The following is a 57,671-nucleotide window of genomic DNA, read 5'->3' as shown; positions in this document are numbered from 1 at the left end:
TATTTATAATAAGCTCGTCAAAATAGTCTTCAGGAACACTTTGTACTGTTCCGTTTTTCCAAATTCTTAATGTTTCATTATTTTCAGTGAGAGAAAGCCATTTCTTTTCATATTGTTCCAGTTCTTGTTGGGTTAGAGGAGATTGGTCCTCTCGTTGTTTTTGGTAAATTGCTTGGAGATTATCTGGAGATAATTCACCTGTATGAGCAAGTGAATATTTCCGTTTCCCCTTATTAAATAATTCATTAAATCCCTTTGTTGTGTTCATAACGAAAATATCATTATTTTTTTCCTTTAAGACATCCACGACAAAACGAAGTCCCGTCTCCTCTTCAGCATTTTCAGCAGCCCACAAATAAATTGGTATATCTTCTTTAATAGACAGAATTCGGTTAACAATTCTATTGAAATTTTCCTTGAATTCATCAAACTCTCCATCCTCATCAGCCAAGTTATCTTGCATCCATTTATACCTGGCCTGTTTTCCAACTTCTTCATTAAACTTCCAGATAGGACCGATAGAGAACATTTGTCGAACACAAATGACCTTTTCATCCTTATAATCAGCACCCATTTCCTTGAGTGCTTGTCTAAAACATCCCGCAGCAGAATCTCCGAACAGAATATGAACAACCTTGATGGGTCCTTCTATTGTATTTTGCTGCTGTTCAGTAATCTCCAAAACAGCCTTGTATGCTCTTTTCATATCTTGAATAAACTGCTCATCAGAAAACATCTGCTTGTTTAAAAAATGTATTCTTTTTAAAATATGGCTAAGAAGTAACCTTGCATCTCTCTCTGGTAATTCCTTAACGAACTTATTTATTTTCTCAATTTCCATAAAAGGGTCCCACATAAGTATAATTCCTTCCTCAATATAACAATTAGTTTAAAGAAATGTTTAATCAGAGAAATCCCTGAACAATACTTCTATCTCTTGACCATCATAAAAATTACCATCACCAATAAACTTTTCAATCTCTATTGTTCCGTCCGCCATAAATTCAATTTCCCAACGTTGTCCTGGAACTGCAATTTCAACCATAATAGCATCATTTCTAACTTTATTTAGCTTATAAAATATATTATTGTTCTCTAATTTATTGAGGAAATTGATTAAATCATTAAGCTCCACCAAACCATCTCCATTCCTCAGATAATATACAAATTATAATCTAAATCCTTATCGAACTAAACTGCACTCGTTACTTTAATAAGAAAAGCCGCCATTATATTGGCAGCATGGATCTTTCGCATAAGCTACTCTTGAGTTTAACAAGGAAAAACGACCTTCTAAAGAAGTAATATAATAATGATACGGGAAATATGATATGCTGTTTGTAATTCAATAATTGGTATAGGAAGGGTGTTTACTATTGACAGCTGAAAACAAAAAAAACATAGTTTATCTTGTTTCAGGTCCAGTAGGGGTTGGAAAATCAACAACTTCAAAAAAACTTGCCCAGAATGTTAAAAATTGTGTTCTTCTTGAAGGTGACTCTATTCTACATATGTTTGAATACGGATCAGAAGCATCATGGGAGGAACGCTTAAGTCTAACATGGGAGAATATACTTACTTTAACCAGGAATTTTATTCAAAATGACTTCAATGTCGTTATTGACTTTGTGGTTGAAGATGAATTTGACTGGTTTTGTAAACATATATCTGATTTACAAGTAACATTGAAATATATCGTATTGAGAGCAGATAAAGAAAAACTAATCGAACGTATTCATATGAGGGGAGATAATGATTCAATAGAACGCTCGTTGTTTTTGTTGAACAAACTGGAATCAACCCCCTCCAATCAACAATTTATGTTTGATACAACTCTAAGACATACAGCAGAGATAGTGGATGTAATCATTAATGATACTGGTTTTATTGTTAAAGTTTAATCCAGTTTGTTTTGAAGCAATTGAAAAATTTGATAAAAAGAAAAAGGATCAAGTTTTTGGTCCTTTTGTACTTCTTATTGTAATATCCTGCTTCGTTAGTGCAATTAAAACGGGATCGCAGCAGCCATCCCAATCTTTAACTCTTGCCCCCGTTTGTTGAAGAAGAAATTCAATTATTTTTCAATATGATTTGGATGGAACAAATACGATTGGAAATTTTTCTCCTAACTGTTTCTTTACTTCTTGGTATAATTGCAACCCTTTTTTATTATGATTTTCCACTAGTATTAATCCATTTTCTTTTAATGAATCGGTTTCTAAATCAATCCATTTACCATATTCCCTTACCCATTCAAATAGTTCTTCTTGTAATTTATCTGATAAAGGGAATTCCTCTATATCAAGATTACAGCCACATACGTCACCAAATAGGGTCAGCAGAAAAATTAGCTTCGAATTTAAATGAAGTATGTTTGCAGTTTCTTTTTAATTTCCAAAATATTAGTTATTCTCCATTTCAAATTTATAAGTGGAAATTGCAAATAAGAAATATCAAAATTATATATTAACACTGGATGTTCCGTCTTCCTTATTACACTAAACTCCTCGTTAGCTCAACAAGAAAATATGATCGCCGCATAACCCCACTTATTCACCTACTAAGCCATCACCATCTCGATCATCCATGTATTTATAGAGCCATGAATCTCGCGTAATTGGCATTTTAAAGCCAGCAGCTTTTGCTTCAGCGATCGTAACTCTTCCGTTATGATTGGTATCCACTTTACTAACATCTTCATTACTATTTTCCGTTCCGGTTGCATGTACATTGGCTGTTTTCGGTGGCGTACTGCTCGTACCTGTCGTTTTCCCTGAATTTTTGTTCACTTTATCTGGGTTTACATTGTCAAATTCATCTGTAATGGATCTGCCCTGAATTTTGTATGTGAATTTATAATGGTTAGGAATTTGCGTCTGAGTATTTGGATATTGAATCACTGCTACGAAATCAGTACAACCTCCTGCATCTCGAATCACTTTTTCCATATAAGCTTGATCGCCGTGCCTATTGAGAATGCTGTCCTGAGGTGTAATGTTATATGCGTTTGATACTCCCCCAAGCGAGTCAGCAATCACATGCCCTTTATCCAAGGTTGGACTCTCTGTACCAGGAACATTTGCTTCATCCGAGTAATATCTACCTGATGACAAAACATGTTCCGTATTCGGATTTTGAAGGGTGATCTTTTTCGCCTCCACACGAATGAGCTGACCGTATTCATTTGTAAAAGCCCAATATTTCCTGTCGCCAAACCCGGCATCCACTCTGACATTCGGCTTTCTATATCCTGACATATCACCGCCATCTACGACAAGTAGTGTATTTTTACTGTAGTCAAAGTCACCATTAACACTTGTTATCGTTGGTGTACTAGTGGAAGTAACGCTTGGACTGACTACACTTTCACCTTTCGCTTTGGCTTTAGCTTCTGCCTTTGCTTTGGCTTCTGCCTTTGCTTTGGCCTCAGCTACACCCTGTTCCTTTTTTTGCTCTACTTTCTTTGTTTTAGCATTTTCCTCATTGCTAGTTGTTTCATTTGATGAACAAGCTGCAAGGAAAACTAATAAAAACGCCATTAATAAGTAAGTTAATTTCTTCATAAATTGCCCCCTTTTTGTAAATATTTGTAGAAACACCGATACTATTATACTGCTAAAATACTTCAAAAAACGAATAAATTTATATTCCCCATATGATAATCCTTTATGTTATTAACCTAGTTATGGTAAAACTCCTTATTCCATTAAACTGCACTCGTAAGTTCAATAAAAAAGAAGGCTGCAGCAGCAACCCCCATCCGTTCTAATTTAGCGATTGCCCTGAAGAAGCGCTAAGGAGAAATATAAAATCAATAGAAGACATCCTAGGCAGATGTTCGATAAATTCACGCTGCTGTTTCACAAAAATAAAACGAAAAGTTGCAACCTCCCCATCCATTGAATATTGGTTTGCTTCATCTTGCTTCATTTTATATTATTTGACAACAAAATGATCAACTTCTTTTTTTGAAGCGACAAGGATACCAATCTCCGGATCAATTGGACTTACAGCAAATTTTTCAAACAAGTATTCATCTACCATTCATTTTCCAAATCAATATTCACATCAGTAATTTGATTCATTTTGACACCTCTCCCTAAAATATGACAATTCATGTGAATAATACTATTCCTTGCCACTTTAATTATTGGGAACGTGCATTGTTCATAAAATGTTTACGAAGTTTTGTCAAATTCTTGAATTGATTCTTTGAATTTACGAAAATCCTTCTTGTAGTAAACTGTTTGTTTAGCGGCACAAGAAAAGCGACTGCTCATATTGAACAATCGCACCCTTTTCTTTAAGTACATTTTTTCACAAAGCTAGTACAAGTAGATGTTGTTTGAATGTACAGAAGATTTGTACTGCGTTGCAAATGCCATTGTTTTATTAGTTGCTTTTTCAAAATAAGCACCCTATAGGTGATCTATCAATTGAGCTTATTTAGTAGAGCAATAATTTTACTACCCATAAAAGTACAAGATTATTGCTAAATCTTTCATCCGTTATTAGATTAAGTATAAATTTTCACCTAAATAAATTGTGTTAAAAGCTGGTTAAACTTGTCACGTTCTTCCCAAAATGGACCATGACCACTATATTGAAACGGAATTAGCTGTGAATTTCTTATGTTTTGGTTTAGCTCGTGAGCCTGTGCGAATGGAATGACTTTATCATGAATGCCGTGAATGATTAAAGTAGGGGCATTAATTTTTGGAAGATCTGCATGCAGCTTCTCATCTCTTAATGTAATTATAATAGCAGCTGTAGACCAACTTGCTGCTTCTAATCCCATTTGTAAAAACCAATCCGAAAAAGGTTTAGTTATATATTGAAAGAAAAAAGTATCTGTTACTCTCTGCATCATCTTAGGACGGTCGTTTAAGGTTTCCGTAAGAAATTCATTAGCCGTTTCTGATGTAAATCCAATCGGAGCAGCAGCATCAATAAGAATTAACTTTGATACCCCAAAACCGTTGTGACGAGACATATATCGAATCGCGATAGCCCCACCAGTAGAGTGACCAACGAGAGTAAAATTGTTTAATTGAAGTGTATTAACTACATTGCGGATATCATCTGCAAGTCTGTCAAATGTATAGCCACTCATTGGTTTATCCGAATTGCCAAAGCCCCTCCAGTCTATACCAATACAGCGGTATCCCATAGCAGGAAGAATATTAAACTGATATTCAAACTGCTTGTGGCTTAATGGCCAACCATGTAAAAACACAATAGTCTTATTTCCACTCGGGTTAATATCTTCAACATATAAATTCACACCCTTATCTACAGTAACAAAGTATCCCATGAAGATTCCTCCTAAGTTAAATTAGTTTCAACAATAAGATATTAATAAATATAGGTGAGTACATATGCCATTATGTTAGAGCAGCGTAAAAGTATCCAGCATATTGAACTATCCTGCTCCGTTTGTTCAATAAGAAAAGAGTTGCCGCCGCAACTCCTTATTGAACTCTTGCACCCAGTTAGCTCAATTAGGATCCAGAATTATCGATATGAAAATGGATCCAACTTAGCCCTACAAATGTAGGAGATGAACAAAAACCCTCGAAATCCACCTGACCATTATCGTATGTATGAGGACCCGTTACATTTATTTCTCGTCCAAGTTGGTTAACTAATTGAAGTACATAAAACACTGCCTTTTCTGGTTCTTCAATCAGTAATTTGGTTTCACAAACAAGTTCGTACTTCGATTTATCCTTCCAATATAGCCCAATTTAACGGTGTTCAATTCTCCAATTACTTGAGATAACCCCTTTATTACTTTTTGTGCCTTTTCTTTTGAGGTGACATCGATGAATATCCGCCAATTTATCGTTCTAAACATTTAATTACTCCTTTAGTGCCTTCAATAGTGTGTTTTTTTAGTAATCCCATCTTCAAGTATCGCACCCGTTAATTGAAGAAGAAAATTTAAAGTTTAACATACTCATTGCTTTCTTTTTTTGTTATATAACCAATAAAATAGCTTTATACTTCAAGAACTAATATCATAATTATAATAGACTTATTGGATATCGTTATTGAAAGCACCTAACGGCTGAAACATTACAATTAGACAAAGAATAATCTTCCCTTTAGTATGCCTTTTTAAGAGTATCATTACATATTTGAAATGGCTTCTCGTGTTGTCCATGTAGCACTACTGAAAGCTCGGTAGTTCGTAACAGCAGCATGAAAATCGTTTTCACTAATCGTGGCAGTTGCATCGTAAACAACAGCTGTCTTGAAGCCATTTTCGATTAAATCTCTCATATGCGATTCAACACATACGTTTGATAATACCCCAGCCAAAATTACCTGTTCTTTTCTGCGTTGCCTTAGTTGATAGACCAAATCATTTGTCTGAGGGCTGGCCACCTTGTGAGGTGTTGCAATGACGGTTGTTTTGTCCCAGATATACGGAGCTAAAGTTGGAACATAATCGGCTTCTGGAGTTGGAGAACTATATTGATTTAATTTCTGATAGACACGCAAACTAATCAACATCTCTTGTTCGTTCCCTGTAAACTGCCAATCATAGTCATGTGGATATAAGAAGTGTGGGGAAACAAAGAGTTGATAACCTTTACTACGGGCAGTGCCTAACAGTAGTTCCAAGTTGGCTAAAGTATTATTCTGTTTAATGTTAGCCTTTGTCAAATGATATCCTCTTCCGCCCGGAGACAAAAAGTCATTTTGAGGGTCAGTAATAACAATTGCAGTATTCGCTGGGTTTGGTTTAAACATAGAATTGTTCCCACCTTTTTTATGCTTTCACTTATCGATTATACGATCTACATTGATTAAAAATTCCTTAGGAAAATAAAATTTTGAATTAAATGAGTGACAATAAGTACGGATAAACAAAAAGACCGCCGAAAATGGCAGCCAGATATTCAACTCTTGCACCCGTAAGTTCAATATCTACTTTGTTTTTTCATAGGTAATTAAACCAAATCAACATGAAAAAAGTACACGGTATACTAAGCAGTAAAGCTAATTTGTAATTAACAAAGTGTAGTCGTAACATTGGGAACATCACTGCTTCAAATAATAAAGACCACCAAATATTCCAACCATGATAATGTTTAATTGAGTGAAAATATTTCAACCCAATCAATTCGATTACAACCAGTAAAACAATCCAACCAAATACATATAAAATAATTTTCACTCTTGTTTTAGGAAATTTAGATAAATATAAAAAAAGTGCGGGAAATAAGATTAAAATGAGATAGAAAAAGTTCCTGCTTTTAAGGCTGGTAAAGCTCTTAAAGACGCAGTATCTGGAAAATAATTTTTAAAATTAATTTTAATACATAATGAATGTTAAAAAGTCAGTACCTTAAAAGGTATTGACTTTTTTGCTAGTCGTAAAAACATATTAAAGTGATAAGTCTCCTTATATCTTGACCTAATTTAGCTATTCATACAGAGCAAAATCAGCAAGTATTTCCTTGTTTTCTCTTTTTTTCTCTTATTCATTTGTGGGCTAGGTAATGCCAAAAGTAAAGGATTGTATCAGTGTTACTGCTGAAGATACGAATCTACATTTAATTTGGGATTGTGATGATGAAGTAGGCTATGGTGTAGAATTTTCAGACGGTGAGGCGGGAATTGCTAGCTGGTCATTCGGTGATAAAAGCATTGAATCCTACCTTTTAGCCGAAGGTTGGTTTGAATTCCTTTGCTCTATTCTTACAGCAACATACAACTTGCCGGATCACCTTATTGATGACTATTGTATTTGGATTGAGGATGAATCTCCAACTAAAGAAGTCGAAGATAAAGTGTTAAAGATGATCCAATTAATGACCGATCATTTTGGTTACTATTCTTTAGATGAAAACGTGTTAATGAGTTGCGATCTTCATTCGGAAGGCAAAAAGAAGTACGGAGTTGGACAAAATATATTAAAGAAACGAAATGAGATTAAGACATTACTAATTTAGCAGCAGCGAAACCGTTGCTGTTTTCTATTTAGTTCGGGTTTTTCTACTCTTTTATCCAAAGCCTGTTCCACTAAAACAGTTAATCCTATGAAACATCCTGTAAATTCACAAATAAAAAATTTTTAAAATTTCTCTAGTTTCTCCGTTGAATATCGGTATTCATCATTTATAATGAAGCGAAAATTTTATTAACAGTTCCAATTGACTACTGGAGGGATAAAATGAGCTTTAAACTAGTGAATCTTGTTAAATTGAAGGAAAAAAAGCCCTACACCACTTTTGTTCCCAGTGAGTTGGTGATCCGCGAATTAAAAAAAGGTGATCGGGTCAAATTGAATTTTTTCACCGACTCTGTAGAAGAGGGATACTGCTGTGAAGAATTGTGGGTGGTGATAACAAAGAGAAAGTGGAACCTTATTACTGGAACTCTTATAAACCAGCCGAAAAAAATAAAATGCTTGGTAATAGGCCAAAAGATTTCTTTTGGTGCGGAACATATTTGTCATACTGAATTTGTTGATGGCGAATTGCTTCAATGGCAATATTTTAACTTCTTGCTGGTTATGGTTAGCAAAGATGTTCTGAAAAGGAGAACTATAAACCGTTTAAGCCGGCAAATACACCAAAAGGGGCGAGAATCTGGATGGGTCGTTTTAAGCGGCTATGAAGATACTGAGTTTAATAAAGAAAGGGAAAATTTTGAATTAGTTTCTCTTTCTGAAATCTTGGACATCGATGATTCTGTTTTAGGCTTTATTGACACGCCTCCTTTTTCTGCATACATAAGAGGATACGACGGTTTCTTTTATAAACTGGATACGAAGGATATGGATTTCGTTCCACAGAATCAATAGCTTATTTAAGAATAAAGCAGACCGTTTTTGCTACGCCGCCAATACATTGTCCAATAGAAAAATGTGATTGGCGGTCCGCTTACTTATCCTATTAATGTGTATTCTTTGAAAAGCAATCTTCGCAAACACAATTACGGAACACAAGACCATTTACAGTACCAAAGAAACTATTGACTGTTAATCACCCATTGGTATACGTGGTTTTTAGCAGGCGGAGCTGCGTGCTTTTTCTCATATTCTCTTTTCCTCTTTATCTATCGTTTTTCACTATTGGGTGTCAATAAAAAAACATTATGGGGCTATGTAATGGCAAAAGTAAAATATAGTTTCAGTGTTGCTGCCGGAGATGACAATCTTCATTTAATTTGGGATTGTGATGATGACGTTGGTATGGTGTCGAATTTTTGAGTGATAAGGAAGGAATAGGCAACTGGACATTTGGTAAAAAGTTTACTTTTAATAAAGCAGGATAATTGTTTTTTCTTTACAAATATAGATTGTCGAATATAACAAAGGTGGTTTTTATATGGCAGAAGTGATTGACAGTATGAGTGTTCCTTATGTTGACGAGGATGATGATTTCGAGTCGAATCTTCACCTACTATGGGATTGTGATGATGAAGTAGGCTATGGTGTAGAATTTTCAGACGATGAGGCGGGGATTGCTAGCTGGTCATTCGGGGATAAAAGTATTGAATCCTACCTTTTAACCGAATGTTGGTTTGAATTCCTTTGCTCTATTCTTACTGCTACAAACAACCTGCCGGAACACATTATTGATGACTATTGTATTTGGATTGAGGATGAATCACCAACTGAAGAAGACGAAGAGAAAGTGTTGAAGATGATCGAACTGATGACTGTTTATTTTGGATATCATCCTCTGGAAGAAAAGCGTGTTAATGAGGTGCGATCCTCATTTGGATGGCCAAAAGAAGACCGGATTTGGACAAAATTTATTAAAGAAACGAAATTGAGATTAAGACATTACTAATTTAACAGCAGCGAAACCGTTGCTGTTTTCTGTTTAGTTCGAGTGTGTTCTATTCTTTTATCCAAAGCCTGTTCCACTAAAACACTTAATCACCTGTAACATCCTGTAAATTCATAAATAAAAAATTTTTAAAATTTCTAGTTTCTCCGATGAAAATCGGAAATTTGCTTAAACTCTCTGGCCGAATCAGTCTATATTTATGGGAAACTTATTAAAAATCTATAAATAAAACAAAAAAAAGAAGAAAACAAATATTTTCTCCTTTTAAAATATCCATATGATTTTATACTTCTAATAAATTTTTGATTTCCCCATAATAAAACAGTTCCTGTTCAATTTCATTTCCCACTCTTCTACCGCTGCGTACTTCCTCTAGAGGTATATTATATTGTACAAAATCAATTTATAAGAATTTACTTAAATCCGGATAATAACTGACTGCCAATGCACCATCTACAATGAGACTTGCACCGTTAACATACGATGATTCGTAGCTTACTAAAAATAACGCAGGTCCTGCATTACGCTATCTTTTTATATGATAACCTCGTTCATATTGTTTCGGTACATTTAACTGCTTGCTACGTAATTCAATAGCTGCATGGGTTGACCAATATGGATCCACTAGCATTCCACGGGCAATTGCCACCAAGTCTGCATCTCCATTCCCAATCACTGCCTCCGCTACTGCAGGTTTTTCGAGCATTCCTACTGCAATTACCGGAATGCCGACCTCCTCACGAATTTTACGGGCAAAAGGCACCTGGTAGCCTGGGTAATTTCCTGGCTTTCTTTCACCTGGAATTCCTTCACCACCGCTACTAATATGAAGAATATCAGCACCTGCTTCTTTATAGGCTTTACTTAGCATAATGGCATGATCTAAATCGTAGCCTCCATCAGCGTATTCTACAGCTGTTATACGGACAGATAAGGGCATGTCAGATGGGATTTCCTTTTTAACAGCTTGGATAACCTCTCTTCCAAAAAGGGAAAGATCCCCGCCGTATTGATCATCACGTTTATTCGTAAGCGGTGATTGGAACTGATGGATCAAATACCCGTGAGCAGCATGAATTTCAATCATGTCTACCCCAGCTTTCACTGCCCTTCTTGCTGTATCAACAAACAACTGAACCATTTCCTTTACTTCCACAGTGGATAAAGCACGTGGAGTTTTATAGCCTTCATCAGGGAATTTTATAGCCGAGGGGGCAACTGGATTAGCAGCATCCTCTGCTTTTCGTCCGGCATGGGCAATCTGTATGCCTATTTTTGTACCATAGGCATGGACCTGGTCAATAATTCTTGAAAAGGCGGGAATTTGATCATCTGACCATAAACCAAGGTCATAGTCCGTAATTCTTCCATCAGGATCTATATCAGTCATTTCCATTATGATTAGACCTGTGCCACCGATGGCTCGGCTGATGTAATGAACATAATGCCACTCGTTAGGCTTCCCGTCCTTTTCAGTAACCGAGTATTGGCACATCGGAGCCATAACAGCCCGGTTCTTCAATTTTAAAGATTTCAGTTCAAACTGTGAAAATAATTTATTACTCATTCCTTTTCATCTCCAAATAATTGATCGTTTTCTAGGGCAGCTTTGTCTATTCTCTTTTTTACCTAACAAATCAAATTAAAACATCCGTGTAAATGATGAAAAATAATCAAATGATCTCTATAACCCTAATGAAATATATTTAGTTTCTAGATAGTCTTCAATTCCATATTTTCCGCCTTCTCTTCCTAAACCACTTTCTTTGTATCCTCCAAAAGGAGCTTCTGCAGTAGAAGGTACTCCAGTATTTAATCCTACTACTCCATAATCCAATCTACCTGTTAGTAAGATTGCTTCGTTAATGTTTTCAGTGAACACATACGCTGCAAGACCAAAAGGACTATTGTTGGCTCGCTCAATTACTTCGTCTAACTCTTTAAATGTAGCAATTGGAGCTACAGGTCCAAAAGTTTCTTCCACCATACAAAGCATATCATCAGTGATAGCGTTAATAACCGTAGGTTCTAAATAAAAACCTTGTTCTTCCATAATTCTTTTACCACCAGTAAGAACTTTACCACTTTTTTTAACAGCATCTTCTATATGCTCTATTACTTTTAAAAGTGCAGACTCATTAATAAGTGGACCTATGTCTACCTTTTCCTCTAGCCCATTACCAACTACGAGTTGAGAAGTACGTTCAACAAATGTTTTTGTGAATTCCTCCGCTACCTCTTCTTGAACATAGAATCGGTTTGTTGCCACACATGCTTGTCCACCGTTTCGGAATTTAGAATGAATGGCTCCTTCTATTGCTTTATTAATGTCAGCGTGTTTTGTAACGATAAATGGTGCATGACCACCTAATTCTAATGAGACTTTTTTCATGGTGTCGGCTGCATCTTTCATCAATTTTTTTCCAACAGGAGTTGAACCTGTAAAGGTGATTTTACGAACTCGGGAATCATTTTGCCAAACACCTACAATTTCTCTTGAATCTCCTGTCACGATATTGATAACACCTTTAGGAAATCCAGCCTTTTCAGCTAACTCAACTAATTTTAATGCTGTAAAAGGGGTATCTTTAGAAGGTTTTAAAACAACGGTGCATCCTGCAGCGAAAGCTGGTGCTAATTTTCGAGTTATCATGGCAGCTGGAAAGTTCCATGGAGTAATTGCAGCAACTACTCCAATCGGTTCCTTTTTAACAAAGATTTGTTTGTTTGTATCAGAAGAAGGAATAAGATCACCATATATTCGTTTTGCTTCTTCTGCATACCACCTAACATAATCATTAGAATATTTAATTTCTGTTAATGCCTCTTTCAGAGGCTTCCCTTGTTCCATTGTCATAATTCGTGCAAGCACTTCTTTATTAACTTCAATTAGCTGGTGCCATTTTAAGATATATTCACTTCGTTCATACGCTGATTTCTGTGACCATGATTTAAAAGCTGCTGATGCAGCATCTACAGCCAACTGGGCATGTTGACTATCTCCTTGTGGAACAGTCCCAATAACCTCTTTTGTAGCAGGGTTATCTACATTCGTATATTTTTCTGTATCAATCCAATTTCCATTTATATAAAATCTATTGATAAAAAGATTTTCCATGTAATTTGCTCCTTTGAAAAAATAAAAAAAGGGTAATAATTGCCTCATTAACACTGCTCTTTACATCTTAAGATTTTTTAGACGAATTAAGTTTGAGTTATAGATTTTTTAGTGCCTGTAGATTATTTTTTCGTTTACCGGCTCCCTTTCTTTCTCGCTTAAATACGAATTTTATATCGCGGCGATTAAAAATAAGCATGATAATATATTCCCACAATGGATTCCACAAAATTCTATTTGTTTGATAAGCAGGACCCATCATGTAGGAAACTGTTGTTACTCCATCTCGATATCTATGATTACTACCTTTGCATCTGTTTGACCAATAATCGTCCTCTAATAAAGCTAACGAGTAGAAAAATAATTGGAAAACTGATCATGAAAATTGGGAAAATGAATTTAATCCAAACAAAATTTGTATAATCCAACATTCCAAAAACATTAGCAGGTACTAAGGAAATAGTGAAAATGACGGGTGCAGCAAATCCAATCATTACCCGCCAGTTTTTGATACCAAACAATTGTGCGGTTCCATAGCTATTGATGAACAAGTAAATGGACAACTTTACGAATACGCTAAAAATCCAGATGAATACGATCCAGACATCCAGATTTTGAATAAATTCTAAATAATTAATAAATCGAACCATACTAAAATATGGAAAGACTAAGGTTGAGCTGATATTTGTTCCAAATGTTGTAATAACCATAACCGCCGTAAAAATTGCGATTAATGATGCAGTGCCAATTGCAAATAACGTCGGTTTTTGGAGTTTTTGCGGGTTGGTAATAAAAGGCGTTAACATCATGATCATCATGGACTCTCCTAGGAAGGATGCATTCGCCAGTGATCCCTTTAAAAGGTTTATTACTCTAGAATCCGCGTATACAGGCAAAAGAAGATTCGGGTGAATATTAGATAAATTTAATGCAAAGGTAATGACAATGCCAACCAGAAGTAAAGGTCCGGCCATTTCACTGAAGCGGGCAATAGCTTCGATGCTTCCTGCGTAGTTTATGTAAATCATAGCTGCAACCATAAGAGCCGCGATAATCCATATCGGCGTATCGTGAAATAGAACTTGATTAATGAAAAAAGAAAAGATTCTTAATATATCGGCGGATACCGAGAACCACACCAAAATATACAACACACTTATTAGTTTTCCAAACCACTTTCCAAAAATCCTTTGTGTAAACTCCACCAGCGTATAGGAAGAATGCATCTGACTGACTCGAACTACAATCAGTGTCACGACTAGTCCAATGACACCGGCAACTGTAAGGGAAATCCACGCGTCCTGTTTAGCAATTTCAATCGTTGGCGATAGAGTCAGCCAAATACTCATCGAAATTTCTAACGTCGTAAATAGCCAAAACAATTGCCAAGTTGAAATTTTCATTTTCTTTCTCCTATCCCTGGGATTGGCTTTCCTATATCCCCTGTACTCTGAATTTTTAATTTGACATCAACCGATACTTCAAGCGTCGGGAATATTTGATCCCATTCCTTGCGAATTTTTTTCCAGTAGTAAGGATGTTCTCTATGAAATTCTTCACCGAATCCAAACACGTCCTGTCCATACTGATGCTGAATTTTTTTTATTGCAGCTTCTACATGCCTTTCTTTAATTTCATTAATTTTGCGTTCTAACCGGATGCGTTCGGCGGATATTGAAAGGTCAATATCCGTATTATTTTCAAGCACCCTCGCAGTTCCCACCAGTTTCAAATGGGCTTTCAGTTTATTGTTTTTAATTTCCGTGCGAATGGATTTTTTTAAGTTGGATTCATACATAGATATACTACCTTGCCCTGTTTCTTCAGTTACGAATCGATTCTTTAAAGTCCCTTTTATCCAAAACAATTCTAGAGATGCTCTCTCGCTTACTTTTCCAACCATTTGTAAATTTTTATTAAATATAGCAACGGATCTAACATCGAAGGTTTCGTGTTTCTCTTCCTTATTTTTTGGAGAGATTTTGATCATCGGCATGGCAGGCCGAATGCCATCTCTTCCAACATCGAGTAAGACATCCCGTAAGGCAATGTCTCCTAATCGACTAAATCGGTCCTGATCAACGGCTGCGATCGCGGAGAATGGATTGAACGGACTGTTGATAGTTAAAACATCCTTTCCTTTTCCGTTATCTACTACAAAAATATCTGTCCGCATTCGAGTATCAGTATTTCGCGCAAATTGATCCATAACATCGGTTAGCCCCTTACGTGCCATCTTTTCTCCAATAAAAATGGCCCTGCGATGGCCAAGAAATATTTTGCGGGGAGACTTGTCTTGAATTTTTTGCTCCAAATCTAAGATAGAAGATCCAGTTGCAGTTAGCACGATATTCGCCTTTTGCCCTTTTCCCCCGCCTCCTTTGGAGATATTCATTTCGCCGGGAATTGCGATTTGAGCGCTTTTTTCAAGTTTGCCGCTTTCCGATAAATCAAGGGCAGATCCTATCCAAAAAGCGTAATCGTTTATTTCATTCCTGTCCCAACATCCAGTAAGCAGCAACACCAGCACTAAACAAATGACTGAACAGCCAATTTTCTTCATTGTTTTTGTTGCGCCGATATGAACCGTTTATTCATTCTTATCAGCGTGTCCTTCCAGAAATTTGGTCCAATAGGAGCAACCGGTTTTAAATATGGTATGCCGAACGACTTAAGTGTCACAAGGTGGATCATGATAAAAATAAGCCCGATCGCAACTCCGTACATCCCAAGGAATCCCCCTAGTATCAGCAAAGGGAACCGCAGAATGCGAAAAGGCAAAGCCAGACTATAGTTGGGAAAAGCGAATGAAGCAATACCAGTACCTGCAACAATCATTACAATAGGAGCAGATATAAATCCAGCTTGGACGGCTGCTTCCCCAATAACCAATGCGCCTACGATACTCACAGCTGACCCGATCGCTTTAGGTAATCGAAGGCCGGCTTCCCTCAATCCTTCGAACATAAGTTCCATCAACAAAGTTTCAATTACGGTCGGAAACGGAATACCTTCTCTAGAAGCTGCAATACTTAGCATGAGAGCTAGCGGGATCATCTGAGGATGGAACGTCGTTAGCGCAACATAGAGGGAAGGAAGCAAGCAAGATAAAATTGCCAGCAATAGTCGCAAGAGTCTGACTGCGGATACGTATACAAAGCGTTCATAATGGTCTTCCGCTGCTTGAAAACCTGACCAAAATGTCATTGGCAACAACAATGCGTTTGGAGAGCCGTCAACGATAATGGCTACTCTTCCTGCCAACAAACTCGCTGAAACGGTGTCCGGACGTTCTGTATTTTGGATTTGAGGGAATAGGGATAAAGTCTTGTCCTCAATAAATTCTTCTATATAGCCGGAATCCAACAGTTGATTAGTGCGGAAAGAATGAAGTCTTCGTGTAACTTCTTGAAGTAATTCGGGATTGACCTTATCTTCGATATATACAACGACAAATTCTGTATTGGTCAACTCGCCAGCTTGATGGCTTTCAATCTTTAGTTTCGAATGACTTATTTTTCTTCGAATCATACTTAAGTTTGTTTTTAGGTCTTCGGTGAATCCTTCACGTGGGCCGCGGATCGATGCTTCGTTTGAAGGTTCAGTGATCGAGCGTTGTTGGAAAGTAGTCAGATCTGCTAAGTAAGCATAAGGCTTACCATCTAGAAAGATGGCTGTACTGCCCTTCAGAACTTTTGCTACAATTTCTGATAAGCGAACTACAATTTTATACTGTTCCAGTCGGTCAAAATCACGACTAATCATACATGCCGAAATAATTTGTTCCAATTTGTTCGAGTCAGTCAGTTCTTCTAGATATACGAGCAAAATGTCCGAGTGATTTGATAGTTTCAACGGGCGAAATACCATATCAGCGCAGTTACGAAAAATGTCTCGCAACGTATCATGATTGATGTTAACATCTTCACTTATATCTATGGGAACGCTTGGTTCCATACTGATCACCACCTTGTTAGAGAAATCAGTATATAGTTTTAGTGGAAATTTATTGCTTTATTCATAATACCACTAAGAAGGACTGTCCCAGCAATTTGCGCCATTTTGTCCGAATTTCTATTAGAGAAGAATCCAACTTGTTTCATTTTTAGTTGGTGAATTATCATCGAGTTCCTTGGTTTAAGTCAAAAGCTAATTCATACTGAGATTTTAGAAATAGATAGCAAAGAATAGGGAGAAACATGGAAGGTAAAACACATATTGTTGGGGGCTGAATTAAGTTTTTATGGCCTTTAAAAATCCATATAGGTATACCTGGTGGAATTCGTACTGGCAGTGCAATTGAACAAGGATTTTTGACCGTTTTAGTGTATAAATTTGTTATGTAGGTTATCATATTTATTTATAACCCGGAGGAAAATTATATAGAGAACTTCAAACTTCTTTTCATTCGGTGGTCGCGACTTTCATCTGGATGAAAGTCGCTCTTAAAGAAGGCAAGCCAAGTACTGACTTGCCTTTTTTCTAAACCTTCTTTTGGGAACATGAGTTCCGATAGGTATTATTCTTACCCCGAAAACTTGATCCACTCACATTTATATAGAAGTTAGTATTAGTACTTGATACTAATACTAACAATATACTGCAATAAATCAAATTTTGTCCTTTTAGCAAAATAAAAATGGTTTTTCTCCTTGGGCATTTATTGCTTTTCTGCCCACTTCATGAATGAAACGATGTCATCTCCAATTTTATATGTTGAGCCATTAATCCGTTTAATTTGGTCAACAAGCCGCTGTTTATTTGTCTGATTTGGCTTATTCAGGTACACGAGTGCGTCCAGCCCACCTTGTCCCTCATCACCTAGCTTGGTTAGCCACGGCTGAATTTCATGCAGTAGCTCTTTGTCGGAAATGGTCGATGGCAACGTGCTGGGTAGTTTCTCGAGTGTACTGAATTCGGTTTGTAATGCTTTTTCCGCTGCTTGTTTTTGTGTATTTGTCGACGCATTTTGGTAGGCAGCTACCATTGATTTTATTGGTGAATAGCCAGTGGTATTCAAGATACTCGACGTATTAAACTCAGCAAATGTCTTAAATAGGGATGGATCCGTGATTCCTGGCATATTCTTAACGGCGTTCTCCCATGAAGTTCTTGAGTGATAACCATTAGGATTTTGTAAATAGTCCGAGATCGTCTCGAGCGCAAGTTTTGAAGTACTTGGCTGTATCATCGGATTACTCATATAACCGGCTATATTATTTGTGAGTGAGGCACTTCTTCCTTCTAGTGGCCCCATCAACAACTGTGGCCTATGTTTTTGAACATACGTATAATCGTTGACGGGATAATTGTCCCATAAGATCGGTTTGCGCCCTAGCAGCTTTGTAATCGTTTGAGCTTGCGTACTTGTAATGCTTTGGTTTAACACCCAATTACCTGTCCATATGACCTTTATGTTGCGGTTCAAAATAGATCGAAGCGTCCTCCAATATGGACCATCCGTCAATCCATAATAAGAAGTAGGGGCAAACCATAACTGGAAACTTGGATCTTTTGCTTTTTCATCTGATAAAATTTGATTCGCTACTTGCATTTGCGCTTTCGGATAGTCTGAACCGTAAGCATTTCGATCAGCTGACTTTAGACTCGTTAGGATATCGTCAAAAGATAGCATAAATGTATGAACACCAATTGACCGCAGTTGATCTATCTTTGCTTCTAATGCTTTTCGATCAGACTGAGAACTATAGGTGATAGACTTGTTAACCGCGTTTGTTGAAGTTCCGGTCATACCCGGTGATATCGAATAAATAAAATTAACGTGCTCTTTTTTAGCGCCTGTTACTAATGTTTGCATTTGCGACAGTTTGGCTGACGGATATATTGAGCGCCAATTCAAACGTTGATAGGGATCGTCTTTTGGTGCGTACACATACGTGTTTAATTTTTCTTTCTCCATAAAATTAAACATATTGAGACGCTGTGCGTTACTCCAAGGAGTTCCATAAAAACCCTCAATGACGCCTCGAATAGGGACTTGTAGTGAAGTGCCAGATGGGTGTGATAACACCGCATTCGGATCGAAAACAGAAATATGATCCACTTTGCTAGAATCTGTATTAATCATGAATTCAAGCAGGAAAGTGTCATTCACTTGATAAATTTCATTCACTTGTTTCGATGTCGGCTTCGTGGTGGTTTTCGGATTACCAAGCACGCCTTTTACATCAGAAAGTGTCAAACTTTGAACTTGTTTACTGTATGATCGCACATCAAAAATCAACCCGTTTTGGTTAAACCCAAAAGCGGCTTGTTTTAAATTGTAGGTGGCATAAGTCCCTTTACCCGCAACAACCTGGTTATTTGGTTTTCCCCAATTTTGTTGGACCTCTGCCATGGTTGACTTCCCAGCAGTAAAAGGGGAATTATCGACTTTTCCTGATTTCGCAAGGGACATTAAGTTGTGCAGAATGCTCTTTGAATCTGTTTTACTATTTATACCCGTAAAAGCACCGCTGGTTGTATTCTCAAATTCGGATGAGATCTGCCCTCGGCTACTTTGATCTTTTTTCGGAGTATGCTCGGAACGATTCAAAGTACTTGAACATGCACTCAACATCAACAATATAATAACGCTAATAGTCATTCGTTTGACTAGATTCATAAGATATCCTCCTGATGTTAAGTTGCCTTAACCGTAAATTGAGACTCATTCTTGCATCACCACTGTCTTCCCGGATCGCCTGCCATACTATTAACGGTTCCCCTAGGGTAAAGTACGGAGTAGTGTTCCATTACCGGGTCCTGATTGTTTTTTGAAGGCTGAGAAAATACGAACAAAATCTTGTATTCCGAACTTACAACATACCCTATAATTTCCTCACCATTACTTTTTACATCATATGCCGGAGTCCCATTTGCTTTCTTGACCATAGAAAGTGATAATTCATATAATTCCTTATCAAAGGATCTCGCCTCGAATATTTGATCCCCTTTGTTGAAGCCAAACACCACATTGTATTTCGAAAATACAGCATAATTCCCTTTAGCACTAGGTACCCAATCGACCTTATCCGGATTTCCAAGCTTTTTCTCTGCTTCATCTATAACTGTTGTTTTAATAGGAAACTCTGAATTTATGATTTTACCCTGCTTTGCCATTTGCATGATACTTGCAAGAAGCTTTCTCTTATTGCTCTCTTGAGATGATGGGGCAGAAGAATTGTTAATCGATGCTGAAGCTTGTGTTGTATTGCTTTGTGTTGTATTGCTTTGTGTTGTATTGTCTTGTGTTGTATTGCTTTGTGTTGCTTGATCTTGCGATGTTTTTTTCACTGACGAAGTAGAATTAACATTAGAACTATTTGTACCGCTGTTGTTATTTGGGATAACCCCTGTACTGACTGATTTAATGGTGCTTGAGCAGCCTACCATAATTGTAAGAAATACAGCTAAAACTGCACATATTGCCGAACTTTTTCTGAATCGTGTAATCATAATAATCCTTCTTTTATTGTATTTACTTGCAAATCCTAATGCCCCAGTAATGTCCTTTTTTTCTGAGAATAATCTAAGCATATTGATCATAGTCTGACCGTATTTATTGACTTCTTCTGTCTTTAAGGTGTTGAGGACAGCCGCATCACAAGCCAGCTCACAGTCTTGTTTTATCTGATTAAGTGAATACCAGATTAAGGGATTGAACCAATATATTGCTTTAACAATCATAAGCAAGGTGTTTACCGCTAAATCCTTGTTCCTAATATGAGTTAATTCATGGCTGAGAATAAACCTAAGCTCTTCCGGGGTTAATTTGTCTATAAGCTCCTCTGGAATTAAAATTTTAGGACGTATCACCCCGTAAACTGCAGGCGATTTCGAGTAATTATTATAAATAATATTCACCTTCGAATTTACTTTTAGCCTTGATTTTTCCGCTTCAAGAATGTCGATTAAGTCTTCTCTTTCACAGCTTGAGCACTTTTTCAATTTAGCCATCATCAAGATATTTACGCATAGAAAAAACAGTAAAGCTGATGAAACACCTATTATCCACAGCACTGCCGCAGTATCATAATTAAATATAGTCCCTTTAATACTTGGTTCAGCCAATGCCTTACTATCTTCTTTAGACGGTGTTTTTCCGGTTTTAATAGCACTGTTTGATATTATGTTAGGAACATATTGCTCTGCAATAAAATTAATATCAGTTTTCTTCTGCTCATTTGGAATAAAATTCAGCAAGCTTATATGACTTTGAATGCCTATTGGCAGAATTAGCCTAAGTACAAGCATAAACCAAATATAATAATGAAGCCTTGCGCTAAGCTTCTGTCCAAAAATTGCCTTAATGGCAAGTATCCCTAAGGCTAATATACTGCCCATAAGTGACAGTAATAAGACTTCTTTAAATACTGCAGATAACACCATGCTTCAACACCTGCCTTTTACTCATTCATTTTTTTATCAAGCAATCTTTGAAGTTCTTCTATTTCTTTTTCAGAAATCTTCTCATCCTTTATAAAATTGGCGAGCATAAGGTGGAGAGAACCATCGTATACCTTTTGGATAAACGACCTTGTTTCTTCTAGGATAACGTCTCTTTTATCTACCAAAGGATAAAACTCATACTGAGGCATCTCCTTATTCACACCTAAAGCTCCCTTTTTTACCAGTCTGCTTATTAATGAATGAATTGTTTTCGGACTCCATTCCTTATTAGAACTTAATGCCTCTATTATCTTCGCAGCAGTTAATGGAGCTTCTTTCCATAACACCTTCATTACTATCCACTCTGCATCAGATATTTTGCAATCTATTTTCTTCATCTTTCTTCCTCCATCCTACAAGTGTAATCTGCATTTACAGATTACACTTGTAGGATGGTATTGTCAATAGCTTTTTTGCCCACAAAAATACAAAAAGTATTCAGGCAAAGCCTACTCGGAAGCGGGTTTATAGCGTGCTTATAAGTGGCCTCTCTTCTAGCCTTCCGGCGTCGCCTCCTTTTAAACATATTTTTAAATCCATTTTGTTATTGAATCCAGGGTGTTATAGATAAAAAAAACTCTAAATTCTTTGCAGTTGTCCAACTAAACTTCCACGTTAGTCCAAAAAAATGAGGATGCCGTAGCAACCCCACTGTTAACCTAAAGCCCCCGTTAGCCATTCATACAGCGCAAAATCAGCAAGCTTTTCCTCGTTTTCTTCTGTTCTCTTTTTCTCTTATTCTCTACTCTATCGTTTTCCCAATGTCAATTGAGCCAGTTATATAAATATAACTAAACCAAATATAGAAAAAGTAGATATACAATAGTCATTAGCACTCATACTATTTATTTTAAATACCAAATTATACAATTATAGTACTAGCAATGTAAAAGCAATTAATGGAAACATTGAACAGGGAATGAGTTGACCTCATTCCCTGTTTTATTTATAAGCCGGCTAAGATTTTGCGAAAATCCTTCTTGTAGTATTGCCCCCGTTACTTTAAGTACTTTTTTTCACAATCTCTTTTATCTAAATTCGTTCAGATAATCAAAATATCGGCAGAGAATAACGAGTATCAACTGAAGTTACTACTTGCGTATTATCAGTTTATGTACGATTTTTTGTCCAAAACGATAAACTGTAAAAAAGTGCCCTGCGGATTTGCAGGGACACTTCCTTTTCATAAAGTTTTTCCGGAAATGTTTAAATAACAACAACGCTGACACAGTTGTAGCAGTTATAGTAGCCATCATAGTAGCCGTTATAGCAACTACCACATCACCACATCCACCACATCCAAAACAGCCAAAACAGCCAAAACAACGAAAACCCCCACAGCGAAAGCCCCCGCAACGCATTCCTCCTCCGCAACGCATTCCTCCTCCACAACCCATTCCGCCTCCACAACGCATTCCGCCAAAATGGCGCGGATCCTGGCTCTGTGAATAGAATGGAGCTAACTCACCAACTTGAAAAGGATCGATTCCCAACCCTTGAAGATCATTTTGAAAATTCTGCATTTTTACCCCCCCCTTTGTTTTAATCAGGTTAAACCTAAATAGAGAATTGAACAGTAAATTGTCAGTTTTGCGTCTAAACACCAGATAATCTGTGTACTCTCCTCAACAAATTATGATTTCTCTTAGGTCCCTGTTACTAAATAAAGAGCCTATTTCACGTTGAGGTTTTATAGATGTTTATAAAGAACACTACTTATGGTTGAGCCTAAAATCAGGATTCTTGTTTCATTGCTAATAATTTGTTAAATGAGACAAGATAATTTTTGCCGATAATTTGAAAAGAGGCGACCGTAGCAACGTATACTGTTCAACAAAGGCAGCCGTTTGTTGAATAAGAATTGAGATTTTACTGCTTAGCAAAAGCCATAACAAGCCCACCTAAAATCAATAATCCCCCTGATACAAAAAATAATGATTTATAAAGCCATAACGGAAGACCCGCAAATCTACCAGTGCCATCCCGCAAGTCTTTACGACGTTTCTTCTCGTTCATCCTATATCCTTGAACAACGACAGTGACCCCGACCAAAAGAAACACCAATGCAAGAATCCAATGCAACCTTATCACCCTGCCAATTTAGAATCGTTCTTAAATTATCCTGCCACTTGAGTTAAATAAGAAAGAGGAAAAAGGACTGCCGAAACAGCAGTCCAATTGTTGTTTTACTCTAGCACCCGTTTGTTTAAGAAGGATTTTACTATTGCCACCACTCTTTTACATTAATTTCGTAAACTTTTTCGTTTCTATCTACCAATTGAACATTACAATCGTACTTTTCAAATTCTTCACCTGAAGCACCAATATGAGGATTTCTTAGGTTAAACACAACTTTTGCTGTTGCAGAATGAACATCATCTAAGGTTAAATTTTCATTTTTAAGTTGCCACTCAAAATTCTTCCGTAAATCGTTCAAAGCTTGCTTTATTAAAGGGATTTCAAAGGCTTTAGGGGTTATACTTCTATCTAAAATATCAATAACAATACAATCAATACCTTTTTCCTTAGCTATATTATATAAGTAGGCAATAACATAATCGTCTTCTCTATAATTCATTAAGCTTAAAAAGCTGTGAATAGTGTTATGACCTATACTTTTTAACAACTTTAACTTAGCCATTTTTACACCCTCTGCCCACTTATTCTTTAGTTTAAACTACCATACTTGTTGAACTAAACTCCCTCAATAAAACAAGCATAATCGCCGAATTACTCCTGTTTTCTTAGAATTTCATAGTTATTTATATATCGGTAAATGTCTTTATAGATGGAGGATCTTCACTTGAAAGGATATATTTGGACAGGGTGGGAAAAAAGAGCCACAACCCACTAACCAACCACTTGAATAAAATGGTAAATTAGTTAAAATATGATCGCACTGGTGGATATCCACATTACTCATGGAGGTCAACCCTCCCATGCCTCACAGAGTCTTCGCACTCAAATTCCTTCGTCCAACCTTTCCATGAGGTGGATGTCAGCCATGCTGCCCCACAGGGTCCAAGCCCGTAATTTAGTTGCTTTGCCGACTAATCCGTGCTTCAAATGTCCCCAAAAACTATAAAAACAATACTACTACTTATCTAAGCTAAACTTTAGTTAAGCCGCCATTTCTGCCTTCTTCGATACTGCAAGATGAGGAATATCTCTTAACATCTTTTCTTCATTAAATTCAAATTGCTTTTTACCTATCTGAAGAAAATTCGAATCAGTTTATTACATAAGGCAATAAGGGACTGCATCTTCTTTAACGGATTATCCGGACGTTGTGTATAGTAAGCATGCAATGCCTTAAATGCCGTATTTTTGGCGACGAGAATCATACAAACCCTAAATAACAGAGCCCTTAGCTTCTTCCGTCCCCTTTTGGTGATAGTCGTTTTTCCTTTGTGCTTGCCAGATGTATTTTCTTTTAAGCTTAAGCCGGCAAGCTTTATAATTTGCCGGTGATGAGTGTAGTCGCTTAAATCCCCTACTTCCGCAAAGAAGCCGGCAATAGTATCCCTGCCCACACCTTTTATCGCTAATATTTGTGGTACACCCGGTATTTCTTCAAGCAGACCATCTATTTTTGCATCCAATTCTTCGAATTGTAACTTAATTAATTCATACTTAGCCAGAATGGTTTTAAGCTCTAGCCTGGCCATTTCAGCACCTTGTTTAAGTCCGATGGACTTACTGGCTGCCTGCTTTAACTCCCGAATCTTGTTTAATCCCACACTCCGGGATACGGATTTCCTTAAATGGATTAATAGTTCATGTTCGGTGAATTCAGCTATTTCATGTGGTAAGGCATAGAGCTTTAAGAATTGTAATGCTGCCTTTCCTTCCCACTTCTTAAACACTTTCAGGAATTCAGGGAAGTATCGGTCAATCCAGTTGTGTACCTGTCCTTGGACCGTTTGAAGATCTTCAGTTAAAAGATCGCGTATTTTCTTTGCCACACGGAGTTCGGCATAAACACCTTGCGGTATAGTAGGTTCAGCGTATCTTCCGTCCTTGACCAGCTGGGCTATGACTTTAGCATCTTTCACATCATTCTTGGTAGGCGAGTTATCATCCAACTCCTTGCTTTTCTTGACATGCAAGGGATTTACAGCGACAAATTTAATCCCGTTTTCTTTTAAAATATGAGCCAGGTTAAACCAATAGTGACCTGTTGGCTCCATGCCAACCATGACTTTATCCATACGCTGTTCATTTTTGATTTCCGAAATCCATTGAAGAAAATGCTCAAAACCTTCTTTTGTATTTTCAAATTGACAAGGCGATCCAAACTCTATACCTCTAAAATCCTGGGCACGTGCCACATGCTTGAATTTTGCAATATCCACCCCTATAATCAAGGTTTGAGTAGTAATTTGAGCAATCTTCTTATTTTGGTTATAATTCATTTTAAAGCCTCCTGGTATTTGAGAGATTTGTCCTTTTTGCTGGCCAGCGTCAGGACTCTCTCATTCTACCAAGAGGTTATTTTTTTGTTCAAACTCCATTTTCCTTCATTACAGGAATGCTGCCCCGTTAGTTTAAGTGAAACATTTCACAAATGAACTATATCAGTATTCTTACTCTTTCTATTTCCTCCACAATCTGGCTCGTTTGTAGAAAAATTTAAAAAGCGCCTTTAGCTATTTGAAATTTTAGTTTATAAATAAGGTGGTTCCATAAACAGACGTTTATGCTGCTAAAAACAACTTTATCAAAATACACCTGTTGATGATATCATAGAAGCTATTATATGTTCCCAAACTCTATCTTATTTAAGATATCATACTAGATCTTAATACCAGTATCATAATATTGCCAAGATAATGGTTGAAACACTTTCGACCCTATTAGAATGTTCAATATATATTATTGAAGTCAATCTATGACCTGTCTGATATCGATTTGGTTGATCTTGTACCTGATATGTTAACAAGGAAATAATTTAAATGAAGTATTAAAAAAGTGACCCTATCGGCCACTATCCTTCCATTTTTTCAGCTCTTCATCATCCACAGAAATAACATAACCTCTTCCTTCTTTCTTTAACCAGCCTTCATCAACAAGTTCAAATACCATTGCTTGAACTTTTGTGTTTCCCATAGTCATTAATCGAGCCAAATCTTGAACACGAGTTTCCCCGGTATTGGCGATTATCCTTTTTAACTGATCAATTGGCTCTTCCTGCTCCGATTCCTCTAATCCGCCTTCTACGACTACATCCTTAAAAAGCTCTTTTAACTTATCATAAATTCCTTCTTCCTCTTTTTTATTAAGCGTTAAGACAGAACCTTGAAAACGCTCAAATTCATTTTTACTTCCTTCAATTTTTGCGAGCCCGTCTCCTAATCCTAATAGCTTTTCTGCTCCCACTTTATCTAATATAGTTTTGGAATCGATACCGGATGATACAACAAATGAAATTCGGGAAGGCAAATTTGCCTTGATTAATCCTGTAACGACATCCACTGAAGGCCGCTGAGTGGCAATAATCAAATGAATCCCCGCTCCCCTCGCTTTTTGGCATAAACGAACAATATCTTCTTCTACTGTTTTGTTAACCATCATCAAATCAGCTAATTCATCAATTACACATACAATATAGGGCAATTTCATTTCGTGCTTCAAGTTATAGCTCTGAATATCCCTGCAGCCGGATTCGGAAAACACTTCATACCGGTGCTCCATTTCCGCAACCAAGGCGATTAAAATACCATTGGCTTTTTTCATATCCGTAATGACCTCTTTTACCTGTGGGAATCCTTTGAATTGGCTGAATTCGACCATTTTCGGGTCAATCAGATACAACATCAATTGTTCTGGCGGAACAGATAAAATCAAGCAAAGAATTATCAGATTGACAAAAACGCTCTTCCCGCTCCCTGTGGTCCCTGCTATCAATAAATGGCGCAGTTTGGTTAAGCAGGCAAAAAGATATCCGCCATTGATATTTTCACCAATGATAAACGGAAGAATATGATCCCCTTTAAATTCCTGAAATTCTTCCGAGTCCAATATATTATTGAAATAAACAGGCTCTCTTTTATCGAGAGGAATAAAGATATTTACCGAATCCGGCTTATCGCCGATCTCGACAGTAATGTTTTTGTTGCCCATCGCTCCCTGAATATCCATTAGTTTTTTGATAATGGAGCTATAGGTAATTTCTGGCGGAACAAGCATTTGTACCTTTAATAAACTTGCTCCCTGATAAACTTGAGAAATCTCTAATGGTTTTTTTACAATGCCAACCCGCTGAAAGGCATTATTGATGGCAATAACCTTGGATTTATCCAATTCTAACACTTTATTTTCACTGTAAGGCATAAAACGGGAAGCCTTTTGTATCACTTCATGCTCTTCAAGATTTTTTGTGATTTCATAATTGGGGGAAACATTTAAAGGCTGTACTGGATTTTTCTGATCTGTCTTCTGAACATTGGATGGTTTTTTGTCACATAACAAGCTAAACAGTTCGCTTTCAGATAGGATCTGATCTACCAATTCCGTCTGAAATTGCCGTTTCTCCATTAAGTCAAGGAAAGTTCTTTTATGTTTCACGTTATGAATCGTAATTTCATTAAAAAGTTGCAAATTCGCAAGTGCCTTCCTGATGTATTCCATAAATTCATACGTATATTTCTCGTCATAAAGGAGAAAACGGCATTCAAATCGATAATTCCGCGAAAGGATTTTTTGCTCGATCTCTTCAATTGGCTGGGGCTCAGACGTATTGGAATAATTGTTTAACTTCGATAAAGCGCCTAATATTTTTTCTTGAAATTTCATCATGAATTTTCCTTTTAATGGGCGTTCAATTCCTCTTAGATAGCTTTCATATTGCTGGATTGCTGTTTCTCTCCAATTGTCTTGCCTTTTGCAAAACAATACCTGTATATAAACAGGAGCATAGGAGAATTCATTGATATATTGAAACAGATTCACAAATGCATTTGTATCTAACGGCATACATATGGATTTTGTTAACGTTAATTGTAATAACGCAATTTCATTCAAATCTTCATTTTTAAAGGTAATTTCCGAGACTTTGCCTTTCTTTTTATCGAACACAGGAGCAAATACATAATCATCATAATAATCATCAGGTCCAGAAAATCTTTCAAATCCATAAACCCCTTCTGCAATAAACCGCAAATGGATCATTTCATGTAGTAAAGAGCTGGTGAATTCCGGTACGGCATAAAGAATGGTTTTTTCATTCCTTAATGGTGTCTTATGAATCATCCTGGATATTGACATATCTTTACACCTTTTTTTTCATTTCGTTCATCATTATATTGCTGCCAGCCATTAAAACTGTTAAATTAGCCAGAATCACCGTCGTATTCAAAATCAAGATTAAGCTTGTTGTTGTGAACATACGGAAACCTCCATTTTAATCAAATCATGCTTTGTTCTTCCACTTTATGACTTTCTCATAAAATTTTCTCACAGGGTTAAATTTCTTGTCTTGAAAGAGCAAAAGCTTTTTTGTATTTTTCAGCATGCCTTTTCCTTCGTCCAAGGCATCTAATACATCGGATTTAGGACCCGTCATGGTTTTGACAAATTTAGGAGGGTTTGATAACCGATATAAACCACCGGCAACAATTAAGAGCTTAATGAACAACGTGTAAATACCACCTTGAACGGATTGTGTAGAGAAAATGAAAACACCCATCATTAGAATAAAGACTGAATAAACCAGCTGAACCAATGATAAGGATTTCACTTTGTTCCACCATTTCTTGGAATAATGTTGATGCCGCTCAAATGCCCAGCAGGATAAAGCAAGAGGAGAAATCGCGGCCAAACAAAATAAATCCCACCACCTTCTACCTGCCTGTAAACACACGGGAATCAAAAGAGCAATTGTGCTTAAATCAAATAAAATAAGAATTAACGTATCAAAGAAGCCTAGTCTCTTATTACTGACCAGCCCATTAAGATTGCCCCCATCTAAACTTCCAATATGGGAGATAGCATTAGAGAGCTCGTTCAAATAATAAAAGGCGGTTTTAAAAGCAAATGGCATAAATCCCGAAATCGCCACCACAATGGCATATCGTTTTAAAATTTTTTTGATATCGGTATGTTTTTTCTTTAGCATCTTCATGACCGACTCGTATATGAACATAAAGGTAACTACTGCTATGGAAATTAGCGAAAACGTTAAAGAGGTGTCTTTGACATATGGATTATCGAAGATAATAAGTGGAGTCTCAAGTGCGATTTTAGATAGGAAATGATAAATGGTTGTAAATAAATCTGCTGTATATTTCGGCAAGGAACTAGGTAGATTGTTCAACCAATCGATACCATCTAATATTTTACTCGTAATATATTCAATATTAATATAAGCCTTCTTTGTCATGTTTATGATGTTCGTTCCATCCTGGCCACTAACTGAAAATGTAGCCGCCTTTGCATGATGGATGGAGAAAAATAATCCTGAAGAGGAAAGTACTGCAAAGGGAATCCTGCTTTTCTTTAAAAAGGACGGACAAACCATCCTGAACCGCTGAAAAGAAGACTCACAACATAATAAATTAAAAATACGACTGGTACGGCTACCATGACTTGAACGAGCCCCTTGATGATGTCTACTGTCCATTCGTTTGATTCCTTCTTGTTTCCGAGCATCCGTTTCACACCGGCTGCCACCAAAAGTATGGCCCCAAAGATGACCGCTGATCCCACCGAGATCACCAGAAATTTTAAGAGAAGTTCCAGTATCTCTGGTGGAATTCCATCGGCATTTACTGGAAGAGTGGAAGCAGGCATGCTCGGTAATGTGTTGGCCATTGATGTTAATGGTAATACGAGAAAGCTTGTGGCTGTTATTATAAAGGTCTGGATCATGCACTTGTATTCCTTGACAGTTTTCTTTGGGAGTTTTATCGCCTCCTTGAGTATAGTAGGGATATGAAAATTTAGCTCTTCCACCCTTATTACATCATCTTCAACATTGATGGAAGAAAATTCAATATACTTAGTCAATGGATCCTGTTTTCGCGCGGACAGACGTACTAACTTTGGAGATGCCATCTGTATCACCCTTTTCTTTCTTGTCTTTTCTCCTTGGTTTACATTCATAATTATGGAAATAAGAAAACGCGGAAGAGAGTGCAATCCCAGTTCCAAAAACCGCTGCAAGCTTAAGGGATGTCATCACAATAAATGTTGTTCCCACACCATTCATCTCCTTTTACATGTAATGGTTAAAATCTATGACAGCGTATTGGAATTAGAATTTGTACTATCAAAAATTAATATAAAATTGCGAATTCACATATCAGCTCTCTTCCAGCTCTCCATTCTTAATCCGATATAGGCATTCATTTAAAGGTGGGCATCCCAAAGCGATCCATATTCGAAGGAAATAGTCCAGCGAAGGCTGATTTTTATTGTTTAGAATCGCGCTGATATTCCCTTGATGAATACCCGTGATTTCTGCTAATTCCTTCCCCCTCAATCCTTTATCCTCCATAATTTTTTTAAAAGAATTTTCAAGGCGATAGGGTCTACCTAAATCATCATAGCCGGCAAACGAATCTTCATTTTCAATCCATTTTACAACTTGAATAACACTGCCTTTCACAAATTCTTCAATGCTGGCCACTTTTTTTTCTTCTTTGTCAAATTGCACTCGCTTATTTCGATAATCAATAATATTGGTTATTTTTTGGTACAACTCTTCGCTTAAAAAAATCTGCACTTTTTTATAACTGCTCACGTATAATCCCCCTTTTATCCGTTCATAATTAAATTATTCAAACCAATCATCTCAGCAGGAGGTCATAAATATGCCGTATCTTTCTAAAAATCGTGATGAAAAAATCGAAGAAATCATTGGTAATAACGACGACGATTAAGTATAAGGAGCTGCTCATATTATGCCTCTACAATATGGAACTTGGTTTACGCCTGATTACCAAGCAGCATGGGAAGAGCGCTTAGATTATACATCTGACTATGTGATTGAAAAGACTGGCATGAGCCGTGAAGAATTAAGAAATTTACTTCGATTTTTGGATGAACAAAATATCATTCGATAAATTAAAATCCTTGTACTTTTAGTAAAGCCCTCCTATGGAACATTCTTTGAGAAAAATAATTTTCCATTTTCATTTCTAAAAATTTAAATGGTGGTCTTTTTTCATTCCTGACGATCTTGGGAATTCCTGAAGCCATAGGAATGAGCTTAGGTGTGAGTTAGACAAGCTTCCAGGAATGAAAATGAAAGTATCAGGAATGAGCCAGGAATGATTTAAGAATGAGTTTTTCCTTTCCTAGAATAGAAATAATTTTGAAATTACAATTTTCTTTTAATAAAATTCTTACGTAACTAATTTTATGTTGAAATTACCTGGTTATATTCATTGCTTTAAAAGAGATGGATTCCTCTTTAGCTGGAATCAAAATACTTTCTGAGGATAAAAGTCTTGGCGTTTGCCAAGGCTTTTATTTTATTTCTCAATATTTTCTTCGGATTATCATAGATTTAGAGGAATTATACAAAATTATTTCTGTGAAAAAAGTGGATATTGGAGAATGTGTAGAGGAGCTTGATAATCGATATTTTCCTACCATTGTTAGAATGGCGATGAATGATTGCATAATAAAGATTCAAAACGAACTAGGAAGCTATAATATCAAGGTAATTGCTGTCCTAAACAAATTAGAATTAACCCCATAATGGTGTTGATAATTATATGATTGAATACATCGTATTTTTTGGAATGCTTTTATTGTGCGTCATTTTTTACGGACTTTATGAGAAAAAGCCAAAAGAATCATTTGTTGTGGATTCAGAAAGGCATAAATGCGAATCATCAATCAAGTTCCGGTTATATGACGCTTAAAAGCCAAAGGTGAATACATAAGGACACATGTCCCCTGCGGGAGGTATAGCATTGATATAGCTCTTCCAGCTTACCACGGAGCGATTGAATGCAACGGAAAAGCTTATCTCACTCTACCCTGGGGCAGAAAGCCCACGACAGGCATAGAGAGGATTAACTCATGTTCACAAAATTGTTAAACTAAATTTTCACCAATCTTTAACTAGAAGAGGACTCAGTTTTTTAAAACTCAGGTCTATCTTTTGGTGAGCGTATTATCGTCACATTAAATTCAATGTTGTATTCGTTATATAACCTAGATTTATTTTGTAGAATTCGTCTTTATTTAAGCGGTTTTTTGTTTATTATTACAAAATCAAGGAATAATGACTTATGGTATTTAACTTTTTCGGTTAGAACGTACATGTTCAATGATTGCAAAAATCACTTGTTCTTCTAGATCCTCAAAGTTTTTATCGAGTAAGAGTCGTTTTCCTTCAAATCCAAACGCTTCAAGCAAATAGAATACTCGAGGCTTGCTGTATGCCCGACTGTTTGCGATGCATCTCTGCCAAACTTCGAATTCCAGATCTTTGGGATATTGACGATGCTGGATGCATTCATGAAGACGTGATTTTTTCAGCTCAACATACCCTTCCCATATATTTTTATTGGCTAATTGCCTCCACATGTCTGCTCGAATTTGGTCTTCAATTCCTTTTACATCAATCGTTGTATTATTAAGATTGGATGCTTTTGTAATATCTGTTGTATAACCATCGGGTAAACGGTGTTGAATAAAATCATATAGTGTATCCTTAAGAATTTGCCAACCTTCTTTTCGAGAGTTAGGCGCTATCCCTTTGATTACTCCTTGACGTAACCATCGTCGAACACTTTCTTTGTTTGAAGTGATTTTATTGGCTTTCAGCAATTCAAAGGCTTCATCCACGTTATACATTTCCACCCAAATCATCCCCCTTTCATACAACAATTGATTTATTAAATATATATTACAACAAATGTTGTAATAAAAACAGTCATTAATAAAAAAAGGCCTACATTAGATGTAAGCCCCTAATAATATTGTACCTTTGTCTTTAATGAATTCATCTTTATAAATTAAACAGGCAAAGTGCTGGATCTGTGTAAACATGGTGTCAGTATAAACTGAATCATACTAAATCATTTTTCTTAAAAGGTTTTTCGCAAATCATACATTTATAAAATCCAAGCTTCTTAATCTGTGGCGCCTTACCAAGTTAATGAAAACATATAATAATTTGATCATTAAATTATTGAACATTAATTCCTAATTAATTTAAGCTGTTTTAAAAAATTCTTATTTACATTCTAATACTTTCAAAAGACCTTCCATGTTTTTTTCATAAAATGGATCTTTAAGCCTCGGTTGTTTTTAGAAAGTTTCACAAGAAATTTGGATAAATCTTTCTGAAAAAGAAATGTAGTTCTTATATGCCATTCTTCCTCTTTTTCCTTTTTGGTTTTTCATTTATAAATAAGAGAGAAGTTCAACCTTTACAAAGACAGAATGCGACATTCTTTTCCCGTATTTTCATAAAGATATTCAGCAATGAAGCAGGTTGAAGTCATTATTAATCAAACGATTGATTAGTGTATGAAAAACACGAAATTAGTCAAAGAGTGATAGAGGATAGAAAAAATCATCCATATTGTTGATATGTGTCGCTATTTCTATTATTATTTGAACTAATTCCCGACAATCTTTTTTTAAAAATTAGTGAATATAGGCTTTATTTATTGGGATTGTCCCTAATTTAAACAAACGTTTAATTAGTATTTTCGTATAGGGAAATTAAGTGAAATTTGTTGTTAAGTAGCGATAGTTGTTAAGTAAATAGAGAGATTTTCAAAATGAGAAAAAACTTTGGAGTCCATAAAAGAATCAACTTTTACTGAAGATAGATTGATGTTTATATATTGACGAGTTTATTCAATAAAATATTGAATAAAGCCTTTCCTAATTAGGAATTCTGGAAAACTTGAGATTAATTTTATCTTTTGCTGTGTTTAATAAATAATGTTAGATTAATTATAATTAAGGAGGTGTCTCAATTGAGTATAAATCAACCTCATCCAAAGAAAGTAACATATGCTGAATATTTAACATGGCCTAATGATCCACGTTTTGAAATTATTGATGGTATTCCGTTTATGCAAGCTACACCATCTCGACAACACCAACATATTGTAACCCAAATTACCGGTGAGTTATATAGGTTTTTAAAAGGGAAAACATGTGATGTATATACAGCTCCTTTTGATGTCAGATTATCTGCTTTAGAAGATGAAGAAGAATATCAGGTTGTACAGCCTGATATTACCGTAGTCTGTGACGAAAGAAAATTAGATGATAAAGGGTGCAAAGGCGCTCCAGACCTAATTGTAGAAGTTCTATCTCCTTCCACTTGGCGAAGAGATCGTATAGAGAAGTTGAACCAATATCAAAGACATGGGGTAAAAGAGTATTTATTAATTTATCCTAATGAAAAAATTATGGAGCAATATATCCTTGAAGAAAATGGTATGTTTGGGACACCAAATATTTATAATGATAGGGATGTATTTCAGGCTCACATTTTCCCTGATTTCGAAATATCTATGAGTGATATGCTTGAATAAGGCAAATCCCTTTCTACCATAAAAAATCTTTCTTTTTTTCTTTTAAAAATTGAATTCCCCTAATACCTAGTGTTTATTTTGATCAATCTTTATTCAAAATATGCTCTAGGTCTTTTTATTAAATCCACGTTACAATAAGCTAATAACAAGAATCCCAATCTCGACATTTTTTTTACTGCCAGGTTGTAAAGGTCCTTTATAAGTAAGGCTTTATACTAAAACTAATCAAACGTTTGATTAATAAGAGAAAAGAGGAAAAAGGCTCGAAAAATGTAAGATTACTTGGTTTCTTTATAATCTTTGAGATTTTTAAAAAAACTCCAAAACACAAACGACAATCTTTTTACAGGCTAGGATAGAAAAGTCCTTTATTAGTCAAGGTTCATACCAAAACTAATCAAACGTTTGATTAATAAGAGAAAAGAGGAAAAAGGGTCGAAAAATGTAAGATTACTTGGTTTCTTAATAATCTTTGAGATTTTTAAAAAAACCCCAAAACACAAACGACAATCTTTTTACAGGATAGGATAGAAAAGTCCTTTATTAATCAAGGTTCATACCAAAACTAATCAAACGTTTGATTAACAAGAGAAGAGAGGAAAAAGGCTCGAAAAATGTAAAATTAACAGGTTTCTTACGAATCTGTGAAGAAAGAAAATATCCTAATCTGCAGTTTTAACACCTTGTACCATGACTTAGTTGAATTTTTTCATTCCACAGAAGAAACTGCGATGTTGGAAAGTCCGTTATGGGAAAAAGAATATTAAGATACTCTAAAGAATATGGTTTAGTTTAAGTGTAATTATTCACAATTCCATTCCCTCAGACAAAATGACCCCCACCATTAGGCAGGGGATAGATGTATTTATCGTTTACCACTTACGAAAATTCAACCGTCAGGTGAGAATTCTTGCTAGACCGAATGCAACTGCTGCAGCAAGCCCTCCAGTAATCATAGTTTGAAAAGCGCTCTTCATCGGATAAGTACCTGTAAACCTTCCTTTTACATATCCAAAAATAAGTAAGGCAATAAGTGTGACAATTACAGAAACCATTAATGCTGTTGCAGGTTTATGAAAAATAAAATATGGAAACAAAGGGATTAACCCTCCTACAATATAAGAAATAGCAATGGTAATCGCACTGTTTCTCGCTCTTGTCGGCTCTGGCTTTTCTAGCCCCAATTCAAATTTCATCATAAAATCCACCCATTTTTCAGGGTTCTTTTTCATGGTTTCAGTAATAGATTTGATTTGCTCTTCTTCAAGTCCATATTCCCTGAAAATTTCCGCGACTTCCTCTTCTTCACGCTCTGGTAGTTCTATTACTTCTCGCTGTTCACGGGCAAGTTCAGATTCGTAATGTTCCGCATCTGTTTTTCCTGCCAAATATCCACCAAGTCCCATTGCAATTGACCCTGCTGCAATTTCAGCGCCTCCGGCAGTGAGAATTAATGTTGTTGTATCAACAGCACCGGACAAACCAGCAGCTAATGCAAAAGGTACGGTTAATCCGTCTGACATACCAATGACAACATCTCGAATGAAGTCAGATCCTGAAAAATGTTCTTCTATGTGATGCAGGTGTTGATCCATTTTTTCACTTCCAATTACGTTTAATTTAAACTGCCTTAAATGATTCTTAGTTAATACTTTATCATAGTTGATAGAAATATGATAATCTTATTCTCAATTATAATAAAAAAATATCATTAATCGAGAATGATAATCAAGTTAAAAGTCAATAAAAACAAGATTTAAATGCATAAATCTAGTTATTTTCTTAATAATAATTATTATCAATGATATTAACTCTCAACTGAAAGTCCATTTAGGGGTAGCGTCAGGAAAATGCGGATTTACAACGTTAAGGAAATCCAGCTATAAAAAAGCCTAATTTCTCGATATTGTAAGTGAGAAATTAGGCTTTAGTTACTTCATTAAAGCGCCCGATTGTGGAAGATCATTGCTTAAATCTTATTCAAGTCAAGCCCCCTTTACTTAAGTCCATTACTTCACATATTCTATTCTGATAAAAAATAAATAAAAGGATGATACCTTTTAAGGCATCATCCCTTAGAATATTAAGCTTGATTCGACTTTAAATCTTAAGGTTTATTCTTGATTAATTGCACTTTCATCCATATAAGCAACTTCCCATAAATGACCATCTAAATCCTGAAACCCCCATATATACATAAATCCATGATCTTGAGGCTCGCTAAAAGATTTACCACCAGATGACAATGCCTTATTTACTATCTCATCCACTTGATCCCGACTTTCAGCTGAAAAGCTGAGAATTGCTTCGGCAGAAGTAGTAGTATCCACAATTTCCTTCTTACTAAATCCTTTGAAACGTTCTTCAATCATTATCATAGCAAAGATGTTGTCACTGATGATCATACAAGATGTGGTCTCATCGGAGAATTGTGGGTTGAACTCAAAACCTAGCTCCTTGAAAAAATTGGTGGACTTTTTCACGTCTTTTACTGATAAATTGATAAAGATATTTTTGGATGTGAATGCCATTTTTTATTACCTCCTGGAGAAATTTTTGTACAATAAACCGGCAGGCGCCGGCCTTTTTTATATCAATGATATCAGCTCTTTTGAGCATTCATTACTTCCCATTCTTCTTTGCTAGGACCATATACGCCAGGAACTTTCAAGTCGGCTTGTCTCATAAGGACAGTCAATTGTCCACGATGATGAGCCTGATGTTGAATTAGCAGACGGAAAACAGCTTGAACTGGCATGTCCATTCCAAATACATTCACCATTTTGTTCATTTTTTCATCTGAAACTTGTTCAGAAAATGCTTGTGTTAACCTCTGACTTACTGTTTTGTAGGTCTCACTGATTTCAGCAGCTGATGTCGGTGCCTCTTTTTGAAGATCAGGAATCTCAAATTTTAATTCAACCTGTGAAGGAAAGTAGTAAGCTGCTCCAGTAATGTGCCAAGCCAAGCTTCCAATGCTGTATAACCCTGGAGAAACATCCTGATTTAACGATTCATCCGTCAGCACATCCAGCATTTTTTGGGTAACAGCTGCTTCTTGTTTCCATTCGTTTAAGAAATCATTTACTGATGTAAACATTCCATTCCTCCTTAAATTGGCAATTAATCATTTTTTTGGCAATACTTTCAATTTCATTGTATCATACTCAGCTAACCATCGCCTCTCTCAAAGGCTTATTAATCGAAGGATATTTTGCTATTCTTGTAAACTCCTATTCAAAAATCTGGCCCGAAACATAAAGAAAGAGCACAATTCTGCAGAATCGCGCCCTTCTTGAATAATCTAAATCCTTCTAAACGCTTTTGCCGTTTACCTTATAATGTAATTCAACAAACTGATTAAAGATTCTTGTTCCTACCAATGAAAGATCTAATTGATAATTTCCCTCCCTGAATAACGGAATTCCTTTACCGATTATAGTTGGGGCAACTGTTATGATAAATTCATCAACTGAACCTTCTTGTACAAAGGAATGTAATAATTCTCCTCCACCAACAATCCAAATATTTTCCCCTTCTTGATCTTTTAGTTTATGAACAAAACTAGTTACATCCTCATTAACAAACTTCACATTCTCGGTATCCTCGACGGAAGACCTTGTAAACACATAGCATTCTTTATTTTTATACGGGAACTCCTCAATTTCTTGTTTCATTACCCAGTCATAAGTTCTTTTGCCCATTAAAACTGTATCAACTGTTTCATAAAAATCTGAATAACCGTTATCTCCTTCACCTTCAACCTTGAATAACCACTCAAGAGATTCATCCTTCGTAGCAATGTATCCATCCAAACTTGAAGCGATAAACAATACTAAATTGCGTCTTTTGCCCATATTATACCTCCATCATAGAGCTTTATATTTATAACATAGCTTACCCCGTAACCTAATACATTAAATGGCCCTTTCATGCAAAAAGGGCACTAATCCTATTCAGGAAATGCGCCCGATTGTAGAATATCGTTCTGTATTACCGTGATACTGCACAATATTACAAAAGAATCTATACCTGAATTATTTAAATTATTTCTTGATCTTTATTACAAGTACTTACTTCCAGGAGGTTGTTTTTTAGGAATAAACTTATGATATTTTATATTTAGACTTATTAAAGCACCCTCAATGTAAAGTTCTTGAACGACGTCTGTTAAGGAGATCTTTAATTCACCTTTTTTTTCAGAATCGACAATTCTTCTTCATACAGTATCATGTAATTACCTCAGTATATCTGTGCCACGGTGAATCAGGAAATATCACATAGAATCTTAAAAATTACTTACTTTCTTTTAAAAGAAACTGATCGATACGCTCTTTTTGCAGTAAGTGGTGTCGGAAATGCATTTGAATAAGCTGGAACCATTCCTCTGCATTTAAGTAACCGAATCTAGGATGTTCGACTTTCCGATTTTCAGGAATGTTGGCCAGATTCGGCTCTACTTCTCTCATTTTCTCCATTAGCAGCAACATCCCTTCTTTCAACTCGCTCTTATCGATCGGGTTTTCCGGTGTATAGCCAGCTTGTGGCGGAACTTTGATACGAATCGGCGGGAACGCCCCGGCCTTGAAAACATGCTGTCCGGCTTCTGTCTTCTCACCGCCTTCATGAGCCTCACCATTCAAGCCTTTTTCAATTGCACCCAGCTGCATATAGAGGGCTGTTCGAATTAAATGATTGTACATTTGCCCTAATGACCATTCATCCTCAGTAGGCTTCCTCGTAAACTCATTTAGCGAATATTTACTTAACTCTTCAATATAGTATGTAGCCACCTGTTCGAACTGCTTCAATATCTCTTTTGTATCCAATAGATCTCCCACTTTCTTTATAATTTTCTTCCTTCTTAACGTTAATTAACTTCGATTTACTTACAAATAATCCCTTCTTTTTTATTCCAGAAAATGGCCCGATAACAAAAAAGACACTCTTTTTTATATGGGCGCCTTGATTTTGATTAATGTTTAATTTAAAAAGTTTTCAAAAATATTTACTATAAAAATCGTGTCTCAATTTTCCACTTAGTTGGGCATATATTTTTGTGGTCTCACTTTTCTCATGACCAAGTAAGCTTTGGATCACTTCAAGTGACGCACCGTTATTAATCATATGTGTTGCATAGCTATGTCTTAATTGTTGAGGATGTATACTCTTTTTTATCCCGGCACGATTTGATATGCGTTTGATAATATATCTCAAGTTATCAATACTCATACGCCTGTTTGGCCTTCTTTCCGTAATAAACAAACAGGAATCCTCATCATCTCGCTCATCTAGATACCTTTTTAACCAAATGGAGCAACGGGTATTAAATATTGAAAACAATATGTTTTTAATGTAAGAGGTGAATATCCCTCAATTTTTTTATCAAGTTGATACTTTCCCCATGCTTCAGATTATAACATTATTCTTTCACTCTCCTATGTTATAAATCCATTAGTCTAGATATTATGATGCTTAAGGAGAGACTTTTTTAAACACAAGTTATTCAACAATCGCAGATAATAACTAATTACCGAACTGTAAGCTCCCTTGAAATAAAAGAAAAAGGCACTTTCTTTACTTAAGACTCGCACCCGATTGTGGAAGATCAAGATAATTATTGATTGCTACTTTAGCTTGGAGGACTAGCGCTCCCTTTGAAAAGTGACCACCATCTTGATAAATCGCCCTCGTTCGTTTAACTAGGAAATGATTTTCCATGTCTTACCAAAATATGCCACAACAGTTTTAATTCTTGAAGTACATCCTCATTAGTTCCTCGATCACTCCAAGATGTTAGACTGCATTTCAAGTCCATTACAGCAGATCCAATTATTCTCGCATCGATAAAATTTTTCTGCGCAATGCGTTTTGCCAAAGAAGGCATTGATGGACCTCTAAAATCAGAAGGAACTTCGTCTATCATTAGAGTAAAACCCTTGTGCCAATACAGATCAATGGAATACTTAAGGCATATTTTTTCTAAGATACTCCCTACATGTGTGTCCTTAAATGAAGGATCTGCCACAAGCATTTCCACATCGTCTTTAAGAACAATATCCCCATGTATCTGAGCTTCAATATAGTGATTAAGATTCCGGTTTGGCTCTTTATTTGCTGGGTCTGGGAATGGGCTTTCAAGATCAACCAGCAAATGATTCACTAATCTAACTGGCGTCAAATTTTTTTCACCAATCGCAAAATCTCTTAAGAACACCTCTTCAAGAAGTGCAGACAATATCATATCAAACTCTTCATAAGTCCCCTTTTCTTTTGGGTCTTGATGCGAATCTAAATAGGTGAAGGTAGAACGATATGAAACCTCAGGGGATAGAAGAAAATAGCATGATCCAAACCGTGGAGCAGGTCCGTCTGGGTGCAACATCAAATTTAGTGCACCATATTTAGGCCGTTGGTTATTGATTGTGCCCTTCAGTTGATATGCACCTCCAAAGATTCGCTTCTCCCAAAGGTCTCGTTCACCACCAGGGTAAGCAGATACACTGCCGTTGGATATACCTGTTTCAAACTGACTCCTATATATTCCATGCTCTAGTAGTGCTTCAGCAACCGTTCTCATAGTTGAATCTGGTCTATCTGGATGAAAATGTAATCCAATCCTGGCATGAGTTTTTATTTTAGCAACAGCATTTTCAAATATTTTATCCGAAATATTAGACATGTTGAGTATGTTCTTTATTGTAACTTTAGCTTCATGTCTATGGTTTCTTGCATAAATTGAAATATTTTTCAAGGCCAATAATTGGGACGCTGATAATTCCATAAATAGTTGGATCTCTCCTTCCATCGGATTAAAGCTAATAATTCAGGAAAAGTTTCTTTTTCCCTTCTTGCTTCGGAATATTCCCAGTACATACAGTAAGAACGCAATTCTTATTTTGGAATTCGCCCTTTAATTGAAGAAAATTATTATATCTCATCATAATTATCGGCAAACTGTTTTTCTGAAATTACTCGTATACCGTTTCTTAGTAACAAAGCAGCCGTAACTCCATTCCCAGCAATTCTTTTTCCTATAAATTCACCATTATAAATCATTGAACTTCCACAGGATGGGCTATACTCTTTAAGTACAACTACTGTTGCGTTAACATCTATTGCCTTTTTTAGAGTAATATAAGCTCCCTTTATGTAAAACTAGTAAATCATTAAAGGTTTCATTTAATGATTAGATTTGTGAAATGATTCACTTAAAGTGACGGGTGCTATAACAAAATAAGGAATAAAAATAAAGAGCCAAAAATATGCAAGTTTTTATTCACTACTTGATTATTTTGGCTCTTTTTCCATTCATAACAAATACCACCATTAATAGCATTTTTTAATTGCCATATACACTCCATACACTTCACATTTTATAGTTTGAATTTTCCGATAAATATTGTAGAACTAAATTAAGTGAGTAGTAGTACGTCAGTGAAAAGATAATTTCATTCAAATGCAAATCTCCAACACACTAAAAATTGTAAATTATAAATTATTTATTTAAAAATATTGCTCGCATTGTTTTTATATCGTAAGCCTGCTTGAACGCAGCGATCAACCATCTCCCTGGTTTTATGACCCGTTTGTTTCATAATTGTTATTATGTCATCTCCACTTTTTTATACCTTCCAATAAGGCTTGAACTTCAACTTGTTCGGAAGGTGGATGATGATGTTTAAATTTATGCGCAATATTAATAGAAGAAACTCGATCTCTTATAGTCGAATATTTATGTGTTGTTGCCAATTCCGATAAATAAAAGCAAACCGTGCCTGCAGATGCTTGAAGAGGATTCCGCACATTTAAATCACACCAACGAGTTAAATGTTTCCAGCCGGTAGTGTAACTTTTCTGTGTATTCATACTTTTAGAGTTTTGTTTGTTGAATTTTATTTTTTCCAGCTTTTAATTAGTATTTTATATTTTTATCGCTTAGAAAAAGAACATGGATAGAACGGATATTCTGTGATAATATAAAGTAAAGATAATTAGGTATTATCTTTACTATACATAATATTATTATTAATAACTAATCCAAAGGAGGTCAAAGATGAATTACTTGACTCTTCTTCAAAATTTGAATGGTGGGCAGTACTTAACACTTTTACAGGAGAATCTAAAAAAGCGATTCCTCCTCGATGAAAATAGAAACCTCACTCTTGAAAATGGTTCTGAGCAAGATTTTCTTGAATTGTTTTTTTTAGAGAAACTTTTTCCACATGATAAAAAGCTCTCTCCTCATACAATTAAAGCATACCGTTCAGATGCGAAAACGCTGCTCACTTTTTTAACGGACCATTCCCTTTCCTTTCGGGATATCGGTTTTCCGGAGGTAAAAGCTTATAACAAATTTATCAAAGAAAATTATGCAGCTAAATCAGCCATAAGAAAATTGGAGTTTTTCCGAAGATTATTAGACTTTGGATATGAGACACAATTTTATAAAGCACACCTTTCCACTTGGATATCCAAACCGGTGTCTAAAAAAGGACACTATATAATAGAAGAAACTCGTCAGGAAGAAGCGCAAACTCGTTTGCAAGTCAGGGAATTGAATCAAAGAGATGCTGAATTTCTTATCTCCTTTTTTCCTAAAGTGGTAAAAGCAGAGAGGAATCGCGAACAATTGGAACAGAGGAATTTACTAATTGGTTACTTACTCTATACGACAGGAATGCGAGCAAGCGAGCTTTTGAGTTTAAATTGGGGCAGTTTTCGTTATAACCGTAAAGGTTTTTTATTTGTAGATGTCATTGGTAAAGGGAATAAACCTCGATCAATCCCTATAAGAGAAGAAACCAAAAATATTTTATTTAATTATCGAAAAAGTATGAGCGAAACCGTTGAAATAAATATGCAGGATACCAGCCCTCTCTTTTTCGCTTTATACAATAAAAATGAGCCCATAGTAAATAAAAAACGGTTATCCTATCCTGCCCTGTATAAAATTGTGAAAGAAGCTGTAGATCTTGCAGGAAAAAATTTAAGCGTAACGCCTCACTGGTTCCGTCATACATTTGTCACACTTCTGCTTGAGAACGACGTTCCTCTTGCGGTAGTTAAGGATTGGGCTGGCCATTCGGATATTTCTACAACCAATATATACCTAGAACGCATCAATCAAGATAACTCATATATACATTTAAATAAAGTTAACTTGTTTTAAAGACATTCTTTTTTATTAACGAAAAATCATACTATAGTTGTTCGGAATCCTTTTGATTAGAAAGAGTGATTTTGAAACTTACTTAGAAGGAAAAATATTGGCCGTTTTTATTGATCTACACACCATGAGAACAATCAAGGGGATCTATTCAGGTTATGTCTATTCTAACCATTGGGTAATATATCTTCTTGATTATTTAGAGGAAAACTATCCAGCAATAACTTTGATTCAATACTTAGAGCAATGGCCATAAATCTTTATTTAAGATTTTTTTACAAGTGATTACAAAAGAACGTGGAATTGAGGAAAATTCAGCCTCAAATTATTTAAAATACATTATTCAAAGTAATTTAATTCATTCAAAAAAATGTACAACACATAATCTTTAATTTAGAATGTCGGAGATTTGCATTCTGACGTAATTATCTTTTAACTCATGTATAATTCTTCAAGTAATATTGTTGTAGATTAATTGTATAAAAATTCAAAAATCATGTGCTTGTCTCATTTCTAAAAGTGATGTATTACTAGTTAAGTACCCTTTCGTCTCCAACTCCCTATGTGCAATTCTCATTATAAAACAAATATATATTTAATAACAATGATCATAATGTTATTAATGTTAAAAATCATATATATTTATACTAAATAATATAATTCATCATATATGTTGAATTATATTTTAATATTGGTTTATATATATTAGAAGAGAATGAATAAACCAACGTTAATCGTTCGTTTTCCTAGTAAGTCGGTGACCCGCAGGAATTCTTTTCACATCTAAAAAGTCCCGAAAATTAATTTTCGGGACTTTTTATTAAATATATTAAAGATTACTTTTACAAACTGATCAAATTCATTGGACTACTCTTCACAAGCAGTTTTGAAGTTAGAGGGAAGGTATCTGATTTTATTCCATTTAGTATTATGTAATGCTGTAAAGTCTTTAATTAATGCACTTTTTAATAAGAGATATATCATTTATTTTTATCTAATAAAATATAAAAACATCTATTTCGTGACCAAGTTGTGACCAATAATGTGACCTTTTTTATTGAACTATCACACAGAATTAGGATATAAAAGAAGCGGCCAAGATGTGCAACCAAATATTTATGTAAATAACTTAGATTCGGACAGTAAGTGTAATTCCCTTCTATTACCTATAGAAGGGAATTTTAATCTCCTAAAGATGCTAGTATTGTTTTAATCCAAAAACTAGCCAGAAAAAATCATAAAAAATAAAGGTTTTGAACAATAACCCTTTAGATAATTTAAATTTTTTTACCTTATTAAGTAGGTTTATTCTTTACTACTAGCTTTCCCTTCTTCTAACTGATCTAGATCAAGAATACTATATACTCTTCCAGATGTAGTAAAATTAAATACACCACTTAACTCAACTTCAATATACTGTTTATCTTTTACTTTATATCTCTCAAAACTTTCATTAAGTTCTTTGAAATGTTTTAGTTCGTTAAGTCCAATTCTACAGCTTAACACACTTTGAATAGACCTTTGATTAGATTTATACTGAACAATTTCATTAAAGTTTTGAGAAATAAGTAGATTGAAGACTTCCTCGATAAAACCCACAAACAGAATTTTTTTAGGACCTACTGGATAAACATTTCCAACTACTTTTTCAATAAAAAGCTGAGATTTCGAAGTATATGACCTAAAATTAAAAACAATTTCTTTTCCATCGCTTCTGTACAATGGTAATTTATCTACCAAACTATAATCTTGTAAAGTACTAATAATATTGATTCTGTTTATTAAAGCGATGAGAATTGTAGATCTAAAGCCAAAAATATCCGCTAAATTTCTCCAATAATAGTACAATCTAGAAAGTAACCTGAATTTTCCTGGATTTATTTGTATGGTTGGAGCATCAGGATCAAGCAGCCAGCTTTGTGTATATAAATTAGTTCCATTATCGATGGCAGTAATGACCCCAAAGTAAATATTAGTAGATTTAGTTGGGGAAGAACTCTTTTTACTTTCAATACTACCTTTATGTTGAGAAATAGTAGATGATTTTTTTTTATTATCCTCTACAGCTGAACCTTTTGATTCTACATATATGTATTTATTTCCATTGGAGCAGATATTATAATCCAAAGTTTTGTTTTTGTTAGTCTCTGGAACTCCCTCCCAATCTGCTTCAGTAAGATTATAAATCTTATTAGCTAGACAAAGACTTACAGACACGCCAACCCTTTCTCTTATGTCTTTTGGAACGCTTTGGTAAGGGGTTTTTGCCTTTATTGTATCTCCACTAAAATCTAGGTGTTCCAGTAGGCCTATTCGCGTCTCGAAGCGTTCCTTTAATTCCGAAAATCTTCTAAATCCATCCCTATCATGCTGCTCTGTAAATATAAAATAAGTGTTAAATTCACTTATTTTAATATCAACTAACTTTTCAGCTACAGCATCAAATAATTTATAATCTGGATTTGCTATAAATTTCTTCTTGTGCTTTTTATTATAATAGTCAACTCTAACTTTCAGTTCTTCCATAATTCATACCTCCATTTCTTTCTGCATTTTTTTACTTTCACATGATGTGAATGTTTACATTAATTACATATATGATATTTTTGCTTTATAAGGATTGTTCATTTTGAAGCCTTAATGATTCTATTTCTTCTTTTAAGATAATTACTGTATTAGGATAATTATCTAAATGAATGTAAATTTCACTAATCATTTCATGATTTTTTATTACTCTGGGTATTAATTCTTTATTTATCTCATCTTGTTCTTTCCAAAATTTCGCTTTTTCAGCTATTTTAACTTCACTCTCGTTCAATACAATCCCTCTTTATTATATTTCATTTATTTTTTTATGTTCTTTCTTCATAGATAGCTTATTCTATTCATACCATCTTTTATAGACTGGGCAATGGTCGTTCAATTTTCAAATGCTCACTTCATAGGAAAATACTACTTTTATATTCGCCTACATAGGAGTATTTTCCTGTATTTTTTTATATTAACTTTAAACAAAAAAGCCCCTCTCAACAAGAAATGGGCTTTAGTTTATAAATTTTAATAAGTGCAAAATATTAAAAATGCTCTTATTTCTTTTACAAAAAATAGAAAAAATACATTAATAAACTTTTTAAAAGTCGTCTATTCTATTATGAGACCAGTTGAAAAAATTATTTATTCTTAATATATCAGAGATCCATTTAAAATACTTTCATATTTCCTCCAAACAAAACTTACTCCTTTAGATTTTAAGCAGATTTAGATTTTGTGACCCAACACACATTGTAAGCACATCCCATCAGGTGCAAAGTTTTTTTTATTGAATACCTCATTATAAGATAAACATATCTCTTCATAATGTACTGTACAGCTTTCACAAACAGGATCTCCATTGAAATTATATGAGGCTTGAGGGTTCCTGCAAAGGATACAACACTTTTTTTCGTCAGGAATACTAAACTTATCAATACTCACTTTTAACGAGTCATTATCTAATTGAGGGTTTTCCCTAATTCTTAATTGTACATGAAATTCGAATGTTATTTTACCAGATATTAACGTCGTTGTTTCAATTTCAGTTATTTCAAAATCCCCCGTTAGCCATCCATGAAGCATAGCTTCACCACAAAGGATGGAATTATAAACCGTTCTTCCATGGTAGTAGATTACAATTTAGATTTACTTTTGAATTGAAAGTTCCTACTATTTTAACCATATTAATTTTAGTAACTTTATTATAAATAACATCAACTGCATCGATATATAAATAATTATTAAGTATTTTAACTATTTCTATATCAATCAAGTGGTCATATAATAATTTTTGAATTTCACCACTCTGGATTAAATAATTACGTAATTTATAATCACTTAAAATATCCTTCCAATCCTTAATTTTTTCCAATTCGCCTATTATTTCACACGAAATTATTTCAAGGGAATTTAAAGCCCTTCTAAATTTATCCGGTAAATTAGATTTAACATATTGTAAGTCCTTGGGAAAAATAACTTTATCATTTATTTTATATTGTTGTGGTTCAGTTCTTTTTTTACCGTTCCAAGATTTATTACATTTGGATTGTATGCCGCAAGTAAAGACTCAATGTACCTCTTATAAGGGAATTTAATACCATTGTTATATGGTCTTGGAAAATTAAAGTCCTCTTGCAATGTAACCCAGTAAATAATGTACTTAAGCTTTTTGGGTGTCAATTCAAGGTTATTAAGAAAAACACCATTAAGATTTAATCTCGCTTAGCCGGTAGCATAAAAAAATTTTTTGTGGAAACATCATTCAATCATTCTCTCCGTCTGAGTTTGTAAATTAAATTATGTGACCAATCGTACCTTAAGTAAAAGATTAAAACCACTCTGGACTACTTCTCCAATATTCAAAAACTCTTTAATACCGGAGTTGGAGATACCAAGTGGAGATGAATTAGAACGAAGTTTCAATCAGTTTTGAAATTAGAAAGCGTCCCCGCCGTAGCAGGAACGCTTAAAATGTTAATATGACGTGCATTTTGTTTTTCTTTCGAAATTGTAAATGCCAGTAATGGGGGCGAACCGACACCCGGAAGGAACACGATTTTGAGTCTTGCGCGTCTGCCAATTCCGCCACATCTGCGATACAACAGGTTGTTTCTCACCTTATACCAATGCTAAGTATGTTTTTGTCCACACGATTATCAAATACCTTATGAATTAGTAAACCAATCCAAACAAGGGTTCACCCTGTCAAAGACTAATTCTTAGAGAATCTACTGCCAGTTGCATTCCAAGAAAAGTAAAAAAAACCGTACGGCCTGTCCTATGGCTAAATACAATCATTTTATACCAATGATTCACTTTTTAATATATTATTCTCATATTCTAAATAGTCTAAAGCCAGACTGTATAGGATAGCAGAACTAGTATAAGCTGCGTATCTTTGATATCTATCATTTTTTTCTCCATCAGCGAAATCACAAACAGATTTAATTGCAAAGGTAATAGGTCGCGGTTTTTGACAATGAGTAGCTGCATATAATACACCGTACGATTCCATTTCTACTCCAATTAATTTTCTATTATGTTTTTTAATTGATTCTACAACAGAATCGTGTGCTAATACTGCTGCACCAGATGCAACGGGTCCGATATGAAGTCTCAAGCTTGTTTCAGGTTTATCAGCTGGCCACTTATACTTGATATCATTTAATAAACTACTATTATTAGCTATTAGTGAAAATAATTGTTGAATATCTGTATCCAGTCTTATTGGTTGAGGATCAGGATAAAACACTTCTTCTCCATTTTCTTCTTTAATCTTCCCACTGCCATAATCCCAGGATGGATCACATACAAGAACATCTCCTAAGTTTACTTCTCCTTTAATGCCTGCAGCTATACCCGTCATTGCCAAAAAGTTAGGTCTAAAATTTTGAATTAATTTCATAGAAAGTACTGCCGCTGCAGGCATACCCATTTGAGGAGCTGCTGCTGCAACTACTTTGATGCGTTTTTTATCATTTTCAAAGACTCCAGTGTAATACGTTGTGCTGTCAAATGGAATCCTATGCTCTTTCCAATCTCCCGGTAAATTCTTTATACTTTCTAACTCAACTTTGTCAAGAGCACAAATAATTGCCAAATCATAGTCATATTTCATAACAGAAATCTGTCCTTTCGTCCTACTTTGAACTATATGTTTAACGCTATTTGTTATCTTTTCTACCCAATCATCAGAAGAATCACTATATTTTACAAGGGATAACAAATGCTTATCAAACTCTGTATTAGCTTCAAAAAAGCTATCGTCATATGCTGTAATACCTATAATGTGACTGGGTATATTATATCTTTTGGTTTCCCTTATTTCTTTTAAAAAGCTAATTCCTCCGTCTACTTTGGCAACCTGGTCAATTCTGTTAGGAATTTGTATATCCAATAACAACAAATCATAATGCTTTTCACGGAGAACCCTTTTTGCATTTATAATATCAGTAGCAATTTCAATATTCTCTACACCAATATCTTCCAAACTGGTTAGTACGCTAGTTATTTTTTGAAGTTTACTAGGAGTATCATCTAAAACTAATATCTTAATCAAAATTTTCACCTAACTTTAATATTATTCAATAAGATGGATAACTCTTCTCTCCAACTGTTTAGGGCAGGATTATAGTATACAGTGCCCATATAAACATCATGGAACATCTTTTGGAGTTCTTCTTTAAGTTCTGAAAGAGAAATCGTATTTTCACCAAACCTTTCAAATTGTGTAACAATTATTACAGGTATATTGATTTTTCTTCTTTTCATTTGCCTTAAAATCTCTCTTCCTGCGAAGTGTTTGGGCCTTCCACCATTATCAGAAGCTGTGATATCAAAAGTTGGCATACTCATATCCAATATTATTAAATCAAAGTAATTTGAGGTCAGCTCTTTTAGACCACTCTGATAAGAGAATCTCTTTGTGATTTTTGCCTCTTCTAAATTTTCATTTATAAATTCAACAATTTGTTTTATTTTATTTTGATCATCTTCGATAATTAGGATATTCACGCTATTATCTCCTCAGCATTAATCTCAATATTAATAATGAAGTTTTTATCATCCATATATTTAAAATCTATGTTGTGAGGACAATTAAGGTCTATTAATATGATCTTTTTAATTTTTGGAAAACCTGTTCCACCTTCCTTGCTAACTAATTCAAATGCATTGTCTAGTTCTAACATATCTCTGTATTTTTTTAAGTGTTTGTTACCCTCATTAGTATTAAAATTTGGATCAACCTCATTGATACATGTTAATCTTAATTTACTACCTTCTTTTTTAAACTCAATCCACACTTTAGGAGCAATTGTATCCATTCGGCTTCGGTTGATTATATTATCGAAAATGATAAATGATATATCTACAAAACTCTTAAGTGTTCTACCGTTTAATATTGCATTATCAATATCTTTTTTAATAACATTAATAGTCTTATTAGGATAAATATTCTTAACCATTTCCAGTCCAATTTCTATAGGTAAATCCAATTGATAATTTGAACTTTCTTCCACTTTACTTCTAGTAAACCAGTTCGAGATTTTATCTAGTTCATACTGAATAGTAGTTTTTGCATTAGCAATATTCGAATTAAGTTCCGTTACATCTATAGATTCCTTCAACAGATTTACCTTCAGTTGTAGTAGCTCGAAAACGGTATTGAATTTATCTTTTAAAGTATTTGAAATTCTATCTCTTATAATCCTTAAGCTTGTATCTGTTTTTCTCCACAACATATCAAAAATAAGATCTATAAATACTTCATATGGGGTATCCTTATCTAAAAAATTTTCTAACTCTTCCATATCCTCAATTGTAATTTGGAAATTAAATAACCCTTTACTATTTTTGTTTTCAGTTTTTATTTGAATCCAGGAGTTCTTCAGTATGTCAATTAATTCGTCGATATCACTTGAAAAATCATTAAAATATTCCATTAAGGTATCTACTTCACTGTCTTTGTTTGTAGAGTACTTCTCTCTCCAATATTTATTTAAATGATATTTACCGGTCACATTATCTTTTTGAGTAATTAAATGTTCAGCCTCAAGTTGTCCCCTTAGTTGTCCAGATAAAGTTCCGTGCCTTATACCAACACTTAAGTACCCATCAAGTCCATATTCATTACTAGAAACAAAACTATCTCGTAGTTCTAAAATCATTGTAGTCAATAAATTCCTAGCTTCATTACTTGGCATTTTTATCTGAATTTGAATACCTTCTTCTTCACTTGAATCCACTAATATGTATTCTGGGACCTCATCTTTAATAGAGGTAGATTTCAGTGTAATAAACCTTGCATAACTTTCCTTTAGATTTTTTTCTAGGGATTTCTTTATTCCCTCTACATCAACATAGATTTTACTCTTTTCAATATCTCTCATACCTTTTTGTATCATTTGCTTTTGCGTAATGTTCTTAATTTCTTCTGCATATACTTCATCATTACTTGGGTCAATTTCTCTTAATAATTGACATACTAATATCCTTTCTTTTTCTACTTCGTCAGTATTATCAAATTCAATAGAATTATCCATTACGTGGAAAACACAAATGTTCTTCAAATAATAGACTAATTTAGATCTATCAATATAACTTACATAATTTTTTAATGAAGATGGTTTTCGTAATGAAAGGGAATATAAAAATTCCTCATAAGCATCTGACTTTATAGAATCCTTATCAGAAGAGTAATTACTAGAATAAATATCGTAAATAATAGGTAAAGAGATATTATCGCTAAGTTCTTCGAAGAAGGACGTCTCTATTTCACTTAATATCTGTGATAGAGGAAATTTAATATAAATATTTGAATTCTTGAAATAAGCATCTACAATTAAATCTATACATTCTGAATATTGGTAAGTGTTAATATAACACTCAGCTAAACCAAGTACTCCGTCTAGTTCATTTATATATATTTTAGATGTCATAAGAGATTTAAAGATTGGAATAGCTTTGTTATACTGTTTTTCAACACAGAGTATTTTAGCCTGATACTTACTTAATCTATCTTGAGGTAGATTAACGCTCATAAGCATTTCTAAATTTTGCTCAAGTATTGCCTCATAGAGTAAAATTGTTTGGTTGCAACTAAAATGTGATTTTAAAATTTCAAAGTATTCCTTAGCGTTATTTTTGGAATTAAATCTATATGATTGAATAGGATTTACAGGACTTGCATGTAGACGCCCAATAGTAATAAATTTATTGTTATTGGTTATGATAGGATCGAAATATAAACTCACAATTAATCCTCTTAGTTGTAAGGACCAATATTGACTCGAAAATACATAAGATAACTTTAACAACTCGATATAAGCTTCATTTGAACGGTTTGAGTAAGTAATAATATCTTCTAAAGAGTTAAGGATTTTCCCTAGTAAAGTCTCTGTTTTATTAAAGACACTTTTTGCATTTTCTCTTATTAATGATTTTACATAAACATCATATATATCGACTAAACAAGGTGATTGCTTTAGGAGTTGTTCAGATAAATAAATACATCCTGCATAGTCTCCAATGGTATATTTTTCTATCACTGTTATGATATCTTTGGAGTTGTTATTCAAAATAATTTCATATCCACCTAGTTTAAGTGAAAGACTTGATAAAATTGGATCCCTAATTACATTAGCTAAGAGTTTAATTGAATCCTTAATTAGATCAATATCTTTTTTTTCATCTACATTTGAAGAAATGAAACTACAAATTTTAACAAAAGTAAGATACCTATCTATTATTGACATTTTACTTTCATAAGAAAGAATAATATTACACCTATAATCTTCGATAGTATTTAAGTTTAGTTTAAACTGCATATACTCTGAAAGATCCTTTAAATCTGAATTTGCTTCATTAAACTCTCGTTTTATTTCTTCTATCCTAAAATTGTATTTATTAGGAGAAACATTTTTCTCAGCTCTAATACTAAAATAACTGGTTAGAAAAACAACAAGAGGATCAACATTTTTATTTTTACTAATATCGTTTACAAATTCTTTTTGTTTTTCATATCCCTCCATTTCTTCAAGTAACGCGATTTTATTCTCAATTAACCAATTAGAATAACCAAAATTTATTTGAATCTCACCTAGTGTATCTCTAGCTAAATCAAATTTACTTTCCAATAAATATGAATTAAATTTATCCTTTAAGATTAAGAACTTATTTATTTCATTTTTATATTGATAAACAATTAATGCGTTCCAAAATATTTCCCTTATATTACTAGTGGCATATAACATTTTTGCTTTCCCTAAATGAGATATATCTTCGGGAAATGGATTTCCTACCAATGACTTTCTATAAAACGGATTATTAGAAAGATCTTTCACAAATTTAATTAATTCATTATTTGATAAATTAATTTTATAGTATGAAATCGCGTCATTTAAGTTTTTAAACTTATGAAACTGAGAAATATAATTTATTCCTTTCCTTTTTCTCTTTTTTGCCCTAGTACTCATGGTAACCACTCCAATTTTAATAATTGAAACATTAAAAATTTGTCGAAATAAACACTAATATGTTAAATTATACCACATAATTGATACTTTTCCCTTTAAAGTTGAAATGTGCAATTAAATTTTAAAGCATTCTTACAACCATAGTTTTTCCTTCATGATTCAATGTTGCAATGTTGTACTACACAAATGCATAATCACCTTTATCCTTTGGAGGAATACCGAAACGGAAACAACCGAATTCATCACTTTTAGCTACTTCTCTTCACCAATACTTAAACTGAATGGTGGATTCTCAATTATAAGATTATAGCGTATTAGTTCTATACCTTTTAATAGCTTTGGTTCCTTGTGCCCCCATGCTGCAAGACCATGAATTAAGGAAGATTTGGTGATCATATATTTTTCTTTATTAGTGTAATGGAAACTAGGCTTAAAGAAACTCAGCTAAAACTGTTTAATAGTTATAAGTTTTGTACAAAGAAAAAAATATCTTAAATTGCTGCTATTATTGCTATTGATATTGTCTATAAGTTAGTCTAGAATAAAAAGCACAAAAGATATAGGACTTTTAGACAACAAGAGAGGGAAAATAACATGGCAATTATTGGATATTCAAGGGTATCAACCAAAGACCAGGACTTAGAGCTGCAAATCGACAAACTAACTGAATACGGCTGCGAAAGAATTTTTATGGAAAAGCAAAGTGGTGCCAAAAGCGACCGGGAGGAACTTGCGAAGGCTTTAGACTACCTTAGAGAAGGCGATAAGCTGGTTGTTTACAAGATTGATAGGTTAGCCCGAAGTACTTTCGATTTACATAAAATCGCTAATGAGCTGCAAAGCCGGGGAATTTTCTTAGTGTTTATTAAAGAACAGATCGACTTTTCCACTGCAGCCGGGAAACTCATGTTTACTATGCTGGGAGCTATAGCTGAGTTTGAACGTGACTTAATCGCTGAAAGAACAGCAGAAGGGCGTGAAAGAGCAAAGGCTCAAGGGAAGCACATGGGACGTATAGGAAAGGCTGAAAAGGACGTTAAAAAGGCATTGAAGCTATATAGCGAAAGAGAATCAAATGGATTAAGCGTCAATGATATTTCAAAAATGACTGGCGTTCCCCGTTCCACAATTTACGCTAAGTTTAAAGAACAAAGATAAAATAATAAGTTGTTCCCAAAGGCAAATTAAAAGAGCTTGGATTAAATTTCAAGCTCTTTTAATTTCAATTTTTCCTTTTATGTTTTATTTTTAACTGTTTTTCATACTCATGCTTAAATTTTTCAAAATCTTCTTCATAGACACCGGCACTTTTCAATATTTCTTCATTTATAGGAATAATTGGCTTATTAATGTGTTTTGCATTAAAATTTCTTAGCATCGAAATAACATTATTAGCAAAAATTGTTTGTTTCTCAACTTGGTATGCTAATACTTTAAAACAAGCTTGTATAAAAACGTCGGGTTCAAACTCACCTTTCATTGTGTTTAATGCTCTAATGCACAATACAATGTTGTCTTTACTATAAGGTGCCTTTTCATCGCCCAATCCTGAAATCACTCGGTCAACACTAAAACCAAGAACAGCTAATTCATTCTTATACTGATTATGTTCATCCATTTTGTCTTCAGTTTTAAGACGCTCAATACGCTCCCTATCTTCTACTACCATTTCAAGACCTGTATAACTACAGTAGGGGTTATCCTCATACAGCTTCTTTAAATGTCTCGCTAAATCTTCAATGCTATCAAATTCTACACTAATGCCTCGTTTTTCATTAAATTTCTGCTCTGCTCTTTCATAAAATTTCCAACACTTTTCACACTCAAAGTTCCTTCCTCTCGTTGCTTCTCCACAAACTCTACAAGTTAAAGCCATATGTATCCCCCTAATATGTAATTAGATAAATTCTTTCATAAATAATTTTTCACTAATAACGCCATTTTGCAATTATGAACCCTGCATACAAAAAATTAATAACGTGAAGTAGCTGCCTTAGCTACCTCCAATAAACGTCTAAATTTTTCGGTTGAAAATTTTTCAAACGGTATCATATTACGATCATCAAGATATTCATTAAATTCACTTGTTACTTTTTGTACAAGAGGGCCCGGCACATAACCTGTTCCACTAACATGTAATTGTTGCACAATTGCCCTACCCCCAAACCAACCACTCATTCGATTATTTGCAAGATTACGAACTTCTAAGCCACATTCTTTCATCACTTCTAAACGTTGTTCTAATAAGCCCAAAATTAATCCCCCTATTTAAAAAATGTTACTTTAATTCCTGGTTTTACGTTTGCTGTTTTCCAACCAGCCATCAACCAAGAACGGGCATGTGAGTGTCTTCCTTCTAGCTCATTTGCCCACCAAGCTGAATATTTATATGCCGAATTAGGCAGTTTGAACTGCAGTAATTCTTCAATCTCGTTAAATGATAAAGTAAGCTGTGAAATCTCTTTATCCTTTATATTAAGAGATTGATATAACCTTTCATATTTCCCTTTATACATATTCCTCAATCCTTTCAGTAAAAATATCTGCTCGAAAATAGCAATTTAGTAATTTATATAGTAACTCTCCAGCAGTTCTTTTTAACTAATACTTTCGACATCCCTCATTAAAAATCCCTTCTGCTTAAAGATTTTTTAAAGTAAAAAATACCTCAGAAAGATGGTCCTAGAACACCCTCTAAATTAATACAATCAAATAAGTAATAATAAAGTTTTAGGGGGATCAAATAATGTCAAAAGTTAAACAGGCTTTTTACAGGGGAGAGGTTTATAAATCTCAAAACGAAGATGGAAGGACATTATCCTTTGTTGTAAATATTTATCAAGATAAAAAGGATAAAGAAAAAATATGGATTGTGTCCAATGATATCTTAGCTCCCACTGAAGCCAATAATCACCCAAATTCAGTTAACTATCATCCAAAATTATTCCGGCGTTTAAAAGAGGTATTAATTAAGGAAGGCAGATGGACGGATTATTATTAGAAAGACACTATTAACGAAAAGTAGCCCTACCTCATAAAAGGATAGGGCTCTCCCTTATTCTTTTTCCCCATTTTGGAATTTTATTTGGACGTAATAATCCTTTAAGAATTTTGCTGCGTCCATCATTACAGATTGTTCCCTAAGGCTTCTCATCTTAAAGTTAATTGGCTTTTGGGTAGGACGATTAAGAATCGCAAAACGAGCTTCTCTCTGGTATTCGAAAAAACAATCTTTCCAAGTAATAATCTCGATAGACTTTTCCTCAAACTTCTTTTTACGTTCCGAATTAATAACTGAATAATCTTCGTATGAAACAGAACGAATAGTAAATTCCAGGTTTTGATTATTCGCATCTTCTTCGAGAATTTCAACAAAATCGCTAGGGAGCAACAACGCTTTACTTCCGAAGTTTTCAAGTATCTTATTTATTTCTTCTTGGGCAATATCTAACTTGAAAGTAACAAAGTCTTCTCCTTCCTCCATTAAGCTAAAATCTTTAGCTGTGAAAACAGTAAAGCAGAAAACCGGAATCTCTCTTACACCTTCAAATCTTTCTTCAAATATCCCTGTTTTAGCTGTTGCTATAACTTTGTCATTTG

Annotated in this window: 47 protein-coding genes and 4 pseudogenes (2 of these 51 only partly in view); 10 read left to right on the top strand and 41 right to left on the bottom strand. The window is 34.7% G+C overall.

Annotated features, from left to right (window positions below; genetic code table 11):
* Positions 1-841, bottom strand: partial view of a DUF1835 domain-containing protein gene (locus ACZ5XR_RS30185; protein ID WP_464502614.1) — the 5' portion only. It extends 212 nt beyond the left edge of the window; 841 of the gene's 1,053 nt are visible here — the first part of the coding sequence; the start codon lies at positions 839-841; the stop codon falls past the left edge of the window.
* A gap of 60 nt (positions 842-901) precedes the next feature.
* Complete coding sequence (locus ACZ5XR_RS30180; RefSeq protein WP_464502613.1) at positions 902-1,135, bottom strand: hypothetical protein; 234 nt, start codon at positions 1,133-1,135, stop codon at positions 902-904.
* A 241-nt stretch (positions 1,136-1,376) separates the two neighbouring features.
* On the opposite strand from ACZ5XR_RS30180, the gene ACZ5XR_RS30175 reads away from it, so the two are divergent.
* On the top strand, positions 1,377-1,901 hold the full coding sequence (locus ACZ5XR_RS30175) for a P-loop nucleotide/nucleoside kinase family protein (RefSeq protein ID WP_464502612.1): 525 nt from the start codon (positions 1,377-1,379) through the stop codon (positions 1,899-1,901).
* A 648-nt stretch (positions 1,902-2,549) separates the two neighbouring features.
* On the opposite strand, the gene ACZ5XR_RS30170 is transcribed toward ACZ5XR_RS30175, so the two are convergent.
* The 4 genes from ACZ5XR_RS30170 to ACZ5XR_RS30155 form a co-directional block, all read right to left on the bottom strand.
* Positions 2,550-3,563 (bottom strand): DNA/RNA non-specific endonuclease, encoded by a 1,014-nt coding sequence (locus ACZ5XR_RS30170; RefSeq protein WP_464502611.1) that lies wholly within the window; start codon positions 3,561-3,563, stop codon positions 2,550-2,552.
* A 971-nt stretch (positions 3,564-4,534) separates the two neighbouring features.
* Positions 4,535-5,314, bottom strand: coding sequence for an alpha/beta fold hydrolase (locus ACZ5XR_RS30165; protein ID WP_464502610.1), 780 nt, complete (start codon positions 5,312-5,314; stop codon positions 4,535-4,537).
* 372 nt (positions 5,315-5,686) lie between these two features.
* The gene (locus ACZ5XR_RS30160) at positions 5,687-5,857 is read right to left on the bottom strand and encodes a hypothetical protein (protein WP_464502609.1); all 171 of its coding nucleotides are present in this window, start codon (positions 5,855-5,857) and stop codon (positions 5,687-5,689) included.
* A gap of 275 nt (positions 5,858-6,132) precedes the next feature.
* Positions 6,133-6,759 (bottom strand): cysteine hydrolase family protein, encoded by a 627-nt coding sequence (locus tag ACZ5XR_RS30155; RefSeq protein ID WP_464502608.1) that lies wholly within the window; start codon positions 6,757-6,759, stop codon positions 6,133-6,135.
* 752 nt (positions 6,760-7,511) lie between these two features.
* On the opposite strand from ACZ5XR_RS30155, the gene ACZ5XR_RS30150 reads away from it, so the two are divergent.
* The 3 genes from ACZ5XR_RS30150 to ACZ5XR_RS30140 all read left to right on the top strand — a co-directional run bounded on the left by ACZ5XR_RS30150 (position 7,512) and on the right by ACZ5XR_RS30140 (position 9,812).
* On the top strand, positions 7,512-7,964 hold the full coding sequence (locus tag ACZ5XR_RS30150; protein WP_464502607.1) for a hypothetical protein: 453 nt from the start codon (positions 7,512-7,514) through the stop codon (positions 7,962-7,964).
* 221 nt (positions 7,965-8,185) lie between these two features.
* Positions 8,186-8,818: an immunity protein Imm33 domain-containing protein gene (locus ACZ5XR_RS30145; RefSeq protein ID WP_464502606.1), complete on the top strand. Its 633-nt coding sequence runs from the start codon at positions 8,186-8,188 to the stop codon at positions 8,816-8,818.
* Positions 8,819-9,344: 526 nt separating this feature from the next.
* Positions 9,345-9,812 carry a hypothetical protein gene (locus ACZ5XR_RS30140; protein ID WP_464502605.1) on the top strand — a complete coding sequence of 156 codons (468 nt, stop codon included), beginning with the start codon at positions 9,345-9,347 and terminating at the stop codon, positions 9,810-9,812.
* A gap of 526 nt (positions 9,813-10,338) precedes the next feature.
* Here the strand turns inward: ACZ5XR_RS30140 and ACZ5XR_RS30135 are convergent.
* From ACZ5XR_RS30135 to ACZ5XR_RS30055, 17 genes and pseudogenes are all read right to left on the bottom strand, one after another.
* Positions 10,339-11,379: an NADH:flavin oxidoreductase/NADH oxidase gene (locus tag ACZ5XR_RS30135; protein WP_464502604.1), complete on the bottom strand. Its 1,041-nt coding sequence runs from the start codon at positions 11,377-11,379 to the stop codon at positions 10,339-10,341.
* A gap of 117 nt (positions 11,380-11,496) precedes the next feature.
* Complete coding sequence (locus ACZ5XR_RS30130) at positions 11,497-12,930, bottom strand: NAD-dependent succinate-semialdehyde dehydrogenase (protein ID WP_464502603.1); 1,434 nt, start codon at positions 12,928-12,930, stop codon at positions 11,497-11,499.
* Positions 12,931-13,232: 302 nt separating this feature from the next.
* A complete protein-coding gene (locus tag ACZ5XR_RS30125) occupies positions 13,233-14,333 on the bottom strand; it encodes a GerAB/ArcD/ProY family transporter (RefSeq protein ID WP_464502602.1) in 1,101 nt (366 codons plus the stop codon).
* Complete coding sequence (locus ACZ5XR_RS30120) at positions 14,330-15,493, bottom strand: Ger(x)C family spore germination protein (RefSeq protein WP_464502601.1); 1,164 nt, start codon at positions 15,491-15,493, stop codon at positions 14,330-14,332. The genes ACZ5XR_RS30125 and ACZ5XR_RS30120 overlap by 4 nt, the downstream gene beginning before the upstream one ends.
* Entirely contained in the window at positions 15,490-16,785 is a 1,296-nt protein-coding gene (locus ACZ5XR_RS30115; protein WP_464502600.1) for a spore germination protein, read from the bottom strand. Before ACZ5XR_RS30115 ends, ACZ5XR_RS30120 begins: the two co-directional genes overlap by 4 nt.
* Positions 16,786-17,590: 805 nt before the next feature.
* On the bottom strand, positions 17,591-19,555 hold the full coding sequence (locus tag ACZ5XR_RS30110; protein ID WP_464502599.1) for a beta-N-acetylglucosaminidase domain-containing protein: 1,965 nt from the start codon (positions 19,553-19,555) through the stop codon (positions 17,591-17,593).
* 56 nt (positions 19,556-19,611) lie between these two features.
* The gene (locus tag ACZ5XR_RS30105) at positions 19,612-21,321 is read right to left on the bottom strand and encodes a M56 family metallopeptidase (protein WP_464502598.1); all 1,710 of its coding nucleotides are present in this window, start codon (positions 21,319-21,321) and stop codon (positions 19,612-19,614) included.
* 17 nt (positions 21,322-21,338) lie between these two features.
* Complete coding sequence (locus ACZ5XR_RS30100; protein WP_464502597.1) at positions 21,339-21,719, bottom strand: BlaI/MecI/CopY family transcriptional regulator; 381 nt, start codon at positions 21,717-21,719, stop codon at positions 21,339-21,341.
* Positions 21,720-22,472: 753 nt separating this feature from the next.
* Positions 22,473-22,904, bottom strand: a complete 432-nt coding sequence (locus ACZ5XR_RS30095; RefSeq protein ID WP_464502596.1) for a heterocycloanthracin/sonorensin family bacteriocin — start codon at positions 22,902-22,904, stop codon at positions 22,473-22,475.
* A 346-nt stretch (positions 22,905-23,250) separates the two neighbouring features.
* Complete coding sequence (locus tag ACZ5XR_RS30090) at positions 23,251-23,463, bottom strand: hypothetical protein (protein ID WP_464502595.1); 213 nt, start codon at positions 23,461-23,463, stop codon at positions 23,251-23,253.
* A 139-nt stretch (positions 23,464-23,602) separates the two neighbouring features.
* The gene (locus ACZ5XR_RS30085) at positions 23,603-24,022 is read right to left on the bottom strand and encodes a hypothetical protein (protein WP_464502594.1); all 420 of its coding nucleotides are present in this window, start codon (positions 24,020-24,022) and stop codon (positions 23,603-23,605) included.
* Between the two features lie 479 nt (positions 24,023-24,501).
* Positions 24,502-25,796 (bottom strand): annotated as a pseudogene (locus ACZ5XR_RS30080) (IS110 family RNA-guided transposase).
* Between the two features lie 562 nt (positions 25,797-26,358).
* A pseudogene (locus ACZ5XR_RS30075) lies at positions 26,359-27,342 on the bottom strand (FtsK/SpoIIIE domain-containing protein); the annotation flags it as partial.
* Positions 27,343-28,792: 1,450 nt separating this feature from the next.
* Positions 28,793-29,899, bottom strand: a complete 1,107-nt coding sequence (locus ACZ5XR_RS30070; RefSeq protein WP_464502593.1) for a hypothetical protein — start codon at positions 29,897-29,899, stop codon at positions 28,793-28,795.
* Entirely contained in the window at positions 29,878-30,249 is a 372-nt protein-coding gene (locus tag ACZ5XR_RS30065) for a hypothetical protein (RefSeq protein ID WP_464502592.1), read from the bottom strand. The genes ACZ5XR_RS30070 and ACZ5XR_RS30065 overlap by 22 nt, the downstream gene beginning before the upstream one ends.
* A 130-nt stretch (positions 30,250-30,379) precedes the next feature.
* Positions 30,380-30,580 carry a hypothetical protein gene (locus ACZ5XR_RS30060; RefSeq protein WP_464502591.1) on the bottom strand — a complete coding sequence of 67 codons (201 nt, stop codon included), beginning with the start codon at positions 30,578-30,580 and terminating at the stop codon, positions 30,380-30,382.
* Between the two features lie 102 nt (positions 30,581-30,682).
* Positions 30,683-31,123: a helix-turn-helix domain-containing protein gene (locus ACZ5XR_RS30055; protein ID WP_464502590.1), complete on the bottom strand. Its 441-nt coding sequence runs from the start codon at positions 31,121-31,123 to the stop codon at positions 30,683-30,685.
* A 160-nt stretch (positions 31,124-31,283) separates the two neighbouring features.
* Here ACZ5XR_RS30055 and ACZ5XR_RS30050 point away from each other — a divergent pair, with 160 nt between their 5' ends.
* Both ACZ5XR_RS30050 and ACZ5XR_RS30045 read left to right on the top strand, forming a co-directional pair.
* Positions 31,284-31,445, top strand: a complete 162-nt coding sequence (locus ACZ5XR_RS30050) for a hypothetical protein (RefSeq protein ID WP_464502589.1) — start codon at positions 31,284-31,286, stop codon at positions 31,443-31,445.
* A gap of 338 nt (positions 31,446-31,783) precedes the next feature.
* Positions 31,784-32,086 carry a hypothetical protein gene (locus ACZ5XR_RS30045; RefSeq protein ID WP_464502588.1) on the top strand — a complete coding sequence of 101 codons (303 nt, stop codon included), beginning with the start codon at positions 31,784-31,786 and terminating at the stop codon, positions 32,084-32,086.
* A gap of 545 nt (positions 32,087-32,631) precedes the next feature.
* Here ACZ5XR_RS30045 and ACZ5XR_RS30040 read toward each other — a convergent pair.
* Positions 32,632-33,198, bottom strand: coding sequence for a hypothetical protein (locus tag ACZ5XR_RS30040; RefSeq protein WP_464502587.1), 567 nt, complete (start codon positions 33,196-33,198; stop codon positions 32,632-32,634).
* Positions 33,199-34,328: 1,130 nt separating this feature from the next.
* Between ACZ5XR_RS30040 and ACZ5XR_RS30035 the strand changes: the two genes are divergently transcribed.
* Entirely contained in the window at positions 34,329-34,895 is a 567-nt protein-coding gene (locus ACZ5XR_RS30035) for a Uma2 family endonuclease (RefSeq protein WP_464502586.1), read from the top strand.
* A gap of 896 nt (positions 34,896-35,791) precedes the next feature.
* On the opposite strand, the gene ACZ5XR_RS30030 is transcribed toward ACZ5XR_RS30035, so the two are convergent.
* From ACZ5XR_RS30030 to ACZ5XR_RS29995, 8 genes and pseudogenes are all read right to left on the bottom strand, one after another.
* A complete protein-coding gene (locus tag ACZ5XR_RS30030) occupies positions 35,792-36,490 on the bottom strand; it encodes a VIT1/CCC1 transporter family protein (RefSeq protein ID WP_464502168.1) in 699 nt (232 codons plus the stop codon).
* A gap of 519 nt (positions 36,491-37,009) precedes the next feature.
* Positions 37,010-37,426, bottom strand: a complete 417-nt coding sequence (locus tag ACZ5XR_RS30025) for a VOC family protein (RefSeq protein WP_464502585.1) — start codon at positions 37,424-37,426, stop codon at positions 37,010-37,012.
* A 71-nt stretch (positions 37,427-37,497) separates the two neighbouring features.
* Positions 37,498-37,995, bottom strand: coding sequence for a DinB family protein (locus ACZ5XR_RS30020; RefSeq protein ID WP_464502584.1), 498 nt, complete (start codon positions 37,993-37,995; stop codon positions 37,498-37,500).
* A 214-nt stretch (positions 37,996-38,209) separates the two neighbouring features.
* Positions 38,210-38,752, bottom strand: a complete 543-nt coding sequence (locus tag ACZ5XR_RS30015; RefSeq protein WP_464502583.1) for a dihydrofolate reductase family protein — start codon at positions 38,750-38,752, stop codon at positions 38,210-38,212.
* Positions 38,753-39,190: 438 nt separating this feature from the next.
* Positions 39,191-39,724, bottom strand: coding sequence for a DinB family protein (locus tag ACZ5XR_RS30010; RefSeq protein WP_464502582.1), 534 nt, complete (start codon positions 39,722-39,724; stop codon positions 39,191-39,193).
* 169 nt (positions 39,725-39,893) lie between these two features.
* Positions 39,894-40,226 (bottom strand): annotated as a pseudogene (locus ACZ5XR_RS30005) (tyrosine-type recombinase/integrase); the annotation flags it as partial.
* A gap of 367 nt (positions 40,227-40,593) precedes the next feature.
* The gene (locus tag ACZ5XR_RS30000) at positions 40,594-41,679 is read right to left on the bottom strand and encodes a DUF3626 domain-containing protein (RefSeq protein WP_464502581.1); all 1,086 of its coding nucleotides are present in this window, start codon (positions 41,677-41,679) and stop codon (positions 40,594-40,596) included.
* Positions 41,680-41,825: 146 nt separating this feature from the next.
* Positions 41,826-42,050: pseudogene (locus ACZ5XR_RS29995) on the bottom strand (2-thiouracil desulfurase family protein); the annotation flags it as partial.
* A 901-nt stretch (positions 42,051-42,951) separates the two neighbouring features.
* Here ACZ5XR_RS29995 and ACZ5XR_RS29990 point away from each other — a divergent pair.
* Entirely contained in the window at positions 42,952-44,067 is a 1,116-nt protein-coding gene (locus ACZ5XR_RS29990; RefSeq protein WP_464502580.1) for a tyrosine-type recombinase/integrase, read from the top strand.
* A 1,302-nt stretch (positions 44,068-45,369) separates the two neighbouring features.
* Here ACZ5XR_RS29990 and ACZ5XR_RS29985 read toward each other — a convergent pair.
* From ACZ5XR_RS29985 to ACZ5XR_RS29965, 5 genes are all read right to left on the bottom strand, one after another.
* Positions 45,370-46,590 carry a hypothetical protein gene (locus tag ACZ5XR_RS29985; RefSeq protein ID WP_464502579.1) on the bottom strand — a complete coding sequence of 407 codons (1,221 nt, stop codon included), beginning with the start codon at positions 46,588-46,590 and terminating at the stop codon, positions 45,370-45,372.
* An 85-nt stretch (positions 46,591-46,675) separates the two neighbouring features.
* Complete coding sequence (locus ACZ5XR_RS29980) at positions 46,676-46,882, bottom strand: hypothetical protein (protein ID WP_464502578.1); 207 nt, start codon at positions 46,880-46,882, stop codon at positions 46,676-46,678.
* A 2,013-nt stretch (positions 46,883-48,895) separates the two neighbouring features.
* Complete coding sequence (locus tag ACZ5XR_RS29975) at positions 48,896-50,155, bottom strand: phosphorylase family protein (protein WP_464502577.1); 1,260 nt, start codon at positions 50,153-50,155, stop codon at positions 48,896-48,898.
* 5 nt (positions 50,156-50,160) lie between these two features.
* Positions 50,161-50,610, bottom strand: a complete 450-nt coding sequence (locus tag ACZ5XR_RS29970; protein WP_464502576.1) for a response regulator — start codon at positions 50,608-50,610, stop codon at positions 50,161-50,163.
* On the bottom strand, positions 50,607-54,071 hold the full coding sequence (locus ACZ5XR_RS29965) for a hypothetical protein (protein WP_464502575.1): 3,465 nt from the start codon (positions 54,069-54,071) through the stop codon (positions 50,607-50,609). Before ACZ5XR_RS29965 ends, ACZ5XR_RS29970 begins: the two co-directional genes overlap by 4 nt.
* Positions 54,072-54,665: 594 nt before the next feature.
* On the opposite strand from ACZ5XR_RS29965, the gene ACZ5XR_RS29960 reads away from it, so the two are divergent.
* Positions 54,666-55,229: a recombinase family protein gene (locus ACZ5XR_RS29960; RefSeq protein ID WP_464502574.1), complete on the top strand. Its 564-nt coding sequence runs from the start codon at positions 54,666-54,668 to the stop codon at positions 55,227-55,229.
* A gap of 64 nt (positions 55,230-55,293) precedes the next feature.
* On the opposite strand, the gene ACZ5XR_RS29955 is transcribed toward ACZ5XR_RS29960, so the two are convergent.
* From ACZ5XR_RS29955 to ACZ5XR_RS29945, 3 genes are all read right to left on the bottom strand, one after another.
* Positions 55,294-55,947 (bottom strand): hypothetical protein, encoded by a 654-nt coding sequence (locus tag ACZ5XR_RS29955; protein ID WP_464502573.1) that lies wholly within the window; start codon positions 55,945-55,947, stop codon positions 55,294-55,296.
* Between the two features lie 95 nt (positions 55,948-56,042).
* Positions 56,043-56,324: a hypothetical protein gene (locus tag ACZ5XR_RS29950; protein WP_464502572.1), complete on the bottom strand. Its 282-nt coding sequence runs from the start codon at positions 56,322-56,324 to the stop codon at positions 56,043-56,045.
* Between the two features lie 11 nt (positions 56,325-56,335).
* Positions 56,336-56,587, bottom strand: coding sequence for a DUF7662 domain-containing protein (locus ACZ5XR_RS29945; protein WP_464502571.1), 252 nt, complete (start codon positions 56,585-56,587; stop codon positions 56,336-56,338).
* Between the two features lie 230 nt (positions 56,588-56,817).
* Between ACZ5XR_RS29945 and ACZ5XR_RS29940 the strand changes: the two genes are divergently transcribed.
* The gene (locus ACZ5XR_RS29940) at positions 56,818-57,072 is read left to right on the top strand and encodes a hypothetical protein (protein WP_464502570.1); all 255 of its coding nucleotides are present in this window, start codon (positions 56,818-56,820) and stop codon (positions 57,070-57,072) included.
* Between the two features lie 54 nt (positions 57,073-57,126).
* Here the strand turns inward: ACZ5XR_RS29940 and ACZ5XR_RS29935 are convergent, their stop codons facing one another.
* On the bottom strand, positions 57,127-57,671 hold the 3' portion of the coding sequence (locus tag ACZ5XR_RS29935) for a hypothetical protein (RefSeq protein ID WP_464502569.1). Its footprint extends 220 nt past the window's final position; 545 of the gene's 765 nt are visible here — the last part of the coding sequence; the start codon falls outside the window, past its right edge; it ends in the stop codon at positions 57,127-57,129.

The organism is Neobacillus sp. Fa239 (assembly GCF_055395235.1).
This window is presented reverse-complemented; position numbering and strand designations above follow the sequence as displayed.

Bases quoted from the DNA above. Each gene is read 5' to 3' on its own strand.
- ACZ5XR_RS30095 (WP_464502596.1), bottom strand. From the start codon at position 22,904: ATGCAGAATTTTCAAAATGATCTTCAAGGGTTGGGAATCGATCCTTTT.
- ACZ5XR_RS30110 (WP_464502599.1), bottom strand. From the start codon at position 19,555: ATGAATCTAGTCAAACGAATGACTATTAGCGTTATTATATTGTTGATG.
- ACZ5XR_RS29965 (WP_464502575.1), bottom strand. From the start codon at position 54,071: ATGAGTACTAGGGCAAAAAAGAGAAAAAGGAAAGGAATAAATTATATT.
- ACZ5XR_RS29985 (WP_464502579.1), bottom strand. From the start codon at position 46,590: ATGGAAGAACTGAAAGTTAGAGTTGACTATTATAATAAAAAGCACAAG.
- ACZ5XR_RS30070 (WP_464502593.1), bottom strand. From the start codon at position 29,899: ATGGTTTGTCCGTCCTTTTTAAAGAAAAGCAGGATTCCCTTTGCAGTA.
- ACZ5XR_RS29990 (WP_464502580.1), top strand. From the start codon at position 42,952: ATGAATTACTTGACTCTTCTTCAAAATTTGAATGGTGGGCAGTACTTA.
- ACZ5XR_RS30050 (WP_464502589.1), top strand. From the start codon at position 31,284: ATGCCTCTACAATATGGAACTTGGTTTACGCCTGATTACCAAGCAGCA.
- ACZ5XR_RS29960 (WP_464502574.1), top strand. From the start codon at position 54,666: ATGGCAATTATTGGATATTCAAGGGTATCAACCAAAGACCAGGACTTA.
- ACZ5XR_RS29945 (WP_464502571.1), bottom strand. From the start codon at position 56,587: ATGTATAAAGGGAAATATGAAAGGTTATATCAATCTCTTAATATAAAG.
- ACZ5XR_RS30125 (WP_464502602.1), bottom strand. From the start codon at position 14,333: ATGAAAATTTCAACTTGGCAATTGTTTTGGCTATTTACGACGTTAGAA.
- ACZ5XR_RS30025 (WP_464502585.1), bottom strand. From the start codon at position 37,426: ATGGCATTCACATCCAAAAATATCTTTATCAATTTATCAGTAAAAGAC.
- ACZ5XR_RS30030 (WP_464502168.1), bottom strand. From the start codon at position 36,490: ATGGATCAACACCTGCATCACATAGAAGAACATTTTTCAGGATCTGAC.
- ACZ5XR_RS30165 (WP_464502610.1), bottom strand. From the start codon at position 5,314: ATGGGATACTTTGTTACTGTAGATAAGGGTGTGAATTTATATGTTGAA.
- ACZ5XR_RS30145 (WP_464502606.1), top strand. From the start codon at position 8,186: ATGAGCTTTAAACTAGTGAATCTTGTTAAATTGAAGGAAAAAAAGCCC.
- ACZ5XR_RS30170 (WP_464502611.1), bottom strand. From the start codon at position 3,563: ATGAAGAAATTAACTTACTTATTAATGGCGTTTTTATTAGTTTTCCTT.
- ACZ5XR_RS30065 (WP_464502592.1), bottom strand. From the start codon at position 30,249: ATGATCCAGACCTTTATAATAACAGCCACAAGCTTTCTCGTATTACCA.
- ACZ5XR_RS30000 (WP_464502581.1), bottom strand. From the start codon at position 41,679: ATGGAATTATCAGCGTCCCAATTATTGGCCTTGAAAAATATTTCAATT.
- ACZ5XR_RS30045 (WP_464502588.1), top strand. From the start codon at position 31,784: ATGGATTCCTCTTTAGCTGGAATCAAAATACTTTCTGAGGATAAAAGT.
- ACZ5XR_RS30120 (WP_464502601.1), bottom strand. From the start codon at position 15,493: ATGAAGAAAATTGGCTGTTCAGTCATTTGTTTAGTGCTGGTGTTGCTG.
- ACZ5XR_RS30105 (WP_464502598.1), bottom strand. From the start codon at position 21,321: ATGGTGTTATCTGCAGTATTTAAAGAAGTCTTATTACTGTCACTTATG.
- ACZ5XR_RS30155 (WP_464502608.1), bottom strand. From the start codon at position 6,759: ATGTTTAAACCAAACCCAGCGAATACTGCAATTGTTATTACTGACCCT.
- ACZ5XR_RS30100 (WP_464502597.1), bottom strand. From the start codon at position 21,719: ATGAAGAAAATAGATTGCAAAATATCTGATGCAGAGTGGATAGTAATG.
- ACZ5XR_RS30130 (WP_464502603.1), bottom strand. From the start codon at position 12,930: ATGGAAAATCTTTTTATCAATAGATTTTATATAAATGGAAATTGGATT.
- ACZ5XR_RS30020 (WP_464502584.1), bottom strand. From the start codon at position 37,995: ATGTTTACATCAGTAAATGATTTCTTAAACGAATGGAAACAAGAAGCA.
- ACZ5XR_RS30015 (WP_464502583.1), bottom strand. From the start codon at position 38,752: ATGGGCAAAAGACGCAATTTAGTATTGTTTATCGCTTCAAGTTTGGAT.
- ACZ5XR_RS30140 (WP_464502605.1), top strand. From the start codon at position 9,345: ATGGCAGAAGTGATTGACAGTATGAGTGTTCCTTATGTTGACGAGGAT.
- ACZ5XR_RS29955 (WP_464502573.1), bottom strand. From the start codon at position 55,947: ATGGCTTTAACTTGTAGAGTTTGTGGAGAAGCAACGAGAGGAAGGAAC.
- ACZ5XR_RS29940 (WP_464502570.1), top strand. From the start codon at position 56,818: ATGTCAAAAGTTAAACAGGCTTTTTACAGGGGAGAGGTTTATAAATCT.
- ACZ5XR_RS30160 (WP_464502609.1), bottom strand. From the start codon at position 5,857: ATGTTTAGAACGATAAATTGGCGGATATTCATCGATGTCACCTCAAAA.
- ACZ5XR_RS30085 (WP_464502594.1), bottom strand. From the start codon at position 24,022: ATGGCTAAGTTAAAGTTGTTAAAAAGTATAGGTCATAACACTATTCAC.
- ACZ5XR_RS30150 (WP_464502607.1), top strand. From the start codon at position 7,512: ATGCCAAAAGTAAAGGATTGTATCAGTGTTACTGCTGAAGATACGAAT.
- ACZ5XR_RS30135 (WP_464502604.1), bottom strand. From the start codon at position 11,379: ATGAGTAATAAATTATTTTCACAGTTTGAACTGAAATCTTTAAAATTG.